The 56966-nt window shown below is 47.2% G+C and carries 57 protein-coding genes; 38 read left to right on the forward strand and 19 right to left on the reverse strand.

Going from position 1 to position 56966, the window contains the following annotated elements:
• The first annotated feature begins 355 nt into the window (after window positions 1-355).
• Window positions 356-730 (forward strand): hypothetical protein, encoded by a 375-nt coding sequence (locus QUA58_RS11440; RefSeq protein ID WP_333249759.1) that lies wholly within the window; start codon window positions 356-358, stop codon window positions 728-730.
• Between the two features lie 106 nt (window positions 731-836).
• On the opposite strand, the gene QUA58_RS11445 is transcribed toward QUA58_RS11440, so the two are convergent.
• On the reverse strand, window positions 837-1106 hold the full coding sequence (locus QUA58_RS11445) for a hypothetical protein (protein ID WP_333249757.1): 270 nt from the start codon (window positions 1104-1106) through the stop codon (window positions 837-839).
• Window positions 1107-1360: 254 nt separating this feature from the next.
• Here QUA58_RS11445 and QUA58_RS11450 point away from each other — a divergent pair, with 254 nt between their 5' ends.
• Window positions 1361-2596 carry a hypothetical protein gene (locus QUA58_RS11450; RefSeq protein ID WP_333394132.1) on the forward strand — a complete coding sequence of 412 codons (1236 nt, stop codon included), beginning with the start codon at window positions 1361-1363 and terminating at the stop codon, window positions 2594-2596.
• A 9-nt stretch (window positions 2597-2605) separates the two neighbouring features.
• Window positions 2606-2839, forward strand: a complete 234-nt coding sequence (locus QUA58_RS11455; protein WP_333249754.1) for a hypothetical protein — start codon at window positions 2606-2608, stop codon at window positions 2837-2839.
• Window positions 2840-2866: 27 nt separating this feature from the next.
• Here the strand turns inward: QUA58_RS11455 and QUA58_RS11460 are convergent, their stop codons facing one another.
• Window positions 2867-3142: a hypothetical protein gene (locus tag QUA58_RS11460; protein ID WP_333249753.1), complete on the reverse strand. Its 276-nt coding sequence runs from the start codon at window positions 3140-3142 to the stop codon at window positions 2867-2869.
• Window positions 3143-3211: 69 nt separating this feature from the next.
• Here QUA58_RS11460 and QUA58_RS11465 point away from each other — a divergent pair, with 69 nt between their 5' ends.
• A complete protein-coding gene (locus tag QUA58_RS11465; RefSeq protein ID WP_333394133.1) occupies window positions 3212-3853 on the forward strand; it encodes a restriction endonuclease subunit R in 642 nt (213 codons plus the stop codon).
• 186 nt (window positions 3854-4039) lie between these two features.
• Here the strand turns inward: QUA58_RS11465 and QUA58_RS11470 are convergent, their stop codons facing one another.
• From QUA58_RS11470 to QUA58_RS11480, 3 genes are all read right to left on the reverse strand, one after another.
• Window positions 4040-4375, reverse strand: coding sequence for a ribulose bisphosphate carboxylase small subunit (locus tag QUA58_RS11470; RefSeq protein ID WP_333249749.1), 336 nt, complete (start codon window positions 4373-4375; stop codon window positions 4040-4042).
• A gap of 45 nt (window positions 4376-4420) precedes the next feature.
• Window positions 4421-4831 carry a RuBisCO chaperone RbcX gene (gene rcbX, locus QUA58_RS11475; RefSeq protein ID WP_333249747.1) on the reverse strand — a complete coding sequence of 137 codons (411 nt, stop codon included), beginning with the start codon at window positions 4829-4831 and terminating at the stop codon, window positions 4421-4423.
• A gap of 137 nt (window positions 4832-4968) precedes the next feature.
• Complete coding sequence (locus QUA58_RS11480) at window positions 4969-6399, reverse strand: form I ribulose bisphosphate carboxylase large subunit (protein ID WP_106332410.1); 1431 nt, start codon at window positions 6397-6399, stop codon at window positions 4969-4971.
• A 785-nt stretch (window positions 6400-7184) separates the two neighbouring features.
• Between QUA58_RS11480 and QUA58_RS11485 the strand changes: the two genes are divergently transcribed.
• The 6 genes from QUA58_RS11485 (at window position 7185) to panB (ending at window position 12441) form a co-directional block, all read left to right on the forward strand.
• Window positions 7185-8945, forward strand: coding sequence for a serine/threonine-protein kinase (locus QUA58_RS11485; protein ID WP_333394134.1), 1761 nt, complete (start codon window positions 7185-7187; stop codon window positions 8943-8945).
• 64 nt (window positions 8946-9009) lie between these two features.
• Entirely contained in the window at window positions 9010-9444 is a 435-nt protein-coding gene (locus tag QUA58_RS11490; RefSeq protein ID WP_333394136.1) for a hypothetical protein, read from the forward strand.
• Window positions 9445-9545: 101 nt separating this feature from the next.
• Window positions 9546-10343, forward strand: a complete 798-nt coding sequence (locus QUA58_RS11495) for a hypothetical protein (protein WP_333309616.1) — start codon at window positions 9546-9548, stop codon at window positions 10341-10343.
• A 57-nt stretch (window positions 10344-10400) separates the two neighbouring features.
• A complete protein-coding gene (locus QUA58_RS11500) occupies window positions 10401-10883 on the forward strand; it encodes a hypothetical protein (protein ID WP_333394138.1) in 483 nt (160 codons plus the stop codon).
• Between the two features lie 153 nt (window positions 10884-11036).
• Window positions 11037-11453, forward strand: a complete 417-nt coding sequence (locus tag QUA58_RS11505) for an aspartyl protease family protein (protein WP_333249738.1) — start codon at window positions 11037-11039, stop codon at window positions 11451-11453.
• A gap of 211 nt (window positions 11454-11664) precedes the next feature.
• Window positions 11665-12441, forward strand: coding sequence for a 3-methyl-2-oxobutanoate hydroxymethyltransferase (gene panB / locus QUA58_RS11510; RefSeq protein ID WP_333394140.1), 777 nt, complete (start codon window positions 11665-11667; stop codon window positions 12439-12441).
• Between the two features lie 61 nt (window positions 12442-12502).
• On the opposite strand, the gene tatA is transcribed toward panB, so the two are convergent.
• Window positions 12503-12700, reverse strand: coding sequence for a twin-arginine translocase TatA/TatE family subunit (gene tatA / locus QUA58_RS11515; protein WP_333249735.1), 198 nt, complete (start codon window positions 12698-12700; stop codon window positions 12503-12505).
• A gap of 130 nt (window positions 12701-12830) precedes the next feature.
• Between tatA and QUA58_RS11520 the strand changes: the two genes are divergently transcribed.
• The 5 genes from QUA58_RS11520 (at window position 12831) to QUA58_RS11540 (ending at window position 18479) form a co-directional block, all read left to right on the forward strand.
• Window positions 12831-13568 carry a phycocyanobilin:ferredoxin oxidoreductase gene (locus QUA58_RS11520; protein ID WP_333249733.1) on the forward strand — a complete coding sequence of 246 codons (738 nt, stop codon included), beginning with the start codon at window positions 12831-12833 and terminating at the stop codon, window positions 13566-13568.
• Between the two features lie 71 nt (window positions 13569-13639).
• Window positions 13640-15283 carry an HlyD family efflux transporter periplasmic adaptor subunit gene (locus QUA58_RS11525; protein WP_333394142.1) on the forward strand — a complete coding sequence of 548 codons (1644 nt, stop codon included), beginning with the start codon at window positions 13640-13642 and terminating at the stop codon, window positions 15281-15283.
• Window positions 15284-15453: 170 nt separating this feature from the next.
• Window positions 15454-16614: an ABC transporter permease DevC gene (gene devC, locus QUA58_RS11530; protein WP_333249729.1), complete on the forward strand. Its 1161-nt coding sequence runs from the start codon at window positions 15454-15456 to the stop codon at window positions 16612-16614.
• Window positions 16615-16809: 195 nt separating this feature from the next.
• Window positions 16810-17649 (forward strand): Uma2 family endonuclease, encoded by an 840-nt coding sequence (locus tag QUA58_RS11535; RefSeq protein WP_333394143.1) that lies wholly within the window; start codon window positions 16810-16812, stop codon window positions 17647-17649.
• A 107-nt stretch (window positions 17650-17756) separates the two neighbouring features.
• The gene (locus QUA58_RS11540; protein WP_333394145.1) at window positions 17757-18479 is read left to right on the forward strand and encodes a DevA family ABC transporter ATP-binding protein; all 723 of its coding nucleotides are present in this window, start codon (window positions 17757-17759) and stop codon (window positions 18477-18479) included.
• Window positions 18480-18496: 17 nt separating this feature from the next.
• On the opposite strand, the gene QUA58_RS11545 is transcribed toward QUA58_RS11540, so the two are convergent.
• Window positions 18497-19408, reverse strand: a complete 912-nt coding sequence (locus tag QUA58_RS11545; protein ID WP_333249724.1) for a hypothetical protein — start codon at window positions 19406-19408, stop codon at window positions 18497-18499.
• A 537-nt stretch (window positions 19409-19945) separates the two neighbouring features.
• Between QUA58_RS11545 and QUA58_RS11550 the strand changes: the two genes are divergently transcribed.
• Complete coding sequence (locus QUA58_RS11550) at window positions 19946-22024, forward strand: DNA polymerase III subunit gamma/tau (protein WP_333394148.1); 2079 nt, start codon at window positions 19946-19948, stop codon at window positions 22022-22024.
• Window positions 22025-22028: 4 nt separating this feature from the next.
• Here QUA58_RS11550 and QUA58_RS11555 read toward each other — a convergent pair whose 3' ends face one another.
• From QUA58_RS11555 to QUA58_RS11575, 5 genes are all read right to left on the reverse strand, one after another.
• On the reverse strand, window positions 22029-22787 hold the full coding sequence (locus QUA58_RS11555) for a GNAT family N-acetyltransferase (protein ID WP_333249720.1): 759 nt from the start codon (window positions 22785-22787) through the stop codon (window positions 22029-22031).
• Between the two features lie 152 nt (window positions 22788-22939).
• Entirely contained in the window at window positions 22940-24283 is a 1344-nt protein-coding gene (clpX, locus tag QUA58_RS11560) for an ATP-dependent protease ATP-binding subunit ClpX (RefSeq protein ID WP_333249718.1), read from the reverse strand.
• A gap of 9 nt (window positions 24284-24292) precedes the next feature.
• Entirely contained in the window at window positions 24293-24982 is a 690-nt protein-coding gene (gene clpP, locus QUA58_RS11565) for an ATP-dependent Clp endopeptidase proteolytic subunit ClpP (protein ID WP_278187177.1), read from the reverse strand.
• 353 nt (window positions 24983-25335) lie between these two features.
• Window positions 25336-26751 carry a trigger factor gene (tig, locus tag QUA58_RS11570; protein WP_333394150.1) on the reverse strand — a complete coding sequence of 472 codons (1416 nt, stop codon included), beginning with the start codon at window positions 26749-26751 and terminating at the stop codon, window positions 25336-25338.
• A gap of 289 nt (window positions 26752-27040) precedes the next feature.
• Window positions 27041-27196, reverse strand: a complete 156-nt coding sequence (locus tag QUA58_RS11575; protein ID WP_333394151.1) for a hypothetical protein — start codon at window positions 27194-27196, stop codon at window positions 27041-27043.
• Window positions 27197-27314: 118 nt separating this feature from the next.
• Here QUA58_RS11575 and QUA58_RS11580 point away from each other — a divergent pair, with 118 nt between their 5' ends.
• The 3 genes from QUA58_RS11580 (at window position 27315) to QUA58_RS11590 (ending at window position 31617) form a co-directional block, all read left to right on the forward strand.
• Window positions 27315-28358, forward strand: a complete 1044-nt coding sequence (locus tag QUA58_RS11580; protein ID WP_333249710.1) for an aspartate-semialdehyde dehydrogenase — start codon at window positions 27315-27317, stop codon at window positions 28356-28358.
• Between the two features lie 107 nt (window positions 28359-28465).
• Window positions 28466-29359 carry a 4-hydroxy-tetrahydrodipicolinate synthase gene (gene dapA / locus QUA58_RS11585; RefSeq protein ID WP_333249709.1) on the forward strand — a complete coding sequence of 298 codons (894 nt, stop codon included), beginning with the start codon at window positions 28466-28468 and terminating at the stop codon, window positions 29357-29359.
• A 377-nt stretch (window positions 29360-29736) separates the two neighbouring features.
• Window positions 29737-31617: a ribonuclease J gene (locus QUA58_RS11590; RefSeq protein WP_333249707.1), complete on the forward strand. Its 1881-nt coding sequence runs from the start codon at window positions 29737-29739 to the stop codon at window positions 31615-31617.
• A gap of 127 nt (window positions 31618-31744) precedes the next feature.
• On the opposite strand, the gene QUA58_RS11595 is transcribed toward QUA58_RS11590, so the two are convergent.
• Complete coding sequence (locus QUA58_RS11595) at window positions 31745-32020, reverse strand: MoaD/ThiS family protein (RefSeq protein WP_333249705.1); 276 nt, start codon at window positions 32018-32020, stop codon at window positions 31745-31747.
• 162 nt (window positions 32021-32182) lie between these two features.
• Window positions 32183-33481: a threonine synthase gene (gene thrC / locus QUA58_RS11600; protein ID WP_333249703.1), complete on the reverse strand. Its 1299-nt coding sequence runs from the start codon at window positions 33479-33481 to the stop codon at window positions 32183-32185.
• A 108-nt stretch (window positions 33482-33589) separates the two neighbouring features.
• On the opposite strand from thrC, the gene QUA58_RS11605 reads away from it, so the two are divergent.
• Complete coding sequence (locus QUA58_RS11605; RefSeq protein ID WP_333394152.1) at window positions 33590-33850, forward strand: hypothetical protein; 261 nt, start codon at window positions 33590-33592, stop codon at window positions 33848-33850.
• Between the two features lie 10 nt (window positions 33851-33860).
• Here QUA58_RS11605 and QUA58_RS11610 read toward each other — a convergent pair whose 3' ends face one another.
• The gene (locus QUA58_RS11610; protein WP_333249699.1) at window positions 33861-34121 is read right to left on the reverse strand and encodes a MoaD/ThiS family protein; all 261 of its coding nucleotides are present in this window, start codon (window positions 34119-34121) and stop codon (window positions 33861-33863) included.
• 225 nt (window positions 34122-34346) lie between these two features.
• Entirely contained in the window at window positions 34347-34556 is a 210-nt protein-coding gene (locus QUA58_RS11615; RefSeq protein ID WP_333249697.1) for a hypothetical protein, read from the reverse strand.
• A 59-nt stretch (window positions 34557-34615) separates the two neighbouring features.
• Between QUA58_RS11615 and QUA58_RS11620 the strand changes: the two genes are divergently transcribed.
• Complete coding sequence (locus QUA58_RS11620; RefSeq protein ID WP_006632921.1) at window positions 34616-34903, forward strand: hypothetical protein; 288 nt, start codon at window positions 34616-34618, stop codon at window positions 34901-34903.
• Between the two features lie 540 nt (window positions 34904-35443).
• Here QUA58_RS11620 and QUA58_RS11625 read toward each other — a convergent pair.
• Together QUA58_RS11625 and QUA58_RS11630 are read right to left on the reverse strand one after the other, a co-directional pair.
• The gene (locus QUA58_RS11625) at window positions 35444-36820 is read right to left on the reverse strand and encodes a cytochrome P450 (protein ID WP_333394154.1); all 1377 of its coding nucleotides are present in this window, start codon (window positions 36818-36820) and stop codon (window positions 35444-35446) included.
• A 138-nt stretch (window positions 36821-36958) separates the two neighbouring features.
• Entirely contained in the window at window positions 36959-37564 is a 606-nt protein-coding gene (locus tag QUA58_RS11630; protein ID WP_333249692.1) for a hypothetical protein, read from the reverse strand.
• Window positions 37565-38245: 681 nt separating this feature from the next.
• Here QUA58_RS11630 and QUA58_RS11635 point away from each other — a divergent pair.
• The 6 genes from QUA58_RS11635 to QUA58_RS11660 all read left to right on the forward strand — a co-directional run bounded on the left by QUA58_RS11635 (window position 38246) and on the right by QUA58_RS11660 (window position 43839).
• Window positions 38246-38854, forward strand: coding sequence for a COP23 domain-containing protein (locus tag QUA58_RS11635; RefSeq protein WP_333249690.1), 609 nt, complete (start codon window positions 38246-38248; stop codon window positions 38852-38854).
• A 101-nt stretch (window positions 38855-38955) separates the two neighbouring features.
• On the forward strand, window positions 38956-39273 hold the full coding sequence (locus QUA58_RS11640; protein ID WP_333394156.1) for a hypothetical protein: 318 nt from the start codon (window positions 38956-38958) through the stop codon (window positions 39271-39273).
• Window positions 39270-39482: a hypothetical protein gene (locus QUA58_RS11645; RefSeq protein ID WP_333249685.1), complete on the forward strand. Its 213-nt coding sequence runs from the start codon at window positions 39270-39272 to the stop codon at window positions 39480-39482. Before QUA58_RS11640 ends, QUA58_RS11645 begins: the two co-directional genes overlap by 4 nt.
• A complete protein-coding gene (locus QUA58_RS11650; protein WP_333249683.1) occupies window positions 39479-40702 on the forward strand; it encodes a COP23 domain-containing protein in 1224 nt (407 codons plus the stop codon). Before QUA58_RS11645 ends, QUA58_RS11650 begins: the two co-directional genes overlap by 4 nt.
• 217 nt (window positions 40703-40919) lie before the next feature.
• Entirely contained in the window at window positions 40920-43160 is a 2241-nt protein-coding gene (locus QUA58_RS11655) for a phosphoketolase (protein ID WP_333394159.1), read from the forward strand.
• 79 nt (window positions 43161-43239) lie between these two features.
• Window positions 43240-43839 carry a Uma2 family endonuclease gene (locus QUA58_RS11660; protein WP_333249680.1) on the forward strand — a complete coding sequence of 200 codons (600 nt, stop codon included), beginning with the start codon at window positions 43240-43242 and terminating at the stop codon, window positions 43837-43839.
• Between the two features lie 423 nt (window positions 43840-44262).
• Here QUA58_RS11660 and QUA58_RS11665 read toward each other — a convergent pair whose 3' ends face one another.
• Window positions 44263-45081, reverse strand: a complete 819-nt coding sequence (locus QUA58_RS11665; protein WP_333394160.1) for a methyltransferase domain-containing protein — start codon at window positions 45079-45081, stop codon at window positions 44263-44265.
• A 149-nt stretch (window positions 45082-45230) separates the two neighbouring features.
• On the opposite strand from QUA58_RS11665, the gene QUA58_RS11670 reads away from it, so the two are divergent.
• The 11 genes from QUA58_RS11670 to QUA58_RS11720 form a co-directional block, all read left to right on the forward strand.
• A complete protein-coding gene (locus QUA58_RS11670; RefSeq protein ID WP_333394162.1) occupies window positions 45231-45377 on the forward strand; it encodes a hypothetical protein in 147 nt (48 codons plus the stop codon).
• A gap of 31 nt (window positions 45378-45408) precedes the next feature.
• The gene (locus QUA58_RS11675; protein WP_333249677.1) at window positions 45409-46080 is read left to right on the forward strand and encodes a response regulator transcription factor; all 672 of its coding nucleotides are present in this window, start codon (window positions 45409-45411) and stop codon (window positions 46078-46080) included.
• Window positions 46081-46146: 66 nt separating this feature from the next.
• Window positions 46147-48102, forward strand: coding sequence for a CHASE2 domain-containing protein (locus tag QUA58_RS11680; RefSeq protein WP_333394163.1), 1956 nt, complete (start codon window positions 46147-46149; stop codon window positions 48100-48102).
• A 146-nt stretch (window positions 48103-48248) separates the two neighbouring features.
• A complete protein-coding gene (locus QUA58_RS11685) occupies window positions 48249-49085 on the forward strand; it encodes a DUF928 domain-containing protein (protein ID WP_333394164.1) in 837 nt (278 codons plus the stop codon).
• A gap of 87 nt (window positions 49086-49172) precedes the next feature.
• Window positions 49173-51887 carry a CHAT domain-containing tetratricopeptide repeat protein gene (locus QUA58_RS11690; RefSeq protein ID WP_333394166.1) on the forward strand — a complete coding sequence of 905 codons (2715 nt, stop codon included), beginning with the start codon at window positions 49173-49175 and terminating at the stop codon, window positions 51885-51887.
• 413 nt (window positions 51888-52300) lie between these two features.
• A complete protein-coding gene (locus tag QUA58_RS11695; protein ID WP_333394167.1) occupies window positions 52301-52858 on the forward strand; it encodes a hypothetical protein in 558 nt (185 codons plus the stop codon).
• A 37-nt stretch (window positions 52859-52895) separates the two neighbouring features.
• On the forward strand, window positions 52896-53132 hold the full coding sequence (locus QUA58_RS11700) for a hypothetical protein (RefSeq protein WP_333394168.1): 237 nt from the start codon (window positions 52896-52898) through the stop codon (window positions 53130-53132).
• Between the two features lie 64 nt (window positions 53133-53196).
• Complete coding sequence (locus QUA58_RS11705; RefSeq protein WP_333394169.1) at window positions 53197-53442, forward strand: hypothetical protein; 246 nt, start codon at window positions 53197-53199, stop codon at window positions 53440-53442.
• A gap of 24 nt (window positions 53443-53466) precedes the next feature.
• Entirely contained in the window at window positions 53467-55488 is a 2022-nt protein-coding gene (locus QUA58_RS11710; RefSeq protein ID WP_333394170.1) for a S8 family serine peptidase, read from the forward strand.
• A gap of 356 nt (window positions 55489-55844) precedes the next feature.
• Window positions 55845-55973: a hypothetical protein gene (locus QUA58_RS11715; protein WP_333249661.1), complete on the forward strand. Its 129-nt coding sequence runs from the start codon at window positions 55845-55847 to the stop codon at window positions 55971-55973.
• Between the two features lie 27 nt (window positions 55974-56000).
• A partial coding sequence (locus QUA58_RS11720) for a tetratricopeptide repeat protein (protein WP_333394171.1) occupies window positions 56001-56966 on the forward strand: 966 nt, incomplete at its 3' end.

The raw sequence follows: 56966 nt of genomic DNA on the forward strand, positions 1-56966 counted from the left end.
CCTTGATACAGTCGATTATTTCATAAATTCGCTCGCCCAAGCCGCCCCTACCGCCTTATGGTTGACTTAAGAAATTCGTCAAAAAGCCTTAAGTAAACCGTATTGCCCCATAAATATGAGTCCTACAAACCTATTTTAGTCGCACTTTTTGTCAATTTCAACATCAGTCCTCATCGCCCGGACTTAAGCTGTAAGATGGGGATTTAAACCCCAGCGGACTATTGCGAAGTGCAAAATATCATTGGGAAATGTAATTAAGTTCGATCGCGCAATTCCCACCTCAATCAAAAAAATGCTATAATATCCACTTTAATTGCTAAGCTAATCCCACCATCAGAGAACACAGGAAAATAATATGGTGATTATTACCTCACAACAAATTGCCCAATTTCGCTCACAATTAGCCGAATATCCCGAAGCCCTAAAAGCCCTAGACGCAATCGAAGATTGCGAAGGTAACATCGAAGATGCAGCGATATCTCTAGCAATTCAAGCCGGACAAGAACCGAATATCTCGGAAAATTGGTTAGACGGATTGGCTAAAAGATGCCGCGTTGCTATCTGCAAATCAGAGGTTAAAGAAGAGTTGACAAACGGACAATTGAATGCAGCATTTAGAGATTTAGTTGCAGCAAAAATTTGCCCTGATATTTTGGTCACTTCGGTGATTATTTATGTATTTAAAACTGGGGTGAATGGGTTTTGCGAGCCTCTCGAATATAAACTGTAAAGCCATAGCTGCATTTAAAAATTAGGTGAAGCAAAGCTATCCCGAAGGGTACGGAATCGCCCTTATTTCCCAAAACATCATATAACGAGCCGATCGCACTTTTGCTCTATCCCTGTGCACTGCTGTACCCAGCCGGCACAAAATCCGGCGACAAAGCCAAAGATTTCCCCAGCAAACGTGCAAGTTGCACTAAAAAATTAGCAGTATCTTCGTCACCTTCGCGCGCCATTGAAGCCGATATCTGGATTAGCATTTGCACAAATCCCGCATCAATTAAATCGGAACACGAACTCAAAACCTCTGGCTCTTGGCCGTTGGGACAGGTAAGCACTCGCTCGATCAAGTTCAAATAAGCCTCTTGGCGTTCTGGATTCATTTTGGGAGGATCGGTACAGTAAATAATTTATTATTACGTTTAACTCAGTCCTGTCAATCAGGCGATCGAATAAGCGATCCCCGTTTTTACTCTAGAAACTCCATTCAGTCAGGAATACACAGAAGCTTAAAGAAAATCTTAAGTTTCTCCATGCTAGTTTAGTCGAGGCAAGTTGGCCCGATGCGCCCCCTAAAATTCAAGCTAAGCTGCGCCAATAATAACCCTAAAATTCAAGGGAATTAAGAATATACAAAATGAAAATAGGAATATTTTTAGGAAATCTCGGAAATCCCGCCATCTACTATCCCAAACTTGCTCCAATTACCGGCGGAGTCGCGGCGAGCATTTTTCTTTGCCAATTATTACAATGGCAATCACAACACTCCAACTCTGCCGAATGGGTGAAAACCAACAGCAGCGAAATTGAAAAAGCCACCGGTTTAAATCACGAAGAACAAGAACTCGCGAGACGCCTGCTCAAAGTGCGATCGTTCCTGAAAGAAAAATTAACAAATCCCAACACGGACACCCTAGAACTCTGGGCGGACATTGACGCTTTCGAGGAAAAACTTAATAACTTTTGGACACCGAATCCGCCAGATATTATAACACCGATAAGTCGCGAAAACAACAATCACCCTGTAGAAATTTTCCGCGAAACATCACCCCCAAATCATGTAGTTAAAACAGACAAATATTTCGGGCAACCCCGCCAGCAAATAGCCGTTGCTGTCACGCCTCATTACCAATTTAGCGGGCCTTGGAATTCCCAAGAAGAATTGCACAACTTTCAGCGGGTTTTAGAAGAATATGCCAAAGAACGTAATTTATGGTTTGGCAATCCTTCGGGATGGGCATTTAACATTATTGACAGGATGACAAAAGGCTTAACCTCGGCTTTTTGGGAGGAATTTATCGCCGGAATTCCGTTAGGAGAAAGTCAGAAAGTCCAGCGGGATTGGGAAATCGAGCCAGAAGTGCCTTATCCTGCTTTTGAAGAGGAGCGAATTCAGTATTATGTACACAAGGGCGAACCGCTGGAAGCAGCAGTCTCTAGAGCCCGCGCTGATTTGAGAAATCCAGTGTTGGGGAAGGATTTGTGGGAGGGTTTTTTGCGAAAGTGCGATCGTATTGCTGACGATGCACTCAAAGCCAAAAACCTAGGAGTGCAGACACCCTATCTGCCACCTTCCTTTACAGAAAAACCTCAATTTACCAAAGAAAGTGTCATGAAGAAACTGGAAGCGATCGCACCTCAAATTTCCCTCACACCATCGACTGCTAACACCCTTTCCCCCAGAACTTTAAAACAACAGGAAAGTGAAGAAAAAGAGTCAAATTCAGTTGTTGAAGATCCCAGTATTGAATCTTTGCAGAAAGCTTGCAAAACTCCGATGGGTCGGAGTATAGTTGAAAAACAAATCACCGAACATCCAGAATGGGGCTACGAAATAGTTGACGGTGAGATCGTAGAATCAATTCCTTTTTAGGAGGCAACCATGCAACGAATTAGCGAAATAGATGTATTTGGTTTAGAAAGACCTTCTCTCTCAGAAGCAGAAAGAAAAAGGCTGCGCCGGGAAAGATGGCAGCAAGAGAAAGAGGAGGGGTATCAAAAGTTAGCTGAACTGTGTTATTTAGGTGAATATGACATGGCCAAGCAAATGGCAAATAAACATTATAATTGGGGATACGAAATTGTTGACTGTATTGTGATGGAGAGAATAGATTAAAATAGATTAAATGGTGAATGTGCAACTTTACTGAAAAAGCTTTAGGAGTTGCCAAAAATCTAATTCACGGTATTTTATCCAAAATTTAGCAACATCACTTTGTTTGAGTAGCTGGAGAGAGTTGTCATAGTAACCTTTATTCTCAATCTCAGTCATAAACATTTCCCACTCAGCCTCGAAAAAGGGAACTTGTTGAAGTTTCTCTGCTCTAATGATTTCTGCTTGCTGAATCTCTAAGGCATTTCCTACTAATTCAGGAAGTTTTAAACTGATAGATAATTCTCGTGCTTCTTTCGGGGTCATGGATTTTGCTACTCGATCACCGCAATCTCTATGTTAAAATTATAGCTAAAACTTAAATAACTATCAAACATGACAACAACTATTAACGCCAAAAATATAACGCTCGGTGAAGTCAGTCAATTTTTGAAATTCCAAGAGCAGCTTAATAATGACACGTACACAAATTTTTTATCCTTAGAATCCTTAACAGAGATAGAACAGTTAGAACTCGCCCAAATCCGCAACGATTTTCGCGAATACCTCTTAGTGGAAAGAGTCTCTGAAGGACTGGTACAGGCTTTAACTACGTTTCCCTTAATGCGATTGGCTGGCTTCTACCGCCGCCCAATCAAGATGAGTCTAGAACAAGACATTGCTAACATAACTATAGAAGATGAAGACACAACGATTACAGGTCGATTTGACATCTTAGCAATCAATAAAGAAAAACAAATCGCCGCTGATATAGGATTTTGGATTTTAGTAATAGAATCTAAAAACAGTCTAATTGCTCCGCGTGCTGGTTTGCCCCAACTGCTAACTTATGCCTATAAAAGTTTAGAATATCAAGAGTCAGTCTGGGGAATGGCAACCAGCGGAGAGTTTTATCAGTTCGTTAATATCCGTCGCGGCAATCCGCCCACCTATCAGTTAATGCCCTTTCTGACTTTGATGGAACCCGAATCTTCAGTTGTGTTGCTGCAAGTTTTGAAAGCTATTTGTAAACTCTAGCAATCCAATCTTCAACCCGCCTCCGCGGGTTTTGTTTGTATAGACGCGGTTTCAACCGCCGAGTCTTCAACTGTATAGATGCGGTTTCAACCGCCGAGTCTTCTGCATAAAAAAAAATGAAGCAGGGAGAATTCCCTACCTCAATTTTTAGCTAACTTTTTCTCTAAAAAATAGAGCTGTTAAAACTTAGTAGCCTCTGGTGTTTGGCTTGTGCACGATGAAGCTCAGCACTTGGCATTGCTTCACGTTGTCAAAACCCATGACGCGGATGTAAGACTGAGAATTTTCTTGGCGGCAAGCTTGAATTTCACTCATGATTTCTTGGACGCTGCGAGCACCAAACAAAGGCAATTTCCACAAAGTCCAGTAGCGCATTTCAGGGGCAGAGGTTTCGTTGAATTCTACGCCGGGAATGTAGCCTTGATCCAGGATGTATTGCAGTTGCTTGGCAATTTGGGCGTCTGTCAGCGGGGGCAAATAGGACAGAGTTTCGTAACGACGCTCTTTAGGTAAAGTCTTCATTTTTTGTATCTCTAAGGTGTGTGTTCGATCGCACTTGTCGATCGATTAACTCGACAAATTATCTAGATTCGGTTCAGAATCTATTGATGCTTCAGGATGACTGCTAGAAACAGACCAATTAAGCTGCGTAATTCGCTCCAAATGCTGGCGTCTGTGTTCCATATTCGACTGTTGAATGCCAGTAAAAACCATTTCTGGCAAAAATTCCGTCACATCGTGAGCCAGATATTCTCGCACAGTCATGATCCGAAATCCTAAATCTTGATTTTCCCTCAGCAGCTCGTGAATGTAAGCTTCTCCATCTTGGATTTTGCCCTTCGTGGAAAAGTCATTCAACCAGATTGCCTGAGCAGGATTGGTTTCGCTCAACTGAGCGACCACAATCCGCACGGATTGATAGGTTAGGTAACTTGCCAGCACCTTAGCGGTGTCTTTCGCAACTTGTTTGAGATCCATTTTTGACCCCAGCTCCCTCAAATTTTAGATTTTGGATTTTAGATTTTGGATGCAAACTTACAAGTAAATCTTCTTCAAAGATAAAGACTTCCCAGCAAGTTTGCGACCTAAAACCTAAAATCTCAAACCCAAAATCATCAAACGGTATCCATTGCCTCGAACTCAAACTTGATTTCTTTCCAGAGTTCGCAAGCAACAGCCAATTCAGGGCTCCACTTACAAGCTTCGCGAATAATGTCTCCGCCTTCGCGCATCAAGTTGCGGCCTTCGTTACGAGCTTGGACGCAAGCTTCCAAAGCAACGCGGTTAGCTGTTGCACCAGGTGCGTTACCCCAAGGGTGTCCCAAGGTGCCGCCGCCGAACTGCAAGCAGGAGTCGTCGCCGAAGATTTCAACCAAGGCTGGCATATGCCAGATGTGGATACCACCGGAAGCTACTGGCATGACACCAGGCATGGAGGCCCAATCTTGGGTAAAGTAAATACCGCGGCTGCGGTCTTCTTCGATGTGGTCTTCGCGCATCAAGTCTACGAAGCCCATCGTGATGCCTTTTTCGCCTTCGAGTTTGCCCACAACTGTACCGGAGTGCAGGTGGTCGCCGCCGGACATCCGCAAGCACTTGGCAAGCACGCGGAAGTGGATACCGTGGTTTTTTTGACGATCGATCACAGCGTGCATAGCGCGGTGAATGTGCAGCAAAATACCGTTTTTGCGGCACCATTTGGCCAAGCTGGTGTTTGCAGTGAAACCACCGGTTAGGTAGTCGTGCATGATGATCGGGGTTTTGATTTCTTTGGCGAACTCAGCCCGTTCCATCATTTCTTCAAAGGTAGGGGCGGTTACGTTGAGGTAGTGGCCCTTGACTTCGCCGGTTTCTGCTTGGGATTTTTCAATAGCTTCTTGAACGAACAGGAAGCGATCGCGCCAGCGCATGAACGGTTGCGAGTTGATGTTTTCGTCGTCTTTGGTGAAGTCCAAACCGCCGCGTAGAACTTCGTAAACGGCACGGCCGTAGTTCTTAGCAGACAGACCCAATTTGGGCTTAATTGTACAACCCAGTAAAGGACGGCCATACTTGTTCAATTTGTCCCGCTCAACGGTAATACCGTGAGGAGGGCCTTGGAAGGTTTTCAGGTAAGCAATGGGAACCCGCAAGTCTTCCAACCGCAGGGCGCGCAGAGCTTTGAAACCGAATACGTTACCGACCAAAGAGGTCAGCAAGTTGGTGACGGAACCTTCTTCAAACAAATCCAAAGGATAGGCGATGAAGCAGATGTATTGGTTGTCTTCACCAGGAACTGGTTCGATGTCGTAGCAGCGACCTTTGTAGCGGTCGAGGTCGGTCAGGAGGTCAGTCCAAACAGTTGTCCATGTACCAGTGGAAGATTCGGCGGCCACAGCAGCTCCAGCTTCTTCTGGGGGAACTCCCGGCTGAGGTGTGACGCGGAATGCTGCCAAAATATCTGTATCTTTCGGCGTGTAGTCCGGCGTGTAATACGTTAGTTTATAGTCTTGAACTCCGGCTTTATACCCAGCCTTTGATTGAGTTTGGGTTTGCGCGTAAGCCATATCTCGCTTCCTAGTATTCGCTTAATTTTTTTGCCCGATCGCAGGCTGTTAAAAATATATCAATAAACTGGTGCTCTAAAATTTTAATATTCTTTTAATCCTCATAAGTATTGTTTATTTTACTTTACATTAGGCAATGTTTTGTAACATATCTTATAAAATGCAAGCGGCGAAGGATGCAGGGGGAAAGGCTAGGGATCGCAGAGGGGGCGGGGAAGTTCGATCGCGCGAAAGATATTTTGCAGCAAGCCAAACAACCGATAAATAAGGTTTATGTAAAGAATTTGATCCTGGAAAATCAGAATTGGTAATTGGGAATGGGAAATTGGGAATTGGGAAATTGGGAATTAGTTATAAATACTTAGATTTCGTGGTTGTAGTTGAAATCGATCTCAACTGCAATTCAGTCTGCAATCCAAAATCTCAAATCCAAAATCTCAAATCTCGTGGGGGGCGAGAAACCCGGTTTCTACGAAAAATTTACGTTTATTAACGAGAAATCTACAAAGAAACCGGGTTTCTGAAGTCGCAAGTGCGATCGGCAAGTAATCCAGCAATTCTTCAATTCTTCAATCCAAAATCTAAAATCTAAAATCGACTGACTGACCACCAAGTCAAAAATCCGCACCATAGCACATAATATGGACAGGGACTTGTGCAGCAACCTGGTGTATAAACCAACGCAAATCCGTCGTTACAGCAATTAAACCTCGCTTAAAACCGGGTTTCTGGGTTAGCTGCACGTAAGTCTAGTATGGATATTTAGCCCCATTTCTACTCTGGTTGTGCCCCATCCCCCTTCAAAAGCCGTCCACTGCATCAATCCAGATTGCCCAAGGCCTTACCCTCAGACTTGGGGCAACAATTTTTGTCAGAATTGTGGGACTCCGCTGCGGCTAAAAAATCGCTACGTTCCTTTAGAAGTTCTCGGTTCCGGGGGTTTTGCAGCCATATACACGGTTTGGGACACAGAAACTCAAACCGATCGCGTCCTGAAAGTGTTGCTCGAAACTGCCCCGAAAGCCCTGAAACTATTCGAGCAAGAAGCTTGGGTTTTGGCACGTTTGCGGCACTCAGGTGTCCCTAGAGTCGAGCCGGACGGTTATTTTCACGTCAAAACTCAAAATTTTTCAGGCGGGGATAGAAATGTCACAGCGAGGCACTTGCCTTGTTTGGTCATGGAAAAGATTCACGGCAAAACTTTAGAAGCAATTCTCGAAGAACACTCTCAGGGGTGTCCGCAGGAATGGGTGTTTAGTTGGCTGAGTCAAGCTGTGGATATTTTAGAGGAGTTGCACAGGTGTCAGATTATTCACCGCGACATTAAACCGAGCAATTTGATGCTGCGAGACGCGGAATCGCCACAAATTTTGCTGAGCAAGGGTTTGGGCGGACTGCAATTGGTGGCGATCGACTTTGGGGGAGTTAAACAGATGGGCGGTGGCGCACCGGTGGGGAAAGATTCTCCGAGCTCGACGCGGTTGATTTCGCCCGGATACAGTCCCCCGGAACAAATTGTGGGAGGCGGTGTGGTACCGGCGACGGATTTTTATGCCCTGGGGCGGACTTGCATTCATTTGCTGACGGGGAAGTATCCCGCTGAAATTGAAGATCCGATGACGGGAGAGTTGCGGTGGCGACATATTGTGTCTGTAAGTCCGGCTTTTGCGAATTTGTTGGATGATATGGTGCGATCGAATGTGCAGCAGCGTCCGGCTGCGGCTGGGGATGTTCGATCGCGCTTGCAGGAGATTTATGCTAGGAGTAAGGGCAAAATTGCGATTGCCCCAGCCGGTCAAGCTGTTTTGGAATTCTGCCGACAAATAGTGGTAGCGGGGGCGCAAAAAACGGCAAATTTGACGGTTTTGCTGTTCGGCGCGATCGCCCAAATCGTGGTAGCTTCTCTCGATACGGGCTGGGAAATGGTGCTCGGCGGGGTTGGTGGAAGTGCGGGGGCGATCGGCGGTTTGGTTTTGAGTTATGCTTCGCCTATTGGCCAGGAAGTTGCCAGTTTTCTGAATCAAGGTTTGCAGCAATTAATTCCTAACTTGACTTTCGCTGTCGGGCCGGAAGTGCTGCTGTTTGGGTTTGCAGGGTTCGGAACTGCGATCGGTTTGACGGATGCGGGGAGTTTTCGCCAGCAAAAACAGTATTGGCTGTCTGGATTGATGGGAGCTCAGGGTTATTTGTTGGCTGGTTTGTGCTGGATGGAAGCAACAGCTTCTAGTGGTGTGCAGGGGGTGATCTTGGGGGCTTTTGCGATCGCCACTTTAACGATCGGAATGGGTTTGCGGAGTCACCAATTAGTTCATGCTTTGGTAGTGGCTGTTTGTTCTACGGGACTGTTTTTGTTTTTGAATGTTTTGAACATTTTTCCGGGGAGTTTTTTAGGGATTTTGTCGCTGTCGTCTGGTGCTTCCTTCGGCTGGTTGCAGGTTTGGGGCTCGGTTGTGTTTTTTGGTTTGTTGGGAAGTGCGATCGGGCTTTGTTTGGGAGTCAGTCATTATTTAGTTGTGCCCGTGCTCAGGTGGTTGGGATGGCGGTAGAAATTAACACCAAATCACTATGCTAATCGAGTCGTTATCAATTAAGTCTGTCTCAAGATTTTTAATGGTTGGTGCTCTGGCGCTGGCCCTTATTCTCGGTGGGGCCAATTTAGCCAAAGCCGAATCGCGCGATCAAACCGTAGATAGATTAACCGATTTATTGTTCTACAGGGTTAATCCTGGACTCAACAATCGCAAACTGCAAGCGGGCGATCGCAACTATATAAATGAATGGCAGAGATTACGCGCAGCAATATATCCGCGAGTTAAGCCCGCACAAGAAGTCTGCTATAGTCCCGGCCCAGGAGATATAGGATGGGAATTCACAGTAATTAACGGCGAGACATACGAGCAAATCTACGATCGCCTTGCAGATATAATTTTTTATAGTCGTCATCCTCAAACGACAGGACAGCAAATTAATATAGGTGATAAAGCCCGCAGCAATGAATGGTTAGCAATTCGACGCGAAATGTATATTTCCAATTGTGGACTGTGAGACTCGATCGCCTGACGCCACAGCATTTATCGAAGATAACTCCTAGAGTAGAGGTCATCTTTACACAACTCTGTAAAAAGAAAGGTTTTTAACCGATGAGTATGAAAAATTGGATATGCGATCGCACTCTTGTTACAACCAGAATTATTGCAGCCTTGCTTGGACTAATCGCCATGGGATATACAAGTTTTGCCAGTGCTGCCCCACAGCAACAAAATCCCAGCAAAAATAGTGCAAACATCGATACAGCCAGTCAAAAAAAATCCCTTAATAATCCTGAAAAAAATTCAACAATCGTTGCTTTAAGTGAAGAAGTTCAAGTTAGCCTTGAAAATTCTGTAAATTCCCCTAAAAAAATACCTCTTCAACAAGGTATGCCATACAAAGACGCGCGTCAAATCCTAATTCAACAAGGGTGGCAGCCCAGCTTACAAGGTCAACCTAACCTCAGAGATCGTTCGGTTAAAGAGCTATTTGATTTAGGATATAAAGAGATTAAGGATTGTTCTGGTACAGGAGAGGGGCCTTGTCGTTTTGAGTTTATCAATCAACAAGAAGAACTGCTAGTTATAGTCGCTACGACAAGAGGTTCTGAAAATACAAAACGTTTTGTGAGGAATTGGTGGATGGAGAAAAAGACAGATAGCCATCAACACAAATCGTCATCAAACATAATTCAAGAAGGTCGTTATTGGTTGGGAGGTACAGATCAGGGTTTAGAGGTCAAGGGAAAACAATATCGATATTATGACGAGTCTAATATCGATCGACCGTGGCAACCTCTCTCTGTGTTACAATATATCAAAAAAGGCGTTGTGTTTGATGGAAAAAATTATTGGTGCTTATCTACGTTCGCACCCAAAAGGGGAGGAATTTCTTGTTCTAAAAATGGATGGTAAAATAAGATTTATTACCAGCTATATCGGGGCAATTGACAATTTTTATTAGGTTTAATCGTGCTAATTAAATCACTTTCAATTAAGTCAAGATTGAAGTTTTTAGGGGTGTGTGCGTTAATAGCCCTTGTACTCGGTGGTTCCAATCTAGACAGTGCTACAGCGCGCGATTATGAATCACGAACTCAAACTGTGGATAGGTTTACGGATTGGTTTTTTTATAGAGTGAATCCTCAATTAGGAGATCGCAAATTGCGATCTGACGATTCTTCTGCCTACATCCGCGAATGGAATGCTATTCGTACTACAGTCGATCGAGAAATGATTACTACACAAGGAGATTGCGTCGGTGATGCTTTCTGGGACTTCGATTATCGTTCTCATGGGCGATCGCTCGTTAGCGGAGCCCTCGAAGAGGATCGGATTGCAGATACAATTTGGGATATCCGCGATCCATCGGGGGACAAAACTCGTGCAGATATTTCTAAACAAGAATGGCAGAAGCTTCGTAACTCAATAAGTAGAGAGCATTTTTGCTATTAATTTGCCATATTTTTCAATCCAATTTAAACAATAAATAACAACATCGCTCTCAGTTACAAATATTGTTAAAATATAGAATATGCACCCTGAATTGTATATAATTTCGCCAAAAAGCAACGCAAACATTCTCTAGCAAAACAAAAGAATAAAATAATGGGCAGAGTCACCGCAACAATAACCGTCACCAATCACATCGATGAAATTCTGGGAGAAAGAGGGTTCATCCCCGCAGAGCAAATTCGCTCTATCACCATCGATAACGTCTTAGTCGATACAGGCGCAACTCGACTCTGCTTACCAGCAGATATTATCAGTCAGTTGGGTTTGCCAATGCTAGGTGAAATCGACGGACATACGGCAATAGGAACCAGAAAATTTCGTCTGTTCAAAGATGTCACTCTTGCCGTAGCTGGACGAGAAGGCAGGTATGATTGTGTAGAAATTCCCGCAGGAGAAGAACCTTTACTCGGCTTAATTCCCCTCGAAGATTTGGGTTTAGAACCAGATTTGAAAAATCAGCGGTTGATTGTTTTGCCGGCAGAGGGAAGCCAAAGTTATATTCGCGTGTAAAATTCCTATGGTTTTTGCCATAAATACACTGCCCATTGTCTTTTAACATGAGGGGGGCGGGTTTACTATATACTTAGTTTTAAACATAGATGGTTGGTAAAACCCGCCCCTACATCGCGCAAATTGTACAGCGCAAATTATACAAGGACGAATCAACCGGATTTGATATCATTAGTAATATCCAGAAATAATATTATATTTTTGCACTAAAATGTCAGTCACTACTCATCAATTAATTCAATGGAAACAACAAGGGCGGTCAATTGTTGCCCTGACAGCTTATGATTATGCGATCGCCCAACTCATCGATCAAGCAGGCGTAGATATCATCCTAGTCGGCGATTCCTTCGCAATGACAGTCTTAGGCTACGAGACAACACTGCCCCTCACCCTCGATGAAATGCTGCACCACGCTAAAGCTGTGCGCCGTGGTGTTAAACAAGCATTAATTGTTGTAGATTTGCCGTTTTTGACTTATCAAGAAAGTCCCCAGCAAGCCATGCACTCGGCCGGGAGAGTTTTGAAAGAAACGGGCGCTCAAGCTGTAAAATTGGAAGGCGGATATCCAGCAATGGCTGCCACTGTTTCGCAGCTAACATCCGCCGGAATTCCAGTTATGGGGCACGTCGGTTTAACTCCGCAGTCGGTACACCAACTCGGCTACAAAAAACAAGGAAAAACAGCCCAAGCAGCCGATCGCATCATAGCAGAGTCGATCGCCCTTCAAGAAGCAGGTGCCTTTGCGATCGTCTTAGAACACATTCCCGCAGACTTAGCCGCTCAAATTACCCAAAAATTAACTATTCCCACCATTGGTATCGGCGCCGGGCCGCACTGCGACGGTCAAGTTTTAGTTACTTCCGACTTGTTGGGACTTTCTGAAAAACAGCCGCCTTTTGCGAAAGCTTACGCCAATTTGCGAGAAACAATTACCCAAGCTGTAAAAGATTATTCCCTCGAAGTTAGAGAAGGCAACTTTCCCCAATAGGTTCTTAGTGAGGACTTTCCTCTTTAAAAATGAGGAATAAAGTCCTCACTACCAACCTAATTTACACTTTCGGCTGACCCTCTTCTTCTTTATCCTTCTCCTTATCAACAGCTTCATCATCAGATTGACTGATGCCATCCTTAAAACTACGCAAGGTTTTCCCCAAGGCATTTCCTAACTCCGGAATCTTCTTGGGGCCGAAAATTAAAATAGCGACTACCGCAACAATGCCCATTTCGGGCAATCCCAGACCAAACATACAAAATCTCCCGTAAAACTTGCTCGATCGGCAAGTCGATCTGCTGATATCCTTAAAAGTATCTACCTTTTTTCCTGCATCGTGCAACAGTAGAATCAAGTTTTATTAAGCTATCGGCCGCTAAATAGGAATGTTAGAAATATCCCAGCCTTCTCTGCGCGACCAACAGCACCATCTCATCCGCGATTTAGCAGATCGGATGGAAGCAGTATGGCATCGCTATCTCGACCTCGAACCCTACCACCTGCCCGCTGAGTTGGGATACGTAGAAGGGCGCTTGGAAGGAGAAAAACTGATCATTGAAAACCGCTGCTATCAAACGCCCCAGTTCCGCAAAATACATCTCGAACTCGCTAAAGTCGGGCCCGTGCTCGATATCCTGCACTGCGTGATGTTTCCCAGACCGAATTATGCTTTGCCGATGTTCGGTACGGATATCGTAGCAGGCAAAGGCCAAGTTAGCGCCGCGATCGCAGACCTTTCTCCCCTCAATCCAGATCGAACTTTGTCGGAAACCTACCGAACCCAACTGGAAAGTTTGCAGATCAACCAATTTTCTTGTCCCCGCCAAATTCCCGAATGGGGGGATATTTTCTCAGAATTTTGTCTGTTTGTGCGGCCAGAGTCGATGGAAGAAGAAAACAGATTTCTGGACATAGTTGAATCCTACGTGGAAATTCACTGCCAACAGGCAGTCGCTTGCCAACCAGTCTCTGCCGCCGAAGAATCCAAAATTCTCGACGCTCATATTTACTACTGCACCCAGCAGCAGCAAAACGACAAAACCCGCCGCGTACTCGAAAAAGCTTTCGGTCAAGATTGGGCCGAACATTACATGACCGAGGTGCTTTTTGATTTCCCTAAATAGCTCAAATTTGTTTACAATACTTAATAGTAGGTGGGCAAAACTTAATTAGGAAATCACCTACTTTATAAGTAATGGTAAAGGAATCACGGGTCAAGGATAAATCATTTTTAAAACCCCCAGGGCGAGGAGTCATTGGTTTAGCGATCGCCGCCACTGTCATTACCACAGGAGTGGGTTTTTGGCAAGTATCGGAAGTTAGAAAAGCCGAAGAGTTAAAGGCGGCGGCGGCAACGGCTGCTGCAACTTCCGTCGCCACCCGCAGCAGCGTTACCGCTTTGGGTAGGTTGACTCCGCAGGGGGAAGTTATCAAATTGTCGGCCCCTTCGGCGTCGGAGGGAGCCAGAATTGAACTTTTGCAGGTGGAAGAGGGCGATCGAGTCAGTCAAGGACAAATCATAGCAGTTCTCGATACGCGCGATCGGCTCCAAGCAATCCTCCAACAAGCCGACAAAGAAGTCAAAGTTAAACAAGCAGAATTAGCGAAAATTCAAGCAGGTGCAAAAACAGGCGTTGTCGGCGCCGGGAAAGCAGAAGTTGCCAAGTTTCAAGTTCAACGTCAAAGAGAAACCGAAGGCGAAGCTGCCAATGTCGCCCGCTTAGAAGCTCAACTGCGAAGAGAAACCGAAGCCGAACAAGCTAACGTCGCCAAATTCGAGGCCGCGCTCCGAAGAGAAACCGAAGCCGAACAAGCTAATCTTGCCAAATTGGAGGCACAACTGCAAAGAGAAACAGAGGTGCAGCAATCCAAACTTGCGAGGCTAGAAGCTCAAGTGCGCGGCGAAATAGCCTCTCAAAACGCTACAGTTGATCGGCTAAAAGCCGAATTAACCAACGCCGAAGCCGAGGAACAACGCAATAAAGAACTCTCCGAAACAGGCGCAATTTCGGCTTCCGCCTACGACACCAAACGCTTAGGAGTAGAGACGGCTCGCCAGAGAGTCAAAGAAGCTCAAGCTATATTAGAAAAAACAGTGCAAACACTGCAAGAGCAAATAGTCGAAACTAAAGCCACAGTCAAACAAACAATAGAAACAGGCAAGCAGGAAATCAATCAATCCCGAGCCAATCTCAAACGCAAGTTAGAAACAGGCAGGCAGGAAATTAACCAAGCTAGAGCCACCTTAAATCAAAAGATAGAAACCGGTAGAGAACAAATCAATCAAGCCGAAGCAATGCTCAAACAAAAAGCAGAAACCGGCGCAGAACAAATCAATCAATCCAAAGCAAATCTAGACCAAATTGGTGAAGTCCGTGCCGAAGACGTGCAAGCCGCCCAAGCCGCCGTCGAAAGTGCGATCGCCACCAAACAAAAAGCTCAAGTAGACTTAAACTTAAGCTACGTCAAAGCACCCGTATCCGGCTACATCCTCAAAGTTCACAGCCGACAAGGAGAAGGTGTCAACACTCAAGACGGCATCGTAGAACTAGGCGGCACCGATCAAATGTACGCCGTAGCAGAAGTTTACGAAACCGACATCGCCAAAGTGCGAAACGGCCAGCGCGCTACCGTCAGCAGCCCCGTATTTGCAGGCACTTTAGAAGGAACAGTCGCTCGCATCGGCAAACAAATCAGCAAAAAAGATGTCCTCAATACAGACCCCGCCGCCGACACCGATGCTAGAGTTATCGAAGTGAGAATTCGCCTCGATCCGGAATCGAGCAAGAAAGTTGCAACCCTAACAAACTTGCAGGTTGAAGTCAAAATAAATATCTAAATTTTACCTTGACAGGACTTACGCATGGGGACTCAAGCAACCGGGTTTTTTACCGAGATTAAGGGTTTGAATCAAATATAAGGGTAAAAAAACGATTTCTCAACACCCGTGCTTAAATCCTAAAATTATTTACTCCCAAATCCCAAATCTAAAATCTAAAATAGACTCTTATGGCCAAAATACCGCTAGCTTGGGCACAGTTAACCCGCGAAAAAATGCGCTTAGTAATCGCGCTAGCCGGCATTGGATTTGCCGACTTGCTGATGTTTATGCAGTTCGGATTTAGAGACGCGCTATTTGAAAGCTCCATCACCTTTCATGCGAAGTTAAAAGGGGATATTTTTATCACCAGCACTCAGTCAACGGCTTTAATTGCCATGAAAAGTTTTCCCCAGCGTCGCTTGTATCAAGCTTTGAGTTTTGACGGCGTTAGATCAATTAGTCCCGTATATTTAGGCTTTGGATTGTGGAAAAACCCCGACCCCAACCAGCGAAATACCCGCCAATTGATGGTAATCGGTTTTGACCCCGCTCATCCCATCTTTGATCTGCCTGAAATCCACAATAATTTGGACAAAATCAAAATTTCGGATGTGGTTTTATTTGACCAAGCTTCCCGCCCGGAGTTTGGGCCGGTAGCAGAATATTTCAAACAGGGAAAAGTTGTTGAAACTGAAGTGGACAATCGCCGCGTTAGGGTAGATGGTTTATTTACTATAGGGGCCTCTTTCGGTGCCGACGGAAATCTTGTCACCAGCGATTTGAACTTTATGCGGATTTTTTCGACGCGGAGAACAAGAGGTTTAATCGATATAGGTATTGTTCACTTGCAGCCGGGAACAGATGTTAAGGCTGTTGTTGATAAAATGAGGGCAACTTTGCCGAATGATGTGAGAATTTCTTCTAAAGAAGAGTTTGTAGATTTTGAAAAAAAATATTGGCAGGAAAGTACCTCTATCGGATTTGTTTTCACTCTCGGCGCGGCAATGGGATTTATCGTTGGGATAGTGATTGTTTATCAAATTCTTTATACTGATGTTACGGATCATTTACCCGAATACGCTACGCTCAAGGCGATGGGATATAAGGACATTTACTTTTTGGGTGTGGTGTTTCAAGAGGCTTTGATTTTGGCGATTCTTGGTTATTTGCCGGGGTTTGGGGTTTCTCTGCTGCTGTATAATTTAGGGAGAAGTGCTACGAGTTTGCCGATGTACATGACTTTGATGAAAGCTGGAACTGTTTTTGCAATGACAGTTGTCATGTGTTCTGTGTCCGGGGCGATCGCAGTTCGGAAGTTGCAGGCGGCTGACCCGGCGGATATTTTTTAAGGAAGGAACAAGGAAGTTTGACAACGATTAATGTGCAGTATTTAACGAATTTCACAGATGGATGTTGAGGGAAGAAATCTCAGAAATCCGGTTGCTTCGTATCTTTAAGGAATTGGATAGCTGTGCCGATCGAACGCTATGCTGTAGGAGAGTATCCGTCTCACTCTCGATCGCACTCTCCCTCGGTTCTACGCTATGACCCAAAGCCTCAACCCCACAGCGTTGCCTCCCGCCTTTCCCGCTCACACCCAACTCCCCGAATCTGACGGCACGTTTGTGAAAAACTTTCAAGAACATCCTCAGAGCATTTTGCTCACCGACTCCCTAGAAATTACACTGCAAAATCTGCATCCCGACGGACAGTATGCGATCGGGCAAGATTGTGGCATCTACTGGCGCGAAACCGAGCCTCCAGAACGCGGAGCCGAAGCACCTGACTGGTTCTACATCCCCAACGTGCCTCCCCGATTAGATGGGCAATATCGGCGTTCCTACGTGTTGTGGCGCGAGTATATTGCGCCGTTGATCGCGATCGAATTTGCTAGCGGTGATGGTTCTGAAGAACTCGACAATACTCCCTTATCTGCTTTGCCATCCGGGGGAAACCAGAAACCGGGAAAGTTTTGGGTATACGAGCGGATTATCAGAATTCCCTACTACGCTATTTACAAGATCCAAACCAATGAATTAGAAGTCTACAATTGCGTGAATACTAGATATCGGCGCTTGGAGCCGAACGATCGCGGACATTACCCGATCGACCTGATGGGAGTAGAGTTGGGCGTGTGGTCGGGTAGCTATCAAAATCAGACACAACAGTGGTTGCGCTGGTGGGATAGCGAGGGAAATTTGTTGCTGACCGGGAGCGAGAGAGCTAGATTGGAGAGCCTCCACGCCGAACAGGAACGCCAACGCGCTGAAGCCGAGAGTCGACGCGCTGAAGCCGAGAGTCAACGCGCCGATCGCGAACGAGAACAAAAAGAGCGATTGGCTGCTTATTTGCGATCGCGGGGAATCGATCCCGACCTCATTTGAGTCTTGGCTGTTGCTTTATTTTGTGAGGATAGGGAAAAGGGGGCGATCGAATATTCGAGGCTCTTCCTGTCCCATCGAAAATCTTCAATGCGAAAATCCAAAATCGAATGAACGCTACACCAGTTATTTCAATTAAAAATCTCAATCATTCCTTCGGCGAAGGACAACTTCGCAAACAGACATTATTTGACATCAACCTCGAAATTTATCCGGGCGAAATCGTGCTGATGACTGGGCCTTCTGGGTCTGGTAAAACAACATTGTTAACCTTGATTGGAGCTTTGCGATCGATTCAAGAAGGTAGTCTGAAAATTCTCGATCAAGAATTGCGGGGAACGCCTAAAAATAAATTAGTTAAAGTCCGCCGCGACATCGGCTATATTTTCCAAGCTCACAATTTGCTCAAATGCTTGACAGCTAGGCAAAATGTGCAAATGTCTTTAGAACTGCACAGTCATCTTTCTCCCCAAGAAACTAATGATAAAATAGAGGGAATGCTGGAAGCTGTAGGGTTGGGAGAAAGAATAGATTATTACCCGGACAGTCTTTCTGGTGGCCAGAAACAAAGAGTGGCGATCGCCCGGGCATTAGTCAGCCAGCCGAAATTAGTATTAGCAGACGAACCCACAGCAGCACTAGACAGTAAATCAGGTCGAGATGTGGTAGAAATTATGCGAGGTTTGGCCAAAGAACAGCACTGCACTATTTTGCTTGTCACCCACGACAACCGCATTTTAGACATAGCCGATCGCATTATTCACATGGAAGACGGCTACCTCGCACAAGATACATCTACAGCCGCTACAACCGGCGTTATTTCGGGAAAATAATATTAATCCACCTCAACTTATTTCCGAGAACCGGGACGCTTTCCTCCTACCTTAGCAGGACTTTTTGTTGCACCTTTTGCTGGACTTTTAGAACTACTTTTGCCGCTTTTTTGGCCTTTCGCTCCTGTCAACTGGCTCTGAAGGTCATTTGCAGGTCGTCCGGCAGGCGTTCTCGTAGTCCTAAAGGTAACGTTCACCCCTTCATTCGACTGTTCCAGCACCAACATCGGCGTCGGCTTGGCTTTTTGATCCCACTCAATATGAACTATGCGACCTTGAATTGTCGGCTGCCAACTGTCGTGATCGTCTGAAGGACTCAGATAAGTTTCCAAACAGTCAATAATTTGATTAATTGTCGCCGATGTTGCCTGAGTCGGCAGTTTCATCAGCTTAATTTGAATCCGAAACAGCACTCGTTTTTCTATTTTTACTGCGGGATCGCCAGTTTCGTATTCGATATCAAACATCGAATCCACTTGCCTGCCGCTGCCGGCATTCCCGTTTTTCTCTCCCACCGCACTCTGCGTCGGACGTAGGGCAATACTAATTTTTTCTTTGACTTTTTGCTTAATCTGGTTCACAATGCCAAAGTGAAAAACTTCTTCCGCCATCCGCATTCTCAGGTAGTCTAAATTAAAGTCTCGCGAGTGGATCAGGTCGGGATTTTTTTCCATTTTTGAGATGGTTTCCAGAGCCATTTTGTATTTTTTCTGGAGTTCTCGATTTCTAAACTCTTCAAATGTGAGCTTTTTGCTCAAACCGTCGAGTTTTAACTTGGTAAACACCGCTAAACCGATAAGCAATAACAACAGTAATCCCGAGGCTCCCATGAAGAGTTGGTCTGAGGACGGATGTCCGGGTTTAGCCTGTTTAGGTTTGGGAGAGGCTACTGCCAACCTTGGTTCTACAAGGATTATTTGGGTTGACATGGGCTTTTAAAGGGTAAAATTTGACGCTATATTTATACAGAACCCCAGAGTAGAGCTGGTAGTGCAACGGGATGAATCAACATTGACATCATTCCACCATCATCTTGGTACAACTGGATTTCTGCAACCGGAGCACGCACCCTCTAATTAATACTTTATCTTTAACTGCAAGCAGGTTTCCGAAATATCGGAAAATCCCGCGCTGGTACTGGTTAGTAGAAATGGTGAATTGTCTGTAATATATTATACCAATACAGCTAAAAAAATGTTTGTTCGGCGGTATCCGTTTTTAGCAAAATAAAAAGAAATACACATAAATTAATAGTAACTCTGAGAGCGAGCAGCGGAAAACATCAAGCAGAACAGCCGATCGCCCGCACGATCGAGGGGAGGACGTTGGGAGGGTGATAATTCCTACTGTTGGCTCACTCCCGCCGTGGAAGCCCACCGGGTGGCTTGCAGTGAAAGTCGAGCTATGGTGCGATCAAACAACGTCTCCTTAGCTAAGATTACAGCTAATACCACCAATATTCGATCGTGACCTACGAACCCCTGCACCACAAATATCGCCCTCAGACATTTGCCGAATTAGTCGGTCAAGAGGCGATCGCCCAAACCCTCACCAGCGCCATCCTACAAGAGCGCATAGCACCAGCATATCTATTCACCGGCCCCAGAGGCACCGGTAAAACCTCCAGCGCCAGAATTTTCGCCAAATCCCTCAACTGTATTTCTACGGTTGCCCCCACCCCCACACCCTGCGGCAAATGCAACGTTTGCCAAGAAATTGCCCGAGGTTCCACACTAGATGTCATCGAAATTGACGCCGCCAGCAACACCGGAGTAGATAACATTCGGGATTTGATCGAACGAGCTCAATTTGCTCCCGTACAGTGTCGCTATAAAGTATATGTAATCGACGAAGTTCATATGCTCAGTACCCAGGCATTTAATGCCTTACTAAAAACCCTAGAAGAACCGCCCGATCGCGTTGTATTCGTTCTCGCAACAACTGACCCACAAAGAGTATTACCAACTATTATTTCTCGTTGCCAAAAGTTCGACTTTCGCCGCATCCCCCTCGATGCAATGATTGCTCATTTGCACAAGATTGCCCAATTAGAAAATATCAATATTGCTAGCGATGCAGTACAAATGGTTGCTCAAATCGCCCAAGGTGGTCTGCGAGATGCCGAAAGTTTGCTCGACCAACTAAGCTTATTTCAGGGTGAAATAACAGTCGAAAAAGTTTGGGATTTAGTCGGTGCAGTCCCCGAAAATGACTTAATGGAACTGCTGCAAGCCATTGAAAACGATGACGCTACAGCCTTAGTAGACATGACTCGCCACCTAATGGATAGAGGACGAGAACCGCTAATCGTGCTGCAAAGTCTCGCCAGCTTTTACCGAGATTTGCTAATAGCCAAAGCAGCCCCAAAACGCTCAGATTTAGTAGCTTTAACTGCCGCAACTTGGGAAAAACTCTGTGATTTTGCCCGTGCTTGGGATGCCGAGTTAATTTTGGCAAGTCAGAAACATTTGCAAACCCACGAAGTGCAAATTAAAAACACCACTCAGCCGCGTTTGTGGCTGGAAGTAACGCTGTTGGGATTGTTGCCATCAGCAATTAGAACTCAGCCACAACCAACAGCCGAACCAGGTAAAAATATTGCTCCATCACAAATTCACCCCCATCAAGCCAGGGCGGGCACGGGGGCACCGCCCCTACAATCGGGGGGGAACCAGACATCTAATATTGAACAATCTTCAGTTCCCAATTCGCAAAATCCTCCACCGACTTCGCAGCCTGTAGCTAATCGAATAGAAAGCACACCTCATGCAGCGATTCCCGCACCTGTACCAACTGCTGAAACGAATCAAACAAATTATTCCCCGACTAATTCAGCCGATGAAATCGATTTAAATCGAGTATGGGAACAGGTACTTGATCGCGTTCGCCCCCACGGTACTCAATCGCTACTTCGCCAACACGGACAGCTAGTAACTTTTAGCAATGATAGTGCTTATGTTAAGATTAGTTCGCAGCCGTTGCTGAAGATGGTTAAAGACAAAGTAGCTAATATTGAAGAAGCTTTTGTGCAAGTTTTTAACCGTCAAGTAACAGTAAAAGTGGGAGTGACAAATCCCGCTGAAACTAATAGTTCCCGCGCCCCGGATTTGCCAAATTCTCACGGAAGTGTTGCCGAAACTCCTAGGAATTCTCCTCCTGTTATTGATACGAATCAACAGGTGCAGCACTCAGCGAGTTCTGAGATTCCCGATGATTTCTTGGGGAATGGGGGAGAAGAGCAAAAACACTCCTGGGCGACTGAAAATACTGCCGCCAAGCTGCCAAATGTTTCTGAACCTCTGCGGCAGACAAACGGCTCTACAGACTCTCAGAATGACTTAAATGCTCAGGCTGTAGCGGTGCGGGCTGATGCTCAAGCTGTCGCGAATACGAGTAGGCAATGGGCTGATATGTTTGAGGGACAAGTAGTCGATTTGTCGGATGATTTAGAGATTTGGGAGTCGGGGAGTTTCAGCTTGGAAACTGAACCGGATTTTCCTGAGTTATCTGCTGAGTTAGCTCAGGATGATTTCATCGATTGGTGAATGTTTACTGGGGCGGGAGCGAAATATGCAAGATTTCGCCGATCGCCCAAAATCCCGCTTTGGTGTAAACTCGAAATTCCTGCTCGTGTAGCGTCATCAGAAACGCCACCATAACACCCGCATCGAAAGCCTCTCGCAACAACCGCGCCGTCAAAGCCCCTGCGATTCCCCGCCGCCGAAATGAAGCGCGCACGCCAATACCAGCGATTTCAGTCGTTTGATTTTGGGGGGGCGTGCAGACTCCAGCGCCCGCCGGTTCCCCCGTTGCTGCGACGCGGGCGAGTACCGCAATGCCGCCCGCTGCGAGACTTTTCCGAAGACTGTCAACGTCTTCAGGGCTTGGTGCAGCCTCTGTGAAAGCCTCGTTTTGCGCCGCCACTGTACCGAGGATCTCAGCCTCGGAAACTGGCACAATGAGTTCGATATCTGGCGGAATCGGAAGCAATTTCTCGGAGCCCGGAGTGCAAGTCATCAGCGGCAAGCGTCCCTCAACGGTGAAACCGGCGGATATCAGGGCTTCTTCGACAGCGGGCGCTAGTTTCGTGAAATATTCCAAACGTGGCTTTCGCGCGCGCCCAGAGTATGCAGCGATTAGCGCGTTGACATCGGCGAGGGATGGTGCGGCGCCGTCGTCGGGAATCGCATAGTTGAGATAAGGGTTGGCGCTGTGGGGGCTGAAGGTAGCGAGGAAGGGGCCGATGCGCTCGGTGTCGCGCTGCTGGCTGGTGGCAAAGCGCAGGTATGCTTGAATGGAAGTTTCCATAGATTTCTGGCAAAAATAATTAAGACGGGCAGGATTCCCATCGCACAAAAACTTTTTTTCTTGTGGAATGGGCATCTTGCCCGTCCGAAAATTTGATGAGCAGGACTTTTGCAATCTTGTACGGTCAATTGCTATCCTGAAAACCGATACTTTTAAGCCGACTCCGGTTTTGGCAGCGAAGACGGAAGTACCAACAACTCAGCCGTCGATCGCTTCTCGACCATTTCCTTAGTAATCGTACACCGGGCAACATCTTTGCGCGACGGCAACTCGTACATCACATCCAACATCAATTCTTCGACAATTCCGCGCAGCGCCCGTGCTCCTGTTTTGCGGCGGTATGCCTCCTGGGCGATCGCCCGAATCGCATCCGGCTTAAAGTCCAACTGCACATTATCCATCTTCAGCAGCTTTTGATACTGCTTAACCAAAGCATTGCGCGGCTCAGTCAAAATCGCCATCAGCGTTTCCTCATCCAGCGGTTCCAACACCGCCGCCACCGGCACCCGCCCAATAAACTCAGGAATCATCCCAAACTTCACCAAATCATCCGGTTCCAGTTGCTTGAGTACATCAGCAGCCCGCTTTTCCTTCGGCTGAGCTTCTCCGGGCTGAATAAAACCCATTGACTTTTTACCCGTTCTCTGCTCTATCACTTTCTCAAGACCGACAAAAGCGCCCCCACAAATAAACATGATATTGCTGGTATCAATTTGGATGCAGTCTTGATAGGGATGCTTGCGGCCGCCTTGGGGAGGTACATTGGCGATCGTCCCCTCAAGCATTTTCAGTAGCGCCTGCTGCACCCCTTCTCCAGAGACATCCCGCGTAATCGAAGGATTTTCGCTCTTCCGGGCAATTTTGTCAATTTCATCAATATAAATAATTCCGCGCTGCGCCTCTTCCACATCCATATCTGCCACCTGCAGCAGCCGCAGCAAAATATTTTCCACATCTTCCCCGACATAGCCGGCTTCCGTCAGAGTCGTCGCGTCAGCCACCGCAAACGGCACGTCTAGCATATCCGCCAACGTCTGAGCCAGCAGAGTTTTTCCGCAGCCCGTCGGCCCGATCAACAAAATATTCGATTTTTGCAGTTCTACTTCTTCCGGGGGGTGCTTGCCGCTATTTTTGGCATGGATAAAGCTGAGGCGCTTGTAGTGGTTGTAAACTGCCACCGAGAGCACCTTTTTCGCCTCATCTTGCCCGATCGCGTTTTCGTCGAGGTAATTTTTAATTTCCCTCGGCTTCGGAATTTGGCTCATCAACATACTTTTGCCCGAGGTAGCGCGGCGCTTTTGCGTCGTTTCCTGCTTCGGGGCCACCGCCGCTGCGGGCACTGCACTCGAATCAAACAACTCCTCATCTAAAATTTCATTGCACAAGTCTACGCATTCGTCGCAGATATACACCCCGGGCCCTGCGATCAACTTGCGTACTTGCTCTTGAGACTTGCCACAAAACGAACATTTTAGATGGGAGTCGTACTTAGACATAACAGCCTCTTAATTCAGTGCAGTGACATTCTCTCCCGCCGCCGGAAGGTTTTCCTTTTCGATAACTCGATCGACCAAACCGTAATTTTTGGCTTCCTCGGCTGACATAAAAAAGTCGCGCTCAGTATCAGCCTCTAATTTGTCGATCGGTTGACCTGTGTGGTGCGCTAACAGTTGATTCAGCTTACGCTTATGATAAAGGATTTCTTTAGCTTGAATCTCAATATCAACTGCCTGACCTTGAGCGCCTCCAAGCGGCTGGTGAATCATAATCCGGGAGCTCGGAAGAGACATCCGCTTCCCGTGGGCTCCTGCTGTCAGCAGAAATGCGCCCATACTCGCGGCCAAGCCGTAACAAATCGTCACCACATCCGGGCGGATTTGCTGCATTGTGTCATAAATTGCCATACCCGCCGTCACCGAGCCGCCGGGGGAATTAATGTACATTTGGACATCTTTTTCTGGATCTTCGGCATCTAGATACAATAGCTGAGCTACGATCGAGTCAGCCACTTCATCGGTTACGGGAGTTCCTAAAAACACAATTCGCTCCCGCAGCAAGCGCGAGTAAATGTCAAAGGCCCGCTCGCCCATCCCCGACTGTTCTAGTACCATCGGCACTACATTGCTGGGGCTGGAACTGACATCAAAATCGTTATAGCTTGTAATTAGGTAATTGGAAGATTGAGATACAACCATAAGACACCAGTCAAGGATTCTAGACAATTTGCTGCTGCTGATGAAAGCTTTAAATTAAGCTGCCAGCTTTTAACTATTATGCCTCTTCTGAACGGAGATCGGGGGAATGCCGAGTTTTGAGTTGTGAAATTGCTTTCTGCGCTGGGCGCAACGCTGGAGTGACTCGCAAGGCTCGCGGGGTGAATGAGTTAAAAGACCTACTTGTAAATCAGCGCTGCTTCTACTTCTAGTGGACACCCCGAGCTTTTAGTAAGGATCAGGCGCACCCGGAGCTTGTAGTTAAGGATCAGGTGCGCCGTTAAAATCACGGTTGATTTCATGCCCCAATTAGGACATTTGAACACATTTAAGTTCTATTCTTCGCCTACAACTTCCACTTCAACGCTCGTGGCTGCTTCTGCTGAATCTTCAGCGTCTGATTCTTCTGATTCTGCAGCAGCAGGAGTCAGAGAGCCTTCAGGTACGAGTTCGATTGTCCCTTTTTCTTCCAACCATTTCAGGGTTTTTTGTTTGAGCAAGTCTTCTCCTACAAATTCCACCAATTTTATAGGATCAAAATTTCCTTTGGGAAATTGTTTTCTGACTTTTGCTACTTCTTCTAATACTTCTGCGTCTTCCACAGATAAGGATTCCAGCTTGGCTACTTCTGCCAGAGCTAGAGACTGCTTAAGTCGCTCGATTGCTTCCGGGCGCGAGCGTTCCCGCATCGGGCCCATATTTTCTTCGGTAAACAGTTGGTTGATATCTATGCCGTAATTTTTCAATTGGAGGGCTTGTTGATTCAGCAAGTAATCAATTTCGCGATCGAGCATTGTTTCGGGAATTTCCACTTCTATGAGCTGCACGAGGGCTGCTGATATAGCTTTTTCCTTATTAGCTGATGTCTTGTTTTCTTGGTCTGCTTTAAACCGAGTTTCGAGGGATTCGCGCAGTTCTGCTAAAGTTTCAAACTCGCTGACTTCTTGGGCGAAGTCGTCGTCCAACTCCGGCAATTCTTTTTCCTTAAGTTCTTTGAGGGTAATCATAAAAACTGCCGGTTTTCCGGCTAATTCTTCGCTGCTGTACTCGTCGGGGAACTGCAGGGAAACTTCTCTAGTTTCTCCCGGATTCATCCCGATCATGCCTTCGATAAAGCCCGGTACAAACTGATTTTCCGACAGTTCTACTTGAAAGTCTTCTGCATCGCCGCCGGGAATTTCAGCCGGAGTTTCGCCTTCGGGTGCTTCTGCAAATCTACCGGAGAAATCAACCAAAGCTGTGTCTCCCAACTGAGCCGGCCGGCCTTCTACGGGGATTAAAGTAGCTTTGTCCGATCGATATTTTGCCAATACCTCATCTACCTGAGCCTCATCATACTTAGCTTCTTCTGCTTGAAGCTGCAAACCTGTGTACTGACCCATTTTCACTTCGGGTTGTACGTCAACCTTAGCCGAAAAAACCAGAGGCTGTTCTGGATCGAACTTAGCTAGTAATTCTTCAAACTCAGTGCTCAGTTCAAAACTGCCAATTGCGGCAATTTTTTCTTGTTCGAGGGCTTTTTGCAGGGAATCATTAATCAAATTTTCCAAAGCCGTCGCCTTCAAACGAGTCTGGCCTAGGCGCTGTAGCAAAACTTGACGGGGAACTTTGCCTTTGCGGAACCCAGGAATATTAACCTCGCGAGCAAATTGTTTAATTACTTGCTCGTAAGCTTGTTTTGACTTTTCTGACGGTACTTCGATTTCCAGACCAATTTGGCTAGCTGGAAGTTTTTCCTGGGTTACTTTCATCGGCTTTTTTGATATTTAACAATAGTGTAATAAAATACATACAAATCTGACTTTGCCTGCATTTTAATTTTGTACGCTTTGACTCGTAACGGCACAACTACAAAACCTTTACCGGATGAGACTGTAAGTCATTGCCGGCTACTTTTTTGGCTCTTGCCAAATAGTTTTGGTTTGAGGATACTAGCTTTTGCTGCTAGGAATGTGGAGGTTAAGTCCACTAATTGCCGATGCACCATAGCACATATCGCCCTGTGATGTCAATCTTGCCTGCCTCTGCGGCTAGTTAAAGTCAATGGATGCGCCTGCGAAAATGCAGATATATCACAAAACTTAACCGGATGCGGATTGGGCGTGGGCGAGCAGCAAAAGATGCTAAACTGGTATTGGGTACGATCGCCCGGATCAATCGGGAAGTTTGATCGCCCGTTTCGGTTAACTGCACCATTGCCATCCTCTCATGCTCCTGATGTCGCATAACATTAATTAAGTTTGATATTGAGAATTGCAGTTATTAAAATTTTTGATTTCGATCGTTTAGACTTTAATTTGTGGAGGAAACTAATTTGTCTCAATCCTATCGAGTTGCCATTTTAGGAGCCACCGGCGCAGTCGGTGCCGAGTTGCTAGAACTATTGCACAGCCGGAGTTTTCCGATTTCTAACTTGAAGCTGCTGGCTTCGGAACGTTCAGCAGGCACAACTTTGCCTTTTGGCGGCGAGATGCTGCCGGTCGAAGCAGTTTCGGCGCGATCGTTTGATAATGTAGATCTGGTGCTCGCCTCTGCCGGCGGCTCTACTTCTAAATTGTGGGCTCCGCAAGCGGTGGCAGCCGGAGCAGTGGTCATTGACAATTCTAGCGCTTTCCGCATGGATGCGACGGTGCCGCTAGTGGTTCCAGAAGTCAATCCCCAAGCGGCGGCAGCTCATCGAGGTATAATTGCTAATCCCAACTGCACGACTATTTTGATGGCAGTTGCGGTTTGGCCACTTCACAAAGTTAGGCCGATACAGCGCATCGTTGTAGCGACTTACCAGTCTGCCAGCGGGGCTGGGGCGAGGGCAATGGAGGAAATGAAAGCTCAAGCAAGAGCAATTTTGCAGGGGGAAACGCCCAAAACAGATATATTTCCCTACCCCTTAGCATTTAATTTGTTTCCGCACAACACCCCGATTAATGATTTAGGGTATTGTGAAGAAGAGATGAAAATGGTAAACGAAACTCGGAAGATATTTGGTACGGACGAGATTAAAATTACGGCAACTTGTGTGCGGGTTCCCGTACTGCGAGCTCATTCGGAAGCGATTAACCTAGAGTTTGCAGAGCCTTTTAGCGCGATAGAGGCCAGGGAAATCTTAAAGCAGGCAAGCGGGGTTAAGCTGGTAGAAGACTGGCAAGCTAATTATTTCCCGATGCCTGTAGAGGCCAGCGGTAAGGATGAGGTGTTAGTCGGCAGGATTCGCCAAGATATTTCTCACCCCTGTGGGTTGGAGATGTGGCTGTCTGGCGATCAAATCCGCAAAGGGGCGGCTTTAAATGCGGTGCAGATAGCTGAGTTGCTGGCCCAAAAAGATTTGTTGCGAACCCAAGTGGCGGCGGCTTCTAATTAGCGGGAACCCTCGCAATTGGGAAATTGAAATAGGGGATTTTAGATAAACCTTTCATCTGAAATCAAAAATTTAAAATCAAAAATCAACAGTCTAAAATCGGAGAAAGTGTGGTAAAGTTTGGACGGGTTCTGACTGCAATGATTACGCCGTTTAAGGAAGACGGCAGCGTTAACTATGCGGTAGCAGAACAATTGGCAGTTCATTTAGCCGATCGCGGTACAGATAGCTTGGTAGTGTGCGGCACTACTGGCGAGTCTCCCACTATGACCTGGGATGAAGAGTACGAATTATTTCAGGTGGTACAAAAGGCGGTGGTCGGTAAGGCGTTGGTAATCGCAGGAGCCGGATCTAATTCTACTTCAGAAGCAGTCGCAGCTACCCAAAAAGCAGCTAAACTTGGGTTAGACGGCTGTTTGCAGGTGGTTCCTTATTACAACAAGCCGCCGCAAGAAGGTTTATATAATCATTTTCGGGCGATCGCGCAATCTGCTCCAGAATTGCCTATAATGTTATATAACATCCCCGGTCGCACTGGTCAGAATATGTTGCCGGAGACGGTGGCTCGATTGGCCCAAATCCCCAACATTGTGGCCGTAAAAGAAGCAAGTGGCAACTTGGATCAAGCAAGTCAAATTCGGTGCTTGACATCCCCTGAATTTGCCATCTATTCTGGAGATGATTCCCTAACTTTGCCAATGTTGGCGGTAGGAGGATCTGGTGTAGTTAGCGTAGCCAGCCATCTGGTAGGAGAGCAACTGCAACAGATGATCAAAGCTTTCGAAGCCGGTCAAGTTCAAGTCGCTACCCAGATTCACTTGCAACTTTTTGACCTGTTTAAAGCTCTTTTTCTCACCACAAATCCCATTCTCGTCAAGACAGCTCTCAAGCTTCAAGGCTGGGATGTAGGCTCCACCCGTCCGCCCCTGTGCGATCCGCCCGTTGAGGTAACTCAAAAGTTAAAGGACGTACTGAGTCAGCTAGCACAGGTATCAGCTAGCTAGACGAGATAGGCGAGAACGAGTTTTCAGACAACTGAATATTTGGTTGTCATCAGTCATTAGTCATTAGTCATCAGTCATTAGTCATTAACTTTTAGTAATTAGCTAATAGTGAATGATTAAAGACTGAAAGTTAAAGATTGAAGGCCGAAGACGACTGATTGTACGGGAGAGTAAAACCCGTAGGGGAGTTTTCCACAAATATCTTGAAAAAAATCCCCAAGATCAACGAACAGCAGACGACAAAAGACAGTAGAAAAAAAACAACAGTCAACAGTCAACAGTCAACAGACAACAGACAACAGTCAACAGTCAACAGTTAACAGTCAACAGTCAACAGTTAACAGACCAATAACAAAAACAACTAACAAAGGATACGCATGATCAAAAATACAACTGCATCAGCTCTAAAAGTTATTCCCCTCGGCGGGCTGCACGAAATCGGCAAAAACACTTGTGTGTTCGAGTACGGCGACGAAATCATTCTTTTAGATGCCGGTTTAGCCTTCCCCACAGATGGAATGCACGGGGTAAATATTGTCCTCCCAGACATGACTTACCTGCGGGAAAACAGCCACAAAATTCAAGGCATGATCGTGACACACGGTCACGAAGACCACATCGGTGGCATCCCTTATCACCTCAAGCAATTTGAAATTCCAGTCATCTACGGCCCGCGTTTGGCGATGGCTTTGCTCGCCGGAAAATTGGAAGAAGCCGGAGTATCTCACCGCACTGAATTGAGAACAGTTCGACCACGGGATACGGTCAGAATTGGCAAGCATTTCTTAGTCGAATACATTCGCAACACTCACTCGATGGCCGACAGTTTCACTGTGGCAATTCACACTCCCGTCGGAATTATTATTCACACTGGAGACTTTAAAATTGACCACACTCCTGTAGACGGCGAGCATTTTGATTTGCAAAAGCTGGCTGAGTACGGCGAAAGAGGCGTGCTGTGCTTGATCAGCGATTCTACTAACTCGGAAGTTCCCGGTTTTACCGCTTCGGAACGTTCTGTGGCTCCGAATTTAGACAGAATTATCGCTCAAGCAACGGGACGGGTACTGCTGACGACTTTTGCTTCGTCGGTACACCGATTGCAAATTGTTTTGGACTTGGCTAAGAAAAACAATCGGTATGTCGGAGTGGTTGGCCGGTCGATGCTGAATGTCATCGCTCACTGCCGCAATCTCGGCTACATCAAATGCGAAGATAGTCTTTTCAAACCGCTGAAAGAAATCCGCAATTTGGCTGAAGACAAGGTACTGATTTTAACCACAGGTTCCCAAGGCGAACCGATGGCGGCGATGACTCGCATTGCTAACGGCGAACATCACGAACTGAAAATCAGAAAAGGCGATACAGTCATATTCTCAGCTAACCCAATTCCGGGAAATACGATCGCAGTGGTAAACACGATCGATAAACTGATGATGCTGGGCGCAAACGTGGTTTACGGCCGCGACAAAGGCATTCACGTTTCGGGACACGGCTGTCAAGAAGACCAAAAGTTAATGATTAACATGACTCGTCCCAAGTTCTTCTTGCCAGTGCACGGAGAACACCGGATGCTGGTTCAGCACTCCAAGACGGCTCAAAGCATGGGCATTCCCGCGAGCAATATGGTGATTATTGACAACGGCGATGTCGTAGAATTAACTGAAAATTCGATGCGACTTGGTACTAAAGTACCTTCAGGAATTGAATTAGTAGATTCTTCTCGATCGGGCGTTGTCAAGGCGAACGTCCTCAAAGAACGCCAGCAGTTGGCCGGAGATGGCGCGGTGACAGTAGCTGCGGCGTTAAATGCAGAAGGCAAGTTGGTTGCTACGCCGCAAATACACTTGAAAGGTGTAGTCACATCAGCCGATCGCGAACTGCTACAACAATCGATCACACAAACGATTGAGACTATTTTAGGCGATCGTTGGTCAGAATTTGTCAGACCTTCAACAACTGCCGAATCAGGAGTTGATGTGGACTGGGTTGGAGTGCAAACGCAAATAGAACGGGCAATTCAGCGCGTACTGCGCCGGGAACTTCAAAGCAATCCCATGCTAGTATTCCTGATGCAAATTCCCGAAGGAGCATTATTTGTCCAATGGGAAAAAGCAGCAGTAGCTCCAGGTTCTTTAGAAGCACCCAAGCTATTAGGGCCATCATCGACATCAGCGCCAGCGCCAGTTCCTGCTAATGCAGTAACAGGTCGCCGTCGCCCCCGGACAGCAGCAAAAGTCGCTTCCGTCGTTTCCTAGAATTAACAATTCCTGGCTTTACCAGGGACTTGTTTCTCAACCGCAGATAAACACAGATGAACGCAGATAGTAATTAATTCTATCTGCGTTCATCTGTGTTTATCTGCCACCATCTGCGGTTGCAAAATCAGCCACCAGCAACTGCTGGAACAATACTAACTTCATCACCATCTTGGAGTGCTGTTCCTGTGCCTTCCAAAAAGCGGATGTCTTCGCTGTTGACGTAGAAGTTTAAAAATCTGCGGGGTTCTCCCTTTTCATCGCACAGGCTTTTTTTGATGCCGGGACAATTTGTTTCCAGGGATTCTATCAGTTCGGAAATATTGCCGCCGCCGCATTCGATGGTGGCTTGATTGTTGGTGAATTTTTGCAGGGGAGTGGGAATTAAAACTTTGACGGTCATTTTTTAGTCCTTAGTCAGTAGTCAGTGGTCAGTTGTCCGTTGTCCTTAGTCAGTAGTCCTTGGTCAGTAGTCAGTTTTCGGTTGTTAGCAGTCAGTTGTCATCACTCAAGAGCTTAACAACTAATGACTAATGACTAATGACCAATGACTAAGGACTAATAATTAAACCGAAGCTTGTTGCCATTCTAAGCGTTCGAGGGTGCGGGCGCGTTCGAGGGCGCGCTCGAACGCTTCTAGTTTCGGTTCGAGGGTGATGGGTTCGCCGATGTAGCCTTGAACTGCTTCTTGCGTTTTCAAACCGTTGCCGGTGATGTAGGCGACGGTGGTTTCGTCGGGATTGATTTTACCTGCTTCTACGAGTTTCTTCAAGACTGCGATCGTGGTGCCGCCTGCGGTTTCAGTGAAGATGCCTTCAGTTTCTGCTAGCAGTTTCATGCCTTCGATGATTTCGGTGTCGCTGACGGATTCGATGTTGCCGTTGGTTTTGCGGGCGACTTCCAAGGCGTACATACCGTCGGCTGGATTGCCGATCGCGATCGACTTAGCAATTGTATTCGGTTTCACGGGTTTGACGAAATCACGGCCTTCGCGGAATGCTTGGGCGATGGGGGAACAGCCGTCAGCTTGGGCGCCGCTGAACCGAACTTTCTTTTCATCAACTAAACCGACTTCGATGAATTCTTGAAAACCTTTGTAAATTTTTGTGAACAAAGAGCCGGAGGCGAGGGGAGCGACGATGTGATCGGGCAATTGCCAGCCTAGCTGTTCGGCAACTTCGTAGCCGAGGGTTTTCGAGCCTTCGGAATAGTAGGGACGCAAGTTGATATTGACAAATCCCCAGCCATGTGTATTAGCGACTTCGCAACAGAGACGGTTAACTTGGTCGTAGTTGCCGTGAACTGCCATGACAGTTGGATTGTAAATCAGAGTGCCGAGGACTTTGCCTGCTTCTAAGTCGGAGGGGATGAAGACTACGCAATCGAGGCCTGCGTGGGCGGCGATCGCAGCGGTGGAGTTAGCTAAGTTGCCAGTGCTGGCACAGGATACCGTTGTGAAACCCAATTCTCTCGCTCTGCTGAGGGCAACTGACACCACTCTGTCTTTAAAGCTGAGAGTGGGCATATTGACGGCATCGTTTTTAATATAAAGATTTTTTAGACCGAGGCGGCGCGCCAAGCGGTGGGATTTTAATAGAGGAGTCATCCCAGTGCCGACATCGATGACGTTATCTGTAGCGACTGGTAAAAATGCGCGGTAGCGCCAGATCGAGTTGGGGCCGGCTTCGATGGTTTGGCGAGTGACGCTGCGGCGGATGGCGTCGTAGTCGTACTTGACTTCAAGCGGGCCAAAACAGCAATCGCAGACGTGCTTAGCTTGGAGTTCGTACTCTTCACCGCATTCTTTACATTTAAGGGCTGTGAAGGTTGCTGCTGTGGATTGTGTTCGGGTCGCCTGGGTCATAGCTCAACTCTCTAGTTTTGCGATGTTTGTTAATTCTTGTGCAAGATTAGCACGGTCAATTTACCCCCGTCAACCATACCCGATTTTTTTAGTCGGGATTGATTTCCAGTGACTTTTCAGTTAAACAGTGGTGTATTTAACTTTGATATTTGGGCGGGCGGGATGCCCAAACCCTACTCCCCACAAGGATTTGACTTTGTTTCAGGATCGGGATTGGAATCGAGATTGTCAGGTTCGCGTCCCCGCCCGATCGAGCTCAAGGATGATTTGCCGACGGAATTGTTACAAAACTTAATAAATCTTTTTTGGGCTAAGAATTGGGCAGTCGTGCGATCGAACACAACTACAAAACCTCGAATTTTTGATTAACCAACTTAGCCTACCCGCCGCTGACGGGGGGGATGAGTACAACTTCGTCGCCGTCTTGGAGGATGGTGTCGGGGGAGACGAATTCCAGGTTGAGGCCGAAGCGGGTGCGATCGCGCCATTGTTCTAATTGAGGATATTGGGCGATCGAGCTTTCGAGCACTCTTAGCACTGGGGTTTCGGGAGGAAGTTCTAATGTCAGTTCCGAAACGCCGTAGGCTTCACCGAAGGCGGCGAACAGTTTAACGGTGACGGTAATCGAAGAGTTAGACACGGTAGTTTAGTGCGATCGACAGTTTGGCAATTATCAACTACACCATACAATTAATTAGGAATTAGGCGCGCCGAGGCTTAGAATTGAAATCGACAATCTCTAGTTAAGTTTTACCCGATCGGGTAAAGATGACAGTTGATTGCAGCAAAAAGTCTTAACAAGATTGTATGCCGATCGCTCTCACCAACCAGGCGTTAGAAGCAGTTGGTATCCACTTATATGCAGCTAGCTAAGGTCTAGTTGGCTGCTGTTGAGGCTAATGCGAGAATATTTTTTGAGGATGCGGTATAGATACTTTACGGTAATTGTGGGAGAGTACAAAAAGCTCGCACTACATTTAGCAGGCAACAACGCAGACAAGGCCTTGTCAACCCGCTTCTCCTGACTAAAAATCAGGTTATCTAGTGCGGCTTGGAATTGCCAAACCTTTGCCATGCTTAGCAAGCTAGCCGTTATATCTAAGAAGAATACTGAACTTAACGCGATAGAAATATATGGCAAATAACGATTTTAAAGTGCTTCAAATTATTGAAGCTAAAGGCTGGTATGCCTTTGGGAGTACGAAGCAAAGCCAGCACGTTGAGAGATGGGTAAGACCTGTCGTGTGTTGGGTTTTAATAGAAGATAAAAAAAAGCGACGGGTTGTGACAGCTACCGCTAGCTATCAGATCCAGATTGACGACAAAGAAGTCGAGTTTTTTGCCCACGAAAGCGAAATTCAAGATCTGGAGAGTCTCCCGAAGTCTGTCTCGGTATCGGAATTTCTGAAAACAGAAGATTGAGAGAAGGACAGAAGGAGATAATTTAACAAGTTATTAATTATTCCTTAGTGATTCCTTAAACTTGCTGTCGGATTCTATTGGAATTAGAGGCAGAAGCTCTAGATTGGGGACAGGGGGAGACGAGGACAGGGGGAGAATTTATACTTTTGCCTTGCCTTCTACATCTTGTCCCCAATGCCTCAAGTAGCCCAAAAAATAAAGAGGCCGGAAGATTGCTGGCAATGCCAACGCGCTTCCGACCTTGCTGAATAACAGGGTATGCATATGTTTTTAAAGTATGGCAGGCAGGCTTTTGAAATATCAAGAGGACTATTGCAATCACCCACTTTTGCTTTCAGGCTGTGTTTGCAAGGTTCATATCATTTTAGACTGAAAATTTGAAAAGTGAGAGGGGGCGAGGGTTACAGGTTAAGGATTCTAGCTGTTTATCTGTAGCGGGTGCTACCAAAAATGGTGGCATTTGCGGACGATCGCACATTCTCCCTAAAGTGTTTGCACTCAAAGCAGAAAGTTCGATCGCCCGCTGTAACCGCTGCGACTTTAAACCCCAGTAGCGACAGGTTCAGGCTTCTGCTGCCGCATCCGCCGCCCCAGCAGCGCCATCCGCACGCCGCCGGCAGGCCCTAAAGTTACCCCTCGGCGTTTGGCCTGTACGGGCTTTTTCTCGGCCAATACTAGGTCGAAATTCCGCAAAATGGTTGCCAGCACGAGTTTCATCTCCAACTGCGCCAGCGCCAAGCCGATACAGCGGCGGCTGCCGCCTCCAAAGGGCAAATACTCGTAAGGCGAGAATTGCCTCTCCAAAAACCGTTCAGGTTTAAATTGCAGCGGTTCTGGATACAAATCCTCCCGTCTGTGGGTCAAATAAATCGAGCCGATGACAACCGTGCCCGGTTCGAGTTGATATCCCATCAGTTCCACGGGCGTGAGCACTTCTCGCGAAAACGTCAGCATTGCCACGGGGTAAATTCGCAGCGTCTCCTGACAAACTGCACTCAGGTAAGGTAAGCGGAAAATCTCCATCGGGTCGGGATTTTCCCCCAAACTGTCCAATTCTTGCAGCAACTTCTGGCGCACCGAGGGCAAGTGGTGAATCCAGTAAAACGCCCAAGCTAGGGCCGTTGCTGTGGTTTCGTGGCCTGCAACCAGCAGCGTCATCAACTCGTCGCGCAATTCTTCAGTGGTCATTGGTTGCCCGTTTTCGTCGCGGGCGGCCATCATTAAGCTGAGAATGTCGGTGCGGTTGGCGTCTGGTTGCTGTCTGCGTTCTTCAATTTCTGCGTCGATCAGTGCGTCAACTTTCCGCTGCCGCTGTTTCATGCGTCCCCAAGGACTCCAAGAGCCCCAATCTTGCTGCATCCAGCCGAAAAATAGCATACTCGATCGCAGGGGAGAGTTGGTCATATCGAGGACTGAGGCAAGTAGGGGCCTGATCTCTTCCAATCGCGGCCCGTCATCCATGCCGAAGACAGCTTGCAAGATTACCCGCATGGTGACTTCCTGCATCGCGCTGCGGGCCACAAAAGGTCGATCGACCGACCACTTGCTGGCAACATCTTGAGCGATATCGCAAATTAGTTGGCCGTAATTCCGCATCCGTTCCCCGTGAAAGGGTGGCATCAATAATTGCCGCTGGCGTTTGTGCCTTTCTCCTGAGAGGAGAAACATGGATTGTTCTCCCACGAGCGGTTTGAGAATACTGTTCAGGCGGCCTGGAGCGTGAAACGCATTGCTATTGAGCATCTCCTGGACAGCTTGCGGGTGGTGGATCATCACCAATGGTTTCCCGTTGTTCACTTGAGCTGTGAAAATGTCGCCGTATTGTTTGGCACATTTATCCATGAATGTCAGGGGCTCGCCGATCCATTGAATTAGCTGCACAAAGGGTGGAGATGTGGGGCCGTTAGGTAGTGTCATAGGAATTACCTGGGTTTGGGTCACAGGACTTAGCAGGATCAACAAATATCAAAGGGTTTGAAGGTTTGTTCAATCCCTCCCAACCCTTGTTTCTAAGGGGAGAATTGCGTAAGTCCCATCTCCAATAATTTTAATAGCTTATTCTCGAACGGTACTCAAAATATCCTCTCCAAGCTCTGTAAAACGAACAGTTTTGATTTGCCAAGGAGCATAACTGGTTAAAGTTTGGCGCACGCCCCCGAACAAACCTAACATTTGACAACTGGACAGATTTTGCAATTTCTGCCGTGAACTTCCCGATGCACGAAGATCCACGGTAGCTATTCCGAGGTCGCGATCGATCTTGAGGCGATAACCAGCCAAACCAAGACTATCGAAAATCTGCTGCTTTAACACTTCATTAACCGCCGATGACATTAACTGGTTCTCTGGGCCTGTAACTGTTTCAGGCTTCAGAGTTTGACAGAGATTGTCTACTTTATAAACCGTAATGGTGGCAGTATTTTCTGAGAGGGGAGCACTGCCTAAAACTGACGCAACAGAGTTAGAAGGCTGCGTTAATTGACTCGATCGAGCCTCAATTTGATTTCCCGTTAGCTGTAGGTGTTGGAACTGAGGGGCGCTTGCTGAGAGTTGCCTCTGGTTTTCGGTTGAGGTAGCTGCATCTGAGCTAGAACAACTGCTACCGCCCATCAAAATTAACCAAACGCCTAAATATCCTAACTGTTTGCAGATATGGTTCATAGTTTTTAATACTCTACTAAACGTCAGTGTATGGAGGGTGAATTTTGGTGGTAGAAAGCACTTAGACCCTGATTACACTCACTTAGAAGTATTTCCCGCAGTACGGAGATCAAAACAAGTTAAGAGTTCTTGTTAATACGTGGATTTTAGTGTGAGATCAGGTAAGAGGGGTTTTACCCCTCAGTGGTGTAACCCAGCAGTTTACCTGTCTCAGCAGATCAAGCTCGCGACCCAGCTCGTAAGTGATATCAAATACCTTGTCAGTGGTGTGATGTACCGTTGCAACTCGATCTCTTCCAATGTCTGAGGTGAAAAGCCTCTTTCCGGTTGGTAAAAGCCTGAGTTTGATTAGTAGTAATGAGGACAGAATTCAGATTGGCACGCGTATTTTAAGCTCGCCTTCGGCGCGGTTTGTGAACGGCGTCGAAAGCGCGGTTATAAGGAATACGTAAGTCGCGAACAATATCAAAACTTACGCATCAAGAGCAAAAAAACCGGGTTTTTTAACCAGGCATAAGGGCTGCAACGAAGTGTTTTCGTAAAAAAAACTGGTTTCTGGTCAAGTCGCGAATCACATTATTCCGAAGTCAGCGGATCTTTAATGAACAGGCGCGTCAAGAGGGTTATCTCAGCATTCGGTGATTTTTGTCCCGAATCCTCTAAATAAAGAGTGAAAATATCATGAAACAGCAATTATTGACAAAAGTTTTGGCGGCAACAGCGATCGCCCTCAGTGGCCTGACGGTTGCTTCTGGACCGAGTTACGGTCGGCGAGCACCGGGGGAAAATGGATTTTGGTGTAACACCTCGACCGGTGCGCCGGTGACGGTGTACCAAAACGCTCAAGGTGCCGTAGAGCCTTGGATTGAGTGGACTTCCGATTATTTCTCCGGTTCTGGCTACGATCCAGCAACTCGGTGTCAATTAGTGACTCAACGCCTCGAAACCTATCGCCGCCAACGAATGCTTAAGTACATTACTGCGGGCCAAATGAACGGCCAGAACGTCATCTGCACGGCGAATCAAGTCAATGGGCGGTGTCAAAATTTGATTTATACCCTCAGACCCGGCCAAGACCCGATCGGCTCTTTGTATAATTTGTTGGCTTGGCGCCAAGGATATGTCGGGATGTCGTCTTTTGATGAAACCAGTAAAATTCCTTACATTGATGTCAGCGAAAAGCTAGGGGAAAACATTGCCGATGGGGCGCAACTGCCCCCTTTTCCCCACCCTTCGGACAGCCTTAAAGATTGGCAAATTTTCCATCCCATCACCAATTCCAAGGATTGAGGTGGAAAACTTGGCGCATCAAACAACGGTACGCATCCCGACGGGGAAATCTTCTGGTTCCGGGACGATCGTCCGTTCGGCAGCAGGGCCAAATCTATAGGGTGCTGACTAACTGGCAGGTTGTGGCGATCGGGCTTGTCACCGACGACAGCCTCCTCCACCCACTGCTAGGAGTTATGAGGCTGCTGGACGATATCGATCGGGCGATCGTTCAGTTTCGCAGCGCGATCGAGTATAAAATAGCACCATTCAGCATTGAGCCAGGAGCGGTGTCTGATCCCGTGCTGGCAGTCTGCTTTCCTGCGGGTGCTGAGGTTGGGGCTTTAGCGGTGACGCGGGCTTCGTTTCGGTGTTGCTACCCAAATCTTTGCCTCAAGGTTATAGCTTGGGCTATACAAATGAGGTTAAAATCGGTATGAGTAGCGACCCGATTTTTAATGCCAAAGGTTTCTTGGTGGGGATTAACGGTAGGGGCAAGTATCGAGATCCAAATTTTGGCGTCTATGCTTTTGAAGATGGAAATGAACCAACAGCGGAATTATTGGAGAAAATGGTTAAATCCAGTTGGGGAATTCCGATTAGTATATATTTGCAGTTCGCCTCGTTTCATCTAGGGAGTTATCGATGAATGTGTGGAGTTTGCGGTTTGACGCGCTGACAATCATCTTGACAGGTGCATTAACAGTGACGGCGGTTGTCAGCCAACAATATGCTGCCTGTGCCAAAACAGCCGAAGAAATTGCCCAGCTAGCAACGTTGACAACTGTGGAAGTCAACAATACGCTGGGTTTTTTTGCTAGTGGATCGGGAGTAATTATTGCCAAACAGGGTAATATTTACACTATTCTGACAGCTAATCATGTGGTGGCAAGCCTGGCTCAAAAATACAGCATTCGCACTCATTTGGAGAAGGATTATGCTGCGATTAGAATACAGAGACTCCCGAAAAATGACCGGGATATAGACTTGGCTTTGATACAGTTTCAGAGCCGAGAACAGTATCCAGTAGCACCAATGGGCGAGTCAGAACGTGCTGTTGTTGGTTCTGCTATTTACGTTTCTGGCTATCCGCTGCCAATTTCGGGATTTGAACGAAAACTTGAGTTTACTACTGGTATCATCTCTTCTCGCTTGGGCAGCGCATCATCGGGGTATCGTCTGCGTTACCAAGCTGTAACCAGGCGCGGGATGAGCGGCGGGCCTGTATTTGATGCTGATGGCAGGGTGGTAGGAATTCACGGCCAGGGGGATACTATTGGCACAATTAGGAGTCAGTGGAACGGTCAGATTGAGGAGATAAAAACGGGGTTGAACGCGGCAATCCCGATTGATGCTTTTATGGCATTGCTATCACAAAATAAGCGTAACGGCTTTGATATTCTCAGCAATCTTTCTCTCAGCAGCACCTCGGATCAAAACCAGCCGAGTCTGGGTTATGGAGGATTTGTGTGCGATACCTCAACGGGCGAGCCGGTGACTGTGTATCAAAATCCGCAAGGGTTCAGGGAGCCTTGGATTCGCTGGAATTCTAATTTCTTTTCTAGTTCTGGCTACGATCCTCTAACTCGCTGCCAACAAGTGACTCAGCGCCTTGAGAATTATAACCGCAATAAACAGCTAAATTATGTGACTGTGGGTATTGTAAATAACCAGAAAGCGATTTGCACGAGTAGCCGCGTTAATGGGCCTTGCGAAGGTTTGATCTACACCCTGCGCCGCGATCAAGATCCGACTCCTGCACTGAGCAGTTTTTTTGTTTGGCTGGGGAATCAAAAGGCTGTGCCTTCTCTTTCTGAAAGCGGTACTGTGCTTTATATTGATGTTCGGGAACGGCTGGAACAATTTTAGATTTGGGATTTGGGATTTGAGATGGATTAGTAATGGGTAAACAGAGAACCCCGACTTATGAAAAAAGTCGGGGTTCTCAAACAACTACTTATTAGCTTAAAAATTGAGATATTTTACTTATTTATCACTGACATAATAGAACTAATGATTTTTTGGAACACGGAAGCTATAAAATTACTCTTACATTAATCCAATTCAAATTTTTCAGGTATCAAGCATGACAGCAACTACCCCGCAGGCAACGTCAACAACGCCCGCTTTTTGTGAAGGCATTCAATATTTTTCTGAAACAGTCCCTGGGTTTGAGACTTATGGGAAAGCACCTGCGATCGCCGAGGGGAGCAAGTCGATCGCCGATGCGGCAGATCCCGTCGCCGTCTTTCAAACAATGCTGGGAGCAGACGCCCTGCGCTACCTGACGCTGCAAGTCACCGCCAGCAAGGCATCGGGACATCCGGGCGGTTTTGCCAGCCAAGCAGAGGCCTACGCCGCTTTGGTGATGCTCGGACACAAGAACATTGTCACCGAAGTAGGGCACCACGCCCCCGGCTTTTATAGTGCCATGTTTCTTGATCGATCTTTAGAAGACATGGGAATTGTCAACGTACAGCAAGTGCGCGATAAATTCCGCGAAAAAGACGGTTTATTAGGACATCTTTCCGGTTTCATTCCCGGCCTTTTAGCACCTGCTGGCCCCCTCGGACAAGGGCAGCATTTTGCAATGGCGGGAGCGCTTTTGCACCGCGAAAAACTGTTTGCTTTCACAATGGGCGACGGCGGCATGGGCGAACCCTATCCGATGAGCAGCATGGGGCATTTCCACACTGCTTATCCCAAGGCTACTAACTTTTTACCAGTGTTAGTTTGGAACGGATATTCTCAAGAACATCACAGCATGGTTTCGACTAAAACTAATGCTGAAATGATTGCTTATTGGCAAGGTAACGGTTTTGAAGAAATTATCTTAGTTGATGCTAAGGAATTTGACGATAAAAATCAACCGGAAGCTTATGTTGACAGCACTGCTTTTTCCCTCGAACAGCGCATGGCATTTACCAAAGCTGTTTTACAAGGAGTTGACAAAGCAGCCAAATCTGCTCTAGGCGGCAAATTGACTGTGTTTATTATCAAACAGTTGAAAGGTGCCGGCGTCCACGCATTGGGCGCAAAATCTCACAATCTTTATCCAAAAGATACGCTGGATGCTCCGCACATTATCAGCGCTTTAAAAGAGCGCGCTTTGACTGCTGAGGCTTGGCAGTTGGTGCGGACAAATTGCGAGCGCGCTGGTGGCGGGCCTGCGGCGAAAACCGTTGTTACTGAGTTTACATTGCCACTGGCAGATTTAGGCGAATTGCCTTTAGAAGAATTTGCGGTTGGCGGAGACTCGAAGATTTCGACAACAGCAATGGGACGTTTGGTAGCGAAAGTCGGCGAGTGCGATCGCACTTTTCTTGTCACTAATGCTGATGGTAACGAAGCATCGGCAATTGCCAATATCAACCAAGCTCTCAAGATTATTCACCCGACGACAGATGACCTGTACAATCAATCGCCAAACGGTCAAGTTTACGAACCTTTGAGCGAAGATGCTTGCGCGGGTTTAGCAGTAGGTTTATCGCTATTTGGAGCGCGGAGTTTGTGGTGTTCCTACGAATCTTTTGCCATTAACGGTTTACCAATTTGGCAAACTGTAACCCAAGCAATGGCAGAATTGCGCCGTCCAACTCCGGCAACTGTCACCTTATTTACAGCGGGTGCATTGGAACAAGGCCGCAACGGTTGGACGCACCAGCGGCCGGAAATTGAGGCTTATTTTGCGGCGATGATGCGGAATGGAAATGTGTTTCCTTTGTTTCCACCCGATGCTAACAGCATTCAAGCTTGTTACGAGTGGGCTTTGAATGCCAGAAATAAGGGAGTTGTGATTACTGCGAGCAAGTCGCCGCTGCCCATTCGCACTACTTTTGAACAGACTCGCCAAGGTTTGCAAGACGGTGCAATAGTGCTGCACGAAGTCGATTCCCCGCAAGCTCCCCACAATCAAGGGGGGAGCAAGAAAGTTGTGTTTGCAGTTGTCGGCGACATGACTTTAATGCCAGTGTTTGAAGCGGCGGCATTTTTGGAAACAGAAGGGATTGGAGTGCGGATTGTTTCTGTTGTGAATCCCCGGCGTTTGTACCGTGCTAGCGATGTTGCTTGGGATACTTGTTCGGAAGCTGACGGCGGCTTTTTGAGCGATGATAAATTTGCCGAAATGTTTGGCGGAGATGCCTTAATTGGCGTGACAGGTGGTGCTTCTGGGATGTTGGAACCTGTGATGCTACGCAGCAATTGCAAGCGGGATACTTTCGCTTGGAAGCGGGGGGAAACTACTGCTAGTGCTGGTCAGTTGATGGCGTTTAATGGGTTGACTGCTGAGGCTTTGACTAAAAGGGCGATCGAGCTAGTTCATTAAGTTAGAATGTGAGTGAATGCCCCTGCCTGGTTTTGGCTAGGTAGGGGCTAGCAATATTTAAAATAAAATGGTGATACCTGTGACTGCACAACTTTTAAAAGAAATAGCTACGCTTGGCGAACAGCGATTGATTCTCCCCGGTTATTATAGTTGGGAGCAATTTGAGGCGATCGAATCTTTGATGGCAGACTCTCCTGGTTTGCGGATAAGTTATCTTGATGGGTGGATCGAGTTTATGACAGTGGGGGAAGAACATGAAAGCTTTAAAAAAGCGATCGCTATATTACTGGAAGCATACTTTTTTGAACTCGGAATTGAATTCTTTCCTGTAGGGAGTGCAACTCGCAGAGACCGGGCAAGAGATGTATCATTTGAACCAGACGAGTCTTATTATATAGGTTCAAGAAAAGAGCATCCCGATTTAGCCGTGGAAGTAACGATTACTAGCGGTAGCACAAATAAACTAGCTAAATATCTGCGACTTCGCATTCCTGAAGTTTGGTTTTGGGAAAATAATCGGCTTGCTGTCTATCGGCTGCGCGAGGATGATTACGAGCAAGTTTCAAGAAGTGAGTTTTTGCCGGAGTTGGATTTAGAATTGTTGGTACGCTGCGTTTTAATGCCTTCAATAATTGAGGGAAGGACAGAGTTTCTTAATGGGGTTAGGCAAGTGGGTTGAATGCTGAGGAGTTGGTAAAAAGTGCGATCGTCTACGAGGGCTTCGCTAACGATTTGATTGGTTAAGCTAAAATGTGACAGACAACGATTGGCTCTCACAAACAACCTTTGCGCGATCGGCTCCAACGATTGGTTAGACTTGTAGGTGTAAAGTTACTAAATTATTCCTCTCTCTCTTCCTTCATCTGCGTGAATCAGCGTCAATCCATTGTCATCTGCGGCCCGAGAAATTCTCTTTTTTTTACCGCAGATGAGGGCAGATAAACACAGATTAACGCAGATGAATTAGATCGAGTCCGGTTGCACGATCCGTGATTTTTGGCTGTTGACTAGATTTGACGCCCGACGATGCTAGCGGAAGGGAGAGTGCTAGAGGTTTTGCTGTGGCGGAACATCAATGTTTTGTGAAAAATTTGTCTTAAATTTATTGATTTTTTTCCCCGCAAGCCATCAACCAAAAACTCATCATTAATCGATCGCCCGCAGCGACAAACTCATCCCGCGAAACCAGATAGCTGGCTATTTCCGACTCTGAAATCAACCCCTGTTTGACCATCTGCAAAATGGGGCCGGAGTCAAGCAAAGGTTGAAACGCCTCAATTCCGATGATATCGCTGTGGCTGACAACGGCTTCTAAATCAACGCTAACAAACCCAGCTTCTTTGAGAATGCGACACAGATTTCGCCCGACGCATAAATTGCCGCCCCGCGATGCTATCACCTGCTTGAATTTCTCCCTGACAATCTCGACTGACCAAGGCGGATTTGTCAGCCAAAATAGATCCGCATCGTTATCAATAATCAGCAGTTTTCCGCCGGGTTTTAAGATGCGGAATATTTCTCTAGCTGCTGCGACGGGATCTGGGAGGTGAACGAACAGCAAACGGGCGATCGCAAAATCGAAAGTGTTATCATCCAAACCAGTATCCGCAACCGATGCTTCGATGCGATTTACTCGATCGCCCCCTTTGTCCTCTAAATATTCTACTGCTTTTTCGTGCAATACCGGATCGATTTCTACCGCTGTTATCGAACTGTTTGGCAGCAATTCTAACAGCTTTTCGGTAAAAAATCCCGGCCCGCTACCCGCTTCTAAAACATTCATCCCGTCTGCTAAACCGAACCACTTTAAATTGCGCGCTTCCTTTTCCCAACTTATCAGAACTTGAGCTTTTAACCGCTGGATTTCCCCCTCAAATTCTAGGTTGTACGTGTTTGCTTTATACGAACCTTCTGTTTGCATAGAATCATCTTTATTCTTAGTCGGATACCCGGACTATAACATAAATATAATTAAATCTCCGATCGAGTTATTTGTGCGTAATATCGTTGTGGCATTGGAATGATTTAACCACAGAGAGCGCAGAGAACGCAGAGGAAGAGAAGAGAGAGATGAATAATTCTGATGAAGTGCGGATTTTACCGGAACTGCGCTTTAGTGCAATTCTCGTTGCTGACATCCACAACTACATTTGGCGGACAGATGCAGGACGAGAGACAGGTAATGGCTCTATTGTAATAAGAGGATGGATTACCTAAACTGACGATGTTGTGCGGCAACGAATCAATTATGCCCCAGATTTTACCTCAACCGGAGAAACGAACATTTTTAGTCGTGGACGATCATGCGATGGTTTTAGGCGGTACGCTTAATATTCTGAGGCAGGAGTATCCAGAAGTAGAGATTGTGACAGCTTCAACGGCTCAGGAAGCCCTTGAGCAAATAGCGCAGACAACCCCGGATCTGGCGGTTGTGGATTTGGTGATGCCAGAGGCGATCGGCGAAACTGCTCAGGCCAATTCAGGGCTTCAACTCCTCAAAACGCTGATGGAGCAGTATCCGAGTCTGAATATTGTAGTGCAGAGTGCTCATGTTCGCACATTGGTTTGGCTGAAACCGTCGATCGACAATCACATGGGCGGATTCACGGTTGTTGATAAGAGTCAGCCGATGAAAGAGTTGCTGACGATGGTCGATTGGGCGCTACACGAGCGTATTTATACTCCCAGAGAAATCCGTAATGGGCTGCAACTCAAACCCGCTTGGATGGAGGTGTTGCAATTCGCTTTTCAAGATAGCTTGCAGGACACTGCGATCGCCAAACGGATGAATGTTTCCGAACGCACCGTACAGTATTACTGGACGAAGATTCGAGATGTGCTAGAAGTGTATCCCGAAGATGACAAAAATCTGCGGATTCAAACGGAAGTGCGGGCTAGGGAAGAAGGACTGATTGATTGACTGTTGACTGTTGACTGTTGACTCTTAATTGTTTGAACAATACTGATTGATGCAACCGGAAACGAGATGAAGCGCGATCGAGGACAAGCAGTGAGAGCAGATATCTCGACTTGGTGGCGAGGCTCGCTTCCAGGGTTGATGGTGATTGTCGCTGTGATGGTGGCTAGATTGACCGGTGCGCTTCAGTTTTGGGAGTTGGTGACGTTCGATCGATTTCTGCGCTTGCGCCCTCCTGAGCCAATGGATGACCGGATTGTAATTGTGGGTATCACTGAGGAAGATATTCAACGCGCCAGAACTTATCCGATTCCCGATCGCGAAATTGCCGATTTGCTTAAACGGTTGCAGGCCTATCAACCGATCGCGATCGGGCTGGATATTGTCCGCGATATTCCGGTTGAGCCGGGTAATGCTGAACTAACATCGGTGTTTCGCAGCAGCAAGAATACGATCGGAGTGGAGGTTGCTTTGCCAGATCGCAGTGGCTTTATCGTCCTACCTCCGCCCGCGCTACCACCCGAACAAATTGGCTTTGCAGATGCCGTTCTCGATGCGGATGGCTACCAGCGCCGCAGTTTATTGGGCGCTCACAACCCCCAGCAGGAATACCGTTTTTCGTTGGCGATCCGGCTGGCAGAACGCTATTTAGAAGCCCAAGGAATTGAGTTGGGTAATGGAATACGCGACCCAGACGCGAAGCGCTTTGGCAGCATTGAATTGACCAGAGTGCAGTCAAACTCTGGCGGATATGTGGGGGCGGATGCCGACGGAAACCAGATTTTACTCAATGTTCGCAGCGGGACAATGCCGTTTCGCGTGCTTTCTCTCTCGCAAATCAAATCGGGAAAGGTCAACCCGGATTGGATTCAAGGCAAGATTGTGCTGATTGGGATGATGTCTTTTAGTGCGAAGGATTTGGCAAGTTCAGGTGCGATCGCAGGCATCAATCCCGGACGGATTTACGGAGTCGAAATGCAGGCCCACGAAACCAGCCAGATTATTAGCGCGGTACTCGATCGGCGGCCGTTGCTTCAGGTTTGGGGGGAGGGCTGGGAAATGCTCTGGATTTCGGTCTGGGGACTCTTGGGGATGAGTTTGGGAAGATTTCTGCGATCGCCCTGGAAAATTTTGCTCGGACTCTTAATCGGCAGCATTAGCCCGATCGCGCTTTGTTACTGGCTGATGCTGTTGGGATGGTGGGTGCCGATCGTGCCTGTATTGCTTGTACTCGTGTTGAATGGGGCTGGCTTGACGGCAGGATTATTTTATCGCCACGAACAGGAACTGCGACTGCGGTTGGAAGAACGTCAATTTGCGATCGAGCAGACCTTTAATGCGATTCACAGCGGGCCTTTACAAACATTGGTGCAAATTTTGAGAACCGCTCAGGGAGAAGCCACACCGCCGTTATTTCTACCGGATTTGCAACGCCTGAATCAAGAATTACGGGCAGTTTACGGATCGGTGCAGCGAGATGCGATCGCAGATGAACCGCATCTTCGCATGGGAAGCGCGATCGAATTGGCCCTGCAGGCTCCACTGCATGAATTGCTCTACAAGGTCTATTGCAACACGCTAGAACAAGAACTGCCTTACCTCAAAACGCTCAAATTCAAAATTGTGCAGTTCGATGCCTTGAACACCTCACATCTGCGGTTAGAACACAAGCGAGGACTCTGCCGTTTTCTCGAAGAAGCGCTCTGCAATGTGGGGAAACACGCGATCGAAGCCACTCGCTTGACTGTAATTTGCACTCAAGAAGGCGATCGGCAGGTGATTCGGGTGGCGGATAATGGCAAGGGAAACCCGTCTCAGTCAGAAACGCTTAGCTTAGCCCAAATCGATCGAGACAGAGAGATAAGCGAAGATTTAAACCCTAAACTTCAACCTTCAGGATTAGGCACGCAGTTGGCAAAGAACTTAGCCAAACAATTAGGCGGAACCTTTGGGCGCTACCCAAATCAACCGAGGGGAATAGTGTGCGAATTAACCTGGTCAGCCAAGCGGCGGTGGTTCTGGTAATTGGTTCCTCAGAGTTAGCATCCGAATTATTCATCTTTCTCTTCTCTTCCTCTGTGTTCTCTGCGTTCTCTGCGGTTAAATCATTCCGATCGAACTGGAATTGATATCACACTTGCTATATCTTTGCGCTTTCCCGCAAACGAAGCTTGTGGGCAGTCCTCTATTCTGTTTGTGTATTGTTGATTACTGTAGAAATAGTTACAGAGGGAATTGCGATGATGACTCACGGATTGAAGCGTCGAACCATTTACTCTGCCGGCATTGCGAGTTTAATGCTGAGTGTTTTGTTCTGGATCGCTCCTGTAGCGCTGGCAAAATACACTCCTCCTAAAAAGCCTTCTGCGCCGAAACAAACGAGCACGAATACCACTCGCGGCGGCAGTTGCGAAGCTAATTCATCGGCGGGATTGACTGTCTTGGTGCCGTTTAGCCATGTGGGAGAGACGATTTCTGGGCATCCGACCTTTACCTGGTTTGTACCCGATCGCACTCCTCGTCCGCTGCAATTGATGCTGTTTACTCGCACGGGACAACCGCTCTACAAAACCGAGATGGAGAGTCAGCCAGGAATAATGTCGGTTGCTTTGCCCCCAAATCTGCCCCCACTGTCGATCGGGCAATCCTATCAGTGGCAAGTGGTGTTGGTCTGTAATCCGAGGGTTCCTTCGATGAATGTGGTGGCGACGGCAGAAATCCAAGTGGTGCAGCCTGCTGCGTCGTTGCAGGCTCAACTTGCAGCCGCGTCAACTCCCCAACAGCGGATCGATCTGTATGCGGATGCTGGGCTGTGGTATGACGCGATCGCGGAAGCGCGCAAAGCCCCTGAAACTTCTCAAAACCAAGTGGCTGTGCTGGAATTGCTAGATTCTCTGGCTAGTTCGGAAGCTGAACCGCTGAAGGAATGGAGCGATCGATTGAGGCAAATAAGAGCGATCGAACAACAGCGCCAAGAACAGCGCCAACCCCCGCAACCCAAACCCTAAAATCCCATGCAGCCTGACTCGCTAAAATTTAAATCCAGTAATTGTAAGGTGCGATCGGGCTTCCTCTTTCCCCTTGCGCTTTGCCTTTTGTCTGTTGGCTTTTACATTCCTCCCCATTTCTCACTCCCGGCTAGTGCTCAGGCGATCGATGCTCGTAAAGCAGAAGCCGATCGCCTCTCGAAACAAGGTCGGCAATCATTTGATGCAGGTCGCGTCGAGGAGGCGATCTCTGCGTTTGAAGCCGCCTTGAAATTGTATCAATCGATCGGCGATCGCGCAGAAGAAGGGGTAGTGCTTGGTATTCTTGGGTTCGCATACGACAGTTTAGAGCAATTCGCCAAAGCATTAGCGTTCCATCTACAAGCCGCAGAGGTCTTCCGACGAGTTGGCAATCGCAAGGCAGAAGGGATGGCTCTGAGTTATGCGGGTCGGGCTTATGCTGACTTGGGGCAGTTGGATAAATCGCTAGAAACTGCTCAAGCCGCGTTAGCGATTGCCCAAGAATTCGGAGATGGAATGCTTGAATCAATGAACCTTAACAACATTGGAAGAATTTACACTCGCTGGGGGCAATATGCGAAGGCGGCAGAGTTTTTGGAAGCCTCATTGAAGGCTGCTCGGCAAGTTTATCCTGATGCGGGAGGGGTAATTCTGCTGAATCTTGGAAGTGTCTATGACAATTTAGGTCAGTATCCCAAAGCATTAGGGTTCTATCAACAAGCATTAGCAGCGTTTCAGCGCATTGGTGCCCGGAGGGAAGCAGGAATGACCCTGACCCTGATAGGTCTGATTTATACAAAACAATCGCAATATGCTCAAGCGATAAATACACATCAACAAGCCTTACAGATGGTTCAACAAAGCAGTTATCGCACTGGGGAAGGCGCAATTCTCAGTAATATTGGCGATGTTTACCAGCAATTAGGACAACCCACCAAGGCACTGGAGTTTTATGAACGATCGCTAAAGATTGCACAGCAAATCGGCAATCGTGAGGGTGAGAGTATGACCCTTAATAATATGGGTAATGCTTACATGGCTTTAGGACAGCGAACTAAAGCATTGGGCGTGTTTGAACAAGCTTTGAAGATTGTTCAGCAGCATGGTGACCGTGCGAGTGAAAGTAGAGGGCTTAGCAATCTTGGCAGGATCTACTATGACTTAGGGCAATACGCCAATGCCATGAAATATTTTCAATCTGCTTTGGGAATCGCTCAACAGATTGGTAATCGCGAAAGCGAACAGGCCGCACTCGGTAACATAGGTCAGGTTTACAATAAATTTGGGCAATACAGTCAGGCGCAGGAGTCTCACCAGCAAGCATTGAAGATTGCCCAACAAACTGGCGATCGCTTGAATGAGAGTCTAATTCTTACAGGACTGGGGCAAGCACTTGCCGGAGCCGGCAAAATTAGTGCGGCAGAAAAAACGCTATACAACGCGATCGAGATTGTAGAATCTCTGCGGGGAGGGCTCAAAGATCGGGACAAAGTTTTCCTAGCAAATCGGCTTGTCAATCCTTATCTTTGGTTGCAATTCACGCTGATCGCTCAAAACAAAACGACAACAGCGCTCGAAGTAGCAGAGCGAGGTCGTACCCGCGCCTTTGTCGAACTATTGGCAACGCGATTAGCAGGTGATTCAACTCCACCTCAAACCCTTCAGCGCCTGAGTCAACCGCTCTCGCTCCCTCAAATCCAACAGGTCGCTCGTCAGCAAAACGCCACATTAGTCGAATATTCGGTAGTTGGGGGAGAGTTATATATTTGGCTGATTCTTCCCACTGGGCAGATTGAGTTCCGCAAAACTCGGTACAACTCCTCAACCACAAAACTACAAGAGCTGGTGTCCACCACTCATAATGTTCTACGGCGAGGCGTTCGTCGCTCTGAAACAACATCCACTCCAACTTCTCAGCCAACAAATGATCGCCTCAATCAGTTTGGAGCTTATCAACTTAGAACCTTACATCAATTGTTAATTGAGCCGATCGCTGACTTACTACCTAAAAATCCCACTGATCGCGTCATCTTCATTCCACAAAACGAACTATTATTGGTGCCTTTTCCCGCCTTGCTGGATGCAAAAGGCACTTATCTAATTGAACAGCACACCCTGCTGACGGCACCCTCAATTCAAGTCTTGAGTTTTACTAACCAGAACCAACAACAACTTAACCCCACTCTAAATCGCACGGCTTTGGTGGTTGGCAATCCTACACTGCCCAAACTGTCAGAGGGTCGCCTTGCCCCTTTGCCCGCAGCCGAACAAGAAGCTCGCGCAGTCGCTCAGTTGCTCAAGACCACGCCCATGATTGGGGCTGCTGCCAATAAATCAGCAGTGATCAAGCAGATGCCGCAAGCACGGTTCATTCATCTCGCAACGCATGGCTTATTGACCCCTAACGGCGGCAATGCACCGGGCGCGATCGTGCTGGCTCCTGACTCTCCCGACCAAGTTGACGATGGCTTACTTACCCCAACTGAAATCTTAAATATGAAGCTCAAGGCGGAGCTAGTGGTGTTGAGTGCCTGTGATACTGCTCAAGGTGATATAACAAGCGATGGCATCGTGGGCTTGTCGCGATCGCTGATTGCAGCAGGCGTACCCAGTGTCATTGTCTCCCTCTGGGCAGTGCCCGATGCTCCGACGGCGGAATTGATGCAGACGTTTTATCAATACTTTTTGCAGAAACAACCTGACAAAGCGCAGGCACTCCGACAGGCAATGCTAACCACAATGAAAACCCATCCACAACCGCGAAATTGGGCGGCATTTACGTTGATTGGGGAGGCAGAGTGAGTTTTTATGAAGGGCGCTCTCTATTGGATTAGGGTTAGTTTGTGCGTTGCAGTACAGTTGCACTTTCCCGCAATCAACATTGCACCCCTCTCTTCATCAGGTCTGTGGGTAGAACGAGTGAAATTCCCATCTGGGTTGCTTAAGATTCAAGTAAAGAACGACTCGAATTAAAAAATAATTTCTCAAATCAGTCGTCTGTTTGTTCAAAGTCGCTGTTCATTGCAGATATTTGCAAGGTAAAGCCGATGAAAACACAAAAATCAATTCTACCTACCAAAGCAAAATGGGTCTCTCAAGTCATTGGATTTTCACTGTTGAGTGTTGCACTCATGTCCAATCTTACCCATGCACAATCCGCCGGATCGCCTGCCCCTCAAATCGGATTCAGATTTAAACAATCTCAGGAATTCAATGTGGGTGCAGTCACTACTGTATCGGTCTCTACAACTTACGAAGGAGACTCCGGCAGTTGTCACGGTCAGTTTTACTTCTCTAATTTTCAGACTTACACCAATACTCACACGGAGGAAGCCTCCGAGCGCGCAACATTCATTTCCAGCAATACGCCGCCTGCTCCAGGTTTGCGCGTTGCGATCCGAAATGTCACTCCTGGGATTGACCAAAACCCTTCTCCCTATACCGATCGTAAATACGATAAACCTCCAACTTCGGAAGGATTTAAAGTGTCTCTTGGCACAATTCACCGCGGTATATTTTTAGCGGTGCAACCCGGAGAAAACCACTTTTCCTATGATATCAAACGCGGTAATACCATCATTGAATCTGGTACTTTCACCGCTAGAATTGACCACCAAACTCAAAGTAGACAACGCTATCAGAGTATTGCTGGCAAAAGTGCTAGGGAATGTGAATTGGAATATAACCAGCAGAGGGAATATGACCAGATGAGGGAATATAACCAGCAGAGGGAATATGACCGGCAGAAGGATAAGCCAAGAAGGCGTCGATAAATCAATCTTTTGAACTCAGAAAAGGAGTTGAAATCTAATGAATCGATCGACGCTCAAAAACCACAAAAATAACACCAATGATTGGTTTGGAAAGCTCTTCTTTTTTATACTCCTGCCTGGTTTTTTCTGGTCATTAGCCGGATCGATGTATGTGACGATTCCCGATCGCTATCGAACCGAAGTGGGCTTTCGAGCTAGAGCAGTTAGAACTTCGGGCATCGTCACTAAAAAAAATCAACAAACAACTTGTTATGGAGGAGGAGTTGACTGTTAACGGTTAACTGTTAACTGTTAACCGTCAACAGTTAACCGTCAACATCATTCCGATGCAACCGGAAATGATATTACTGGCTTTTCAATCTATAGAAAAAAGCACACACAGGATTGAAGGGTTGATTGCTTTGTCAATTCAGATGTATTTCACGCACCGTTTCCTCGCCCAGGTGCTGTCTAGTTTCGCAGGAACAGTCCTGGACGCACTCCGACTCCTCGAAACCGGTTTTTACGAAAATATTTGGTTGCCACCCGCAGATTCGCTAAAAAACCCGGTTTCTGACCACCCGTGCGATCGTCCTAATGAATAAATTTTGTAATTTGGAGCATCTTCCATGAACAATGATTTTGCAAATACAACCTTGTCTACTTCCCTTGAGCAAAACAATCTTCTTCTCAACAGCAACAGCGCCAGCCCGATCGCATTCCCGAACAATCTGAACAATCAGATTCAAGGATTCAACCACTTAAACAATGCGATCGATGGACAAGGCGGCGACGATCGCATGGCTGGACAGGGCTGTGATGACATCGTGCGGGGAACTACTGGCAACGATACACTCTGGGGCAACGCTGGCAAGGATATACTCTTGGGCAATGCTGGCAACGATATACTCTTGGGCAACGGTGACAACGATACACTTTGGGGTAATGCTGACAACGATACACTCTGGGGCGGTGCGGGGCGAGATGTTTTAATCGGTGGGAGCGATCGCGATATCTTTGCGCTGAAACCACAGGAAGGAACTGATACGATTGTTGATTTCAACCTGAGTGAGCGCGATCGGATCGGTTTAGCTGGAGGGTTAACTTTTGATGAGTTGACCATCTCTCAGGGCACAGGAGACAATCGCAACGATACATTAATCAGCACCGAGACCGGTGAGCTACTGGCAATTCTGAACAACACCCTTGCAAGCACGATCGGCAATGCAGCCTTTCTCACCTTGGGGAATCGAGGATTAGTAACCAGCCAGGGCGATCGGGCAATGCGATCGGATATCGCGCGCGATCGTTTTCGGGTAGACGGCACGGGCATCAAAATCGGGGTTTTATCTAATAGTTTCAACAGGCTGGGTGGGGCGGCCCAAGACATTGCAAGCGGTGACTTGCCCGTAAAAGGCAAGGTGTTGGCAGAAGATTTGGGCAATAACTTTTTTCCGCCGAACGATGAAGGCAGAGCCATGCTGCAACTTATTCACGATGTTGCTCCAGGAGCCGATTTGTTGTTTCATACAGGCTATGCCAGCGGTCAGTTCAACAGCCCGCTAGAATTGTTAAAAGCAAGTGAAAAGGCTATGGCTGATGGTATTCGCGCATTGGCAGCTCAAGGAGCGCAAATCATTGTAGACGACCTGCGCTTTTCATCTCAACCGATGTTCCAAGATGGCATCATTGCCCAAGCGATCGATGAGGTCGTCAAAAAGGGTGTTTCCTACTTTACTGCTGCGGGTAACTTTGCTCGCGATAGCTATCAAAGTGATTTCAAGTCGGCTGGGTTCTTCGCGGATTATGGAGAACTTCATGACTTCGATCCAGGAACTGGGGTCGATTTCTATCAAAGCATCACACTGGCGAAAAACGATTCCCTCGCGATCTCATTCCAATGGGACTCGCCGCTCGATCGTTCAACCAACGACCTCGATATTTACCTGGTTGACAATACAAAACAAAAAATCTTGGCTGGCAGCCAACTGTCAAATGTGGGAGGAGATCCGATCGAGTATTTCACATTCCGCAATGATGGTTCGTTTGGCTCGGATCAGTTCAATCTCATGATTGGCAAGCGATCGGGTTCTGCTCCCGGTTTGATGAAGTACGTGGCGAGTGGTTCCTCTACCTTCAAAATCAACAATTACAACACCAATAGTTCAACTATATATGGCAACGCAAATGCCAGGGGAGTTGCAGCAGTCGGAGCCGCCCCTTACTTTGGCACCCCTGCTTACGGTGTAAATCCTGCAAGATTAGAAGACTTTTCTTCGGCTGGCGGCACTCCGATTCTGTTTGACGAGAGGGGTAATCGTTTACCCAAACCTGAGTTTCGCCCGCAGCCGAAGTTCGTCGGGCCTGACAACACCAATACGACGTTCTTTGGCACAGACATTCCTCAAGATGCTGACGGTTTCCCCAACTTTCCGGGCACATCGGCAGCGGCTCCTCATGTAGCGGCAGTTGCGGCTTTGATGCTGCAAGCAAATCCCCGCTTAACTCCTGCGGAAATTAATCGAGCACTAGAGCAGACGGCTCTGGAGATGGACGATCCAAACACGCCCGGTTTTGATGTTGGATTTGACTATGCTAGTGGATCTGGTTTGATTCAAGCCGATCGGGCGATCGCTAAAATAGTCGTCTAATTCAGATTAGAGTTCCCATCCCTGCAGCGAGATTGGAGAGGCAGAGTAAGCTTCTTTGACATCCTCACCGACCTAAAGGCACGGTGATTCCAAGAATCACTTCTTGAACCTTTCTGCTTCTTAGCAGCGGCCTCCACCCTCAAGGAGATTTGGTCTTATGCTCGCTCCACAGACTAACCCCGCAAGCCCTGCGGTTTTATGTGTCGAATACCAACAAAAATCTTTGTTGTTTGATTCTAGGGGTGGACTGCCCATTGCCCTGTCCTCTTTTCCCGGTCTACCGATTTTTCTTCCCCGTTGCAGTCATTGCAAGCTTTGGTGTTAGGGTTTATGTCTCCATCGTCGCGGGTGGGTCATTGACCAATTATATTGTAACAAAAAGCCGTCCTAAAAGGACGGGGTTTCTACCCAATTTTTTGATGAAGGTCGATCGCCTGTGGCAGATTGAGGCGATCGCACGACGGCAGAAAGAGCGATCGGGCTAATTCTCTAAATTCCAACTCTAGAATCCTATGCTCTATTCCCCATTTAAGCGACTCAAATCGACCCACTCTAGGCTCACTAATGTTTTCCTAGCTTCCATTTCCCTGTTCCTGCTTGCCACTATCCCGCTATTAACTACTCCTGGCTCTCTCTTGCCAGCGATCGCTCAAACTACCGATGATCGTAAAATTGAGGCCGATCGACTGTTGCAGCAGGGAATTCAACAATATCAGACTAGCCAATTCCCAACTGCGCTGGACTCCTGGCAACAAGCACTGCAAATTTTCCGCTCCATCAAAGACCGCGACGGGGAAGGTAGGGCACTGGGCAATTTGGGAGTCGCTTACCTCGATCTGGGCAACTCGGCCAAAGCGATTGAGTATTCACAACAAAGTTTAGCGATCGCCCGCGAAATTAAAGACCGCGAAGGGGAGGGTAGAGCACTGGGCAATTTGGGAGGTGCTTACCTCTATCTGGGCAACTATACCAAAGCCATTGAGTATACACAGCAATATTTAACCATCGCCCGCGAAATTAAAAACCGCGAAGGGGAGGGTAGAGCACTAGGCAATTTGGGAATCGCTTACCGCTCTCTGGGCAACTATGCCAAAGCCATTGAGTATGCACAGCTCAGTTTAGCCATCGCCCGCGAAATTGGAGACCGCCAGACAGAAGGTTGGGCACTGGGCAATTTGGGAATCGCTTACCGCTCTTTGGGCGACTCGGCCAAAGCCATTGAGTATACACAGCTCAGTTTAGCCATCGCCCGCGAAATTAAAAACCGCGAAGGGGAAGGTACAGCACTGGGCAATTTGGGAGGTGCTTACCTCAATTTGGGCGACTATACCAAAGCCATTGAGTATACACAGCTCAGTTTAGCCATCGCCCGCGAAATTCAAGACCGTCTTGGGGAAGGTGCAGCACTGGGCAATTTGGGAGGTGCTTACCTCAATTTGGGCGACTATACCAAAGCCATTGAGTATACACAGCTCAGT

Origin of the sequence: Microcoleus sp. N9_A1, from assembly GCF_036701795.1 — a bacterium.
GTDB lineage: Bacteria > Cyanobacteriota > Cyanobacteriia > Cyanobacteriales > Microcoleaceae > Microcoleus.

What these genes read in the sequence shown, in the direction of transcription:
- QUA58_RS11520 (WP_333249733.1), top strand. Translation starts at nt 12,831, where the DNA reads ATGTTAGAAATATCCCAGCCTTCTCTGCGCGACCAACAGCACCATCTC.
- QUA58_RS11495 (WP_333309616.1), top strand. Translation starts at nt 9,546, where the DNA reads ATGAAAAATTGGATATGCGATCGCACTCTTGTTACAACCAGAATTATT.
- devC (WP_333249729.1), top strand. Translation starts at nt 15,454, where the DNA reads ATGGCCAAAATACCGCTAGCTTGGGCACAGTTAACCCGCGAAAAAATG.
- QUA58_RS11465 (WP_333394133.1), top strand. Translation starts at nt 3,212, where the DNA reads ATGACAACAACTATTAACGCCAAAAATATAACGCTCGGTGAAGTCAGT.
- QUA58_RS11525 (WP_333394142.1), top strand. Translation starts at nt 13,640, where the DNA reads ATGGTAAAGGAATCACGGGTCAAGGATAAATCATTTTTAAAACCCCCA.
- QUA58_RS11545 (WP_333249724.1), bottom strand. Translation starts at nt 19,408, where the DNA reads ATGTCAACCCAAATAATCCTTGTAGAACCAAGGTTGGCAGTAGCCTCT.
- QUA58_RS11615 (WP_333249697.1), bottom strand. Translation starts at nt 34,556, where the DNA reads ATGGCAAAGGTTTGGCAATTCCAAGCCGCACTAGATAACCTGATTTTT.
- QUA58_RS11700 (WP_333394168.1), top strand. Translation starts at nt 52,896, where the DNA reads ATGAATCGATCGACGCTCAAAAACCACAAAAATAACACCAATGATTGG.
- QUA58_RS11575 (WP_333394151.1), bottom strand. Translation starts at nt 27,196, where the DNA reads ATGGTGCAGTTAACCGAAACGGGCGATCAAACTTCCCGATTGATCCGG.
- QUA58_RS11590 (WP_333249707.1), top strand. Translation starts at nt 29,737, where the DNA reads ATGATCAAAAATACAACTGCATCAGCTCTAAAAGTTATTCCCCTCGGC.
- clpP (WP_278187177.1), bottom strand. Translation starts at nt 24,982, where the DNA reads ATGGTTGTATCTCAATCTTCCAATTACCTAATTACAAGCTATAACGAT.
- thrC (WP_333249703.1), bottom strand. Translation starts at nt 33,481, where the DNA reads ATGACCCAGGCGACCCGAACACAATCCACAGCAGCAACCTTCACAGCC.
- QUA58_RS11555 (WP_333249720.1), bottom strand. Translation starts at nt 22,787, where the DNA reads ATGGAAACTTCCATTCAAGCATACCTGCGCTTTGCCACCAGCCAGCAG.
- clpX (WP_333249718.1), bottom strand. Translation starts at nt 24,283, where the DNA reads ATGTCTAAGTACGACTCCCATCTAAAATGTTCGTTTTGTGGCAAGTCT.
- QUA58_RS11535 (WP_333394143.1), top strand. Translation starts at nt 16,810, where the DNA reads ATGACCCAAAGCCTCAACCCCACAGCGTTGCCTCCCGCCTTTCCCGCT.
- QUA58_RS11470 (WP_333249749.1), bottom strand. Translation starts at nt 4,375, where the DNA reads ATGAAGACTTTACCTAAAGAGCGTCGTTACGAAACTCTGTCCTATTTG.
- QUA58_RS11490 (WP_333394136.1), top strand. Translation starts at nt 9,010, where the DNA reads ATGGTTGGTGCTCTGGCGCTGGCCCTTATTCTCGGTGGGGCCAATTTA.
- QUA58_RS11630 (WP_333249692.1), bottom strand. Translation starts at nt 37,564, where the DNA reads ATGAACCATATCTGCAAACAGTTAGGATATTTAGGCGTTTGGTTAATT.
- QUA58_RS11440 (WP_333249759.1), top strand. Translation starts at nt 356, where the DNA reads ATGGTGATTATTACCTCACAACAAATTGCCCAATTTCGCTCACAATTA.
- QUA58_RS11460 (WP_333249753.1), bottom strand. Translation starts at nt 3,142, where the DNA reads ATGACCCCGAAAGAAGCACGAGAATTATCTATCAGTTTAAAACTTCCT.
- QUA58_RS11665 (WP_333394160.1), bottom strand. Translation starts at nt 45,081, where the DNA reads ATGCAAACAGAAGGTTCGTATAAAGCAAACACGTACAACCTAGAATTT.
- QUA58_RS11705 (WP_333394169.1), top strand. Translation starts at nt 53,197, where the DNA reads ATGATATTACTGGCTTTTCAATCTATAGAAAAAAGCACACACAGGATT.
- tig (WP_333394150.1), bottom strand. Translation starts at nt 26,751, where the DNA reads ATGAAAGTAACCCAGGAAAAACTTCCAGCTAGCCAAATTGGTCTGGAA.
- QUA58_RS11655 (WP_333394159.1), top strand. Translation starts at nt 40,920, where the DNA reads ATGACAGCAACTACCCCGCAGGCAACGTCAACAACGCCCGCTTTTTGT.
- QUA58_RS11625 (WP_333394154.1), bottom strand. Translation starts at nt 36,820, where the DNA reads ATGACACTACCTAACGGCCCCACATCTCCACCCTTTGTGCAGCTAATT.
- QUA58_RS11595 (WP_333249705.1), bottom strand. Translation starts at nt 32,020, where the DNA reads ATGACCGTCAAAGTTTTAATTCCCACTCCCCTGCAAAAATTCACCAAC.
- tatA (WP_333249735.1), bottom strand. Translation starts at nt 12,700, where the DNA reads ATGTTTGGTCTGGGATTGCCCGAAATGGGCATTGTTGCGGTAGTCGCT.
- QUA58_RS11645 (WP_333249685.1), top strand. Translation starts at nt 39,270, where the DNA reads ATGAGTAGCGACCCGATTTTTAATGCCAAAGGTTTCTTGGTGGGGATT.
- QUA58_RS11680 (WP_333394163.1), top strand. Translation starts at nt 46,147, where the DNA reads ATGAAGCGCGATCGAGGACAAGCAGTGAGAGCAGATATCTCGACTTGG.
- QUA58_RS11450 (WP_333394132.1), top strand. Translation starts at nt 1,361, where the DNA reads ATGAAAATAGGAATATTTTTAGGAAATCTCGGAAATCCCGCCATCTAC.
- QUA58_RS11445 (WP_333249757.1), bottom strand. Translation starts at nt 1,106, where the DNA reads ATGAATCCAGAACGCCAAGAGGCTTATTTGAACTTGATCGAGCGAGTG.
- QUA58_RS11635 (WP_333249690.1), top strand. Translation starts at nt 38,246, where the DNA reads ATGAAACAGCAATTATTGACAAAAGTTTTGGCGGCAACAGCGATCGCC.
- rcbX (WP_333249747.1), bottom strand. Translation starts at nt 4,831, where the DNA reads ATGGATCTCAAACAAGTTGCGAAAGACACCGCTAAGGTGCTGGCAAGT.
- QUA58_RS11505 (WP_333249738.1), top strand. Translation starts at nt 11,037, where the DNA reads ATGGGCAGAGTCACCGCAACAATAACCGTCACCAATCACATCGATGAA.
- QUA58_RS11455 (WP_333249754.1), top strand. Translation starts at nt 2,606, where the DNA reads ATGCAACGAATTAGCGAAATAGATGTATTTGGTTTAGAAAGACCTTCT.
- QUA58_RS11650 (WP_333249683.1), top strand. Translation starts at nt 39,479, where the DNA reads ATGAATGTGTGGAGTTTGCGGTTTGACGCGCTGACAATCATCTTGACA.
- QUA58_RS11480 (WP_106332410.1), bottom strand. Translation starts at nt 6,399, where the DNA reads ATGGCTTACGCGCAAACCCAAACTCAATCAAAGGCTGGGTATAAAGCC.
- QUA58_RS11540 (WP_333394145.1), top strand. Translation starts at nt 17,757, where the DNA reads ATGAACGCTACACCAGTTATTTCAATTAAAAATCTCAATCATTCCTTC.
- panB (WP_333394140.1), top strand. Translation starts at nt 11,665, where the DNA reads ATGTCAGTCACTACTCATCAATTAATTCAATGGAAACAACAAGGGCGG.
- QUA58_RS11670 (WP_333394162.1), top strand. Translation starts at nt 45,231, where the DNA reads ATGAATAATTCTGATGAAGTGCGGATTTTACCGGAACTGCGCTTTAGT.
- QUA58_RS11675 (WP_333249677.1), top strand. Translation starts at nt 45,409, where the DNA reads ATGCCCCAGATTTTACCTCAACCGGAGAAACGAACATTTTTAGTCGTG.
- QUA58_RS11620 (WP_006632921.1), top strand. Translation starts at nt 34,616, where the DNA reads ATGGCAAATAACGATTTTAAAGTGCTTCAAATTATTGAAGCTAAAGGC.
- QUA58_RS11710 (WP_333394170.1), top strand. Translation starts at nt 53,467, where the DNA reads ATGAACAATGATTTTGCAAATACAACCTTGTCTACTTCCCTTGAGCAA.